This is a genomic window from Klebsiella grimontii, assembly GCF_900200035.1.
GTDB classification, from domain to species: domain Bacteria; phylum Pseudomonadota; class Gammaproteobacteria; order Enterobacterales; family Enterobacteriaceae; genus Klebsiella; species Klebsiella grimontii.
In genome coordinates this window covers 1-55510 of the sequence record NZ_FZTC01000001.1, presented here as the reverse complement: position 1 = coordinate 55510, position 55510 = coordinate 1, and the positions used below count along the sequence as shown (strand labels likewise).

Sequence of the window (55510 nt, the reverse complement as noted above, 5' to 3'; positions counted from 1 at the left end):
TCTGCCACGGATGATGTTCGTAAATTGCTGAACACAATTTTCACCGAAGAAGAACCGGAAGAGCCAGAAAGCGCTCCAGCCTCATCAACGGAGGCGGGGGGACTTGACTCCGCACATAGCCAGCTTTATCGCAGTTTGCTGGAGAAAGAACAGTGGTCCCTAAAAGAGGCGACAGAATTGTGCGGAAATTTGAATTTGATGCTCGGCGGTGCGCTTGAGGTGATCAATGACTGGTCCTATGCGGTGGTTGATGCTCCAGTACTGGACGATGCCGATGATGATATCTGGGTTGACCTGGAAATTGCCAAAGAATTAGAGGGATAGTGAATGTCTGTAACACGTATAAGAGTGAAAGAACGCGACGCTATTATTCAGTCACTTAAGTCAGGTGTAACGCCAAGGATAGGCATTCAGCATATCCAGGTTGGCCGCGTGAATGAGATCACCGCTCTCCATCAGGATATTGAGAGGATTGCTGACGGTGGTGCAAGCTTCAGACTTATCATCGGTGAATATGGTTCTGGTAAAACGTTCTTTCTGAGTGTTGTGCGCTCTATTGCGCTGGAGAAGAAGTTGGTGTCAGTCAGTGCTGACCTTTCTCCTGACAGACGTATTCACTCATCGGGAGGTCAGGCTCGTAATCTTTATTCTGAGCTCATGAAAAACATGTCCACCAGAAACAAGCCGGATGGTAATGCGTTACTTAGCGTTGTTGAAAGGTTCGTTACGGAGGCAAGGAAGGAAGCTGACACGGACGGCTCCGAGGTTTCATCAGTTATTCATAAACGCCTGGCAGCACTATCAGATATGGTCGGTGGATATGACTTTGCGAAGGTCATTGATGCATTCTGGCGGGGGCATGAGCAGGATAACGAAACGCTAAAATCCAATGCCATTCGCTGGTTGCGTGGAGAGTACACTACTAAAACTGATGCCCGTCACGATCTCGACGTTCGGACTATTATCTCAGACGCATCATTCTATGATTCTTTGAAGCTGATGAGCCTTTTTGTCCGCCAGGCAGGCTATGCCGGTCTTTTGGTCAGCCTCGACGAAATGGTGAACCTCTTGAAGCTGAATAATACGCAAGCAAGAACAGCGAACTACGAACAGATTTTGCGGATCCTGAATGACTGCCTGCAAGGCTCAGCCGAGAACATTGGTTTTATCCTCGGGGGTACGCCAGAGTTTCTTTTCGATCCGCGTAAAGGTCTTTACAGCTATGAGGCGCTCCAGTCGCGTCTGGCGGAAAACCGGTTCGCGCAAAAAGCAGGTGTGATTGACTACTCATCCCCCACTTTGCATCTTGCCAGCCTCACCCCTGAGGAACTGTATATTTTGCTGAGAAATCTTCGTCATGTTTATGCCGGTGGAGATCCAGAGAATTATCTGGTACCAGATGAGGCACTGACTGGATTCCTGCATCACTGTAGTAAAACCATTGGAGACGCTTACTTCCGTACCCCCCGTAATACCATAAAAGGTTTCCTGGACATGCTGGCCGTGCTGGAACAAAACAGAACGATGAACTGGCAAACACTAATCGAGGGTGTGGCGATTGAAGAGGACCGGCCCAGCGATATGGATGACACCACTACGGAGGAAAGCGATGACGACGACGGACTGGCGAACTTCAAACTATGAGCAGTGCCTACGATAGCCTCGATCCCCGCGTCCGTAAGTGGGTTTACAAGCAGGGGTGGTCGACATTAAGGCCCTTGCAGGAGAGTTCTATCCCGGCAATTTTAGCCCGTGATCGAGACGTGCTAATCAGTGCAGGTACAGCAGCGGGTAAAACAGAGGCTTTCTTTCTTCCTGCCTGTTCGGCAGTTGCAGATCTCACGAATGGATTTGGCATCGTCTATATCAGTCCGTTGAAGGCATTGATTAACGATCAGTACCGTCGTCTTGGGAGCCTTGGAGATGCATTGGAAATGCCAGTGACTCCCTGGCACGGGGATGTACCACAAAGCAAAAAGAAGAAGGCTCGGACGAACCCTGCTGGCATTTTACTGATTACACCTGAGTCACTTGAGTCTTTGCTCATAAATTCAATGGGCTGGCTCAAACAGGCGTTTTCTTCAGTCGCATACATCGTTATTGATGAGTTTCATGCTTTTATTGGTTCAGAGCGTGGTGTACAGCTGCTTTCTCTGCTCAATAGAATTGACCATGTGCTAGGATGCCAGGTAAATCCAATTCCCCGCGTTGCGTTGAGTGCCACGCTGGGGGAACTGGAGAAAGTGCCCGAAATGTTGCGCCCGGACAAACGACTCCCCTGCGTAACTGTTACAGATAGTAATAGCATGGCCACTCTTCAGGTACAGGTCAAAGGATACCTGGAGCGAGTGATCCAAAATGAGGAAGAACTTCAGAGTTCAGCTGAACATGACGTTTGCGCTGACATTTTTAGACTTTGCCGTGGCGATTCTCATTTGGTCTTTGCAAACAGCCGAAAACGCACTGAAAGCATTGCGGCAACGCTGAGCGACATGTGTGAGGAACAAATTGTTCCGAATGAATTTTTCCCCCACCATGGTTCCCTTGCCAAGGAATTACGTGAGGTGCTTGAATCTCGTCTTCAGAAAGGAAATTTGCCCACAACAGCTGTTTGTACAATGACGCTTGAGTTGGGAATTGATATCGGTAAGGTTAAATCGGTTATCCAAGTTACGCCTCCGCATTCTGTTTCCAGTTTGCGCCAGCGAATGGGGCGTTCTGGGCGACGCGATTCCCCGTCAGTACTCAGAATGCTAATTACAGAAAATGAGCTTACTGTGAGTAGCAGTATCGTTGATCACCTACGACTCCAGTTGGTGCAGTCGATGGCAATGATCAGGTTGATGATCTCTAAACAATGGTTTGAGCCTGCCGATTCCCGGCAGATGCATTACTCCACGCTGCTACACCAGATTCTTGCAATTACCGCACAATGGGGTGGAGTTCGTGCCGACCAGCTCTGGTCACAACTATGCCAGACAGGGCCGTTCAGAAATGTAGATTTAAACGATTTCAAAAGCCTGCTTAAACATATGGGAGCATGTGGCCTACTCGCTCAACTTGCTAGCGGCGAAATGGTTGTTGGGGCAGAGGGGGAGAAACTGACTAACCATTACACTTTTTATGCCGTGTTCAATACACCAGAAGAGTTCCGCATTATCACCGGAAACAGAACCCTTGGAACAGTGCCTGTGGACTCCCCACTGCTACCAGACCAACACATCATCTTCGGTGGGCGGCGCTGGAAAGTGACAGAGATCGAGACAGAGAAAAAAGTTATCTATGTAGAGGCAACCAAAGGCGGTCAGCCACCACAATTTAGTGGGGGAGGTATGTCTGTTCATGATGCCGTTCGTCAGGAAATGCTCGCTATCTATAGGGAAGGTGATTACCGCATAGCAATAGGTAGCAAGAAAGTAGATTATGCCGATACTGCCGCCAGAAACCTATTTGCGGAAGGCTGTAGTAACTTTCAGCGTTTTAAACTTCAAAATGAGTGTTTTATTACGAGTGGACAACACTGTTACGTAATACCCTGGATGGGGGATAAAGTTGTCAATACGATTACAGCCTTGCTCATACGTTGTGGTTTTAAAGCAAATTCATTTGCTGGCGTTATAGAAATCGATAACTCCAGTGTAGCTTCCGTTCAGCACGCGCTGAAAGAAATGCTGTTGTCAGGCTTGCCATCTGCATTTGATCTTGCCACAGATGTTCCAGAAAAGTACTTAGATAAATATGACGAGTATTTACCAGAGTCCCTTCTTGCGAAAGGGTATGGTGCAAAGGCGTATGAAACAGAAGGTACGCGCATCTGGTTGCAGAAACATCTTTAGTAATCTGGATATGTAATCAGGGTATAAATAAGACATATATACCCTGAATTTTTTATTTCCCTGTAGATTTACTAGGCTTTAGTCCCGGGGTATTACCAGGAGTATCTTTATTATCACGTCGACGTTGATCCGGTTTTCCTGTCGATTTAGCAATTGGTTTTGGACCAGGTTTAAGACCCATGATAGTTATCCTTTAGAGGTGTAAGAGGGAAGCCTCAACAATGATATATTGGATAATGTGAAATTTTTCAATGGGAGCGATCAACATATCCAATGATTAACTCGATATTGTGAACAGTGTCCGCTTCTGGCACAAAGCAGACGTTAAGACTTACAGCATCGGGAAACTTCTGGATGCCGCGTCAGCGGCATGGAGGCGCCAGATGAGGTTACATGTGTCTGTGGAGTCAAATGGCGCCGAAAGCCCGGCGTAGCCGGTTACCTGGCTATAAACTCTGCCACCCTACCCCCTGCCCTGATTAGCCTTAACCCGCTTACAGCAATGAAGAAGTAAAAGTAATCCCTTTTAACCCCGGTGAGCGGGCTTTACGGCGTTTACGACGTAAAGGGCGTGATTTCCGGGGCCTTAGCGGCGGCAGCTTGCTGCTGACGCTTAGGGGGATGTTCATCAACTATTTCAGCGACACCAGGGAACTTAACATGGTAGCTGCAAAGCCATACCCGCGAAAAACATCTCAGACGCCGCTGTACGCGGTCGGAGTGGTCCCGGCAAGGCGATAGCCGCAGTCGGGGCGTATCTCCGCGTTAGCGGGCCGCAGGGCCGCTTACGAGCGTGTACCAAACAACTGACCGCAGCTCCACCCACAGCGATGAAGAAGAGTAGTTACAACACCCATTATTAAAAGCGATGTTGTTCCCCGGCCTTCGGCCGGGGGCGGCGGCGCTTTTCAGTGGTGGGATGAGTTATGTAGTTACCGCTGTGCACGGAACTGAATATTGGTCTGAGAGGGGCTCAGTGTTGCAGGACGGCGCCGGAGGTTTGTTTAAATGGTTAATTGAATGCTGTAACTAAAGTGCTTGCTGGTGCTGTGCCCGCCGCTTGCCGGCGGGAGGTACTTCTCGATTCTGAGCGGCGCGGGCGTTTGCGACCGCTGCCAGCGAAGGCCTCATTGAGACTGTCCACAGGACAGACGGCGAACAGGTTTTCCTTTGAGATGAAAGAGATTCAGATCTTTAAAAGAAGTACAGAGCAGGTATTTAAAGGGAACCATGCGGTCTGTAATTCTTTCGACGGGCACCCAGGAAACGTGTCGGGTGTAGCCTTGTGAATAGTTCCCTTGCAGTTAAATGTGTATAAGTAAAATCCGGTCAAAAAACCGGGGCCGGAGACCTGAAATTTCATCCACGAAAAGGAAAAATCAGGAGGTGGCCGTGGTGGCTGTTACAGGAATGGTCAGAAATCAGGCAACTGCAGAAGACGGGCGAGCGAAAGTCTCCGGCGTCGGCCGGATAAAAAAGTGGGAGGTTTATATGGGCTCGGGGTACGGCGCCAGGCGGGTATAGTTATTGCCCCGGGATATCAGCATTCGTTCCGTCACACGTCGCTCCACCTCACGCTTCAGCGCGTCATGATCGCCTCTGAAGCGGCCGGTGGCATATTCACGGGTCAGCTGCTGACGAACGCGCGTCTCTATATCCTTACGCTGGCGTGAAGCATCCCGGCGAGCTGTCGCTCGCTTCTGGCCATGTGATTTACGCTCAGCCTGGTAGCTACGAAAACGCTCGCGTACAAAACGCCAGGATTTAGCGATCAGCTCGTCCATTTCCAGTTGTGGCAGGCTCTGCTTTTTACGCTGTTTGTTTTCCCACTCCACACGGCTACGACGCGCGGCCACGACAGCGACATCTGACACATCCAGAGCCTGAAAAAGAGCCGGCGTGAACGTCATGTCGGTCGGGATGTTACAGCCAATCTGCGGGTCATATTCCGTGGTGTAGGTGATCAGGCCCAACTCGGACATAAAGCGCAGCGCACGGGTCGCCCGCGAGATAGAGAGATTGCCACTTGCGGATTCCGTGGCCAGCCCGCACTCGATGGCCATATTGGTAATCGAGCGCTGCACGCGATTGGCCAGCGGATCATAATGGAAGCACATTGCCTGCAGGAGCGCGTCAATTGCACGTCGACGCAGTATAGGAGGCATGCGGCGGCGCTTACCCAGTGAGCGGGCAAAGGCAACATGGATTGAAAAATCAAAGGTAGCGGTGAAGCCTTCGGCTTTGGCCATCAGCTTACGACAGAACGGCAGTGTCTTTTTGCCTTCACGCGCCATAAAACGCGGCTCGGCATTTTTAACCTGAACGTAATGAAATGAGTTTTCTGAATTCTGGTCAGCCACCGCTTCCTGCGCTTATGTTGCACGGAAGGAGTGAGCACAGAAGGTCTTGAACTTTTCTGAGCATGAATCTATACTCCCTGCATAGAGCAACAGCTTCTATGCAGTTTTGAAAGGCCCCGTTAATCTTTTCGCTCCGCCAAGAATGAAGAAGATTATCGGGGTTTTTGCTTTTCTGGTTCCAGGTAAATTCCCCATCCGAACCAGTTCCCTGCCACCTTGCGGCGTGGCCAGCCAGAAATCTCTAAACGATCAGTAATCTAGCACTCAAAGCCGGATGGATCAAGAATGTGACGTCGTTACATCAATTCCAAGCTTCGCGGACTCCATTTCAATAAGCCTTTCAATCATTTCTGCCTGAGTAATTCCTTCACTCTCACACATGATTTGAAGCTGATTTTTAAGTGAATCGCGCACAAACACCCTCACCTCTTTGTGCGTCGTTTTTTTACGCGCAACAGCCTTCTGCTGCCGTTCTGCAGCAGAAAGTGGTTTCCCTTTTCTGTAGGGGCGTTTAGATGAGGAAGTAACTGCGTTTATGGCCTGTGACATCTCTGCCTCCTCAAGCATTTAACTAAATACCTGAACAAAGATACTACAGCTGGCCTGATGCGGCGAGTGGCTATGTTATTTTTTGTTATATAACCTAATCTCCGTTGGCGCGAAGTTCAGGTTAAAAAACGTAACGATTTTCAGTACGTACTCTGCCAGTCCGTTCCCTGTGCCCAGCGGGATGCCCAGTGGTTCAGGTAACTGTGGGCGACAACCGGGTCATCCCACACGACCAGCACATTCTCTGAATTCGAACGGTCCGCAGCCCGACTGAAATTGAAAGAGCCGACCTCGGTATTGCGTTTGTCTGCGACGATCACTTTGTCATGAAGGATCGTATATACGTCGACGGTGCGGACAGGGATACCCGCGCTGACCAGCACGTTCATGGCGGCCACGCTGGCTTTCCCGGTATTCGCCTTCTGGTCCAGTACTACCCTGATATCCACTCCACGCCGTTTTGCCGCAATAAGCGAGCGAGTCACCTCCGGCGACGTGAAGGAGTATCCCATCAGGCGGATTTCCTGCTGCGCTGAATCGATGGTCTTCAGGACCAGCTGCAGGGCCGTTCCTTCCGGGGAAAAGCCGGTCTCGATGGACGCGGCGTTGACTGCCGGCACTGGCGTGTAAAGCGCCAGACTGAGCAGTCCGGGCAACCACCACCGGCTGGCTGGGGTTTGACGGGTCGTTCTTTTTTCTATACTCATACGATTTCACTCCTGATGACATTCAGTGATGTCGTGTCGGTGCTTCAGAAAATCCCTCACACACCTGACCAGTTTCTCTGAATCCCGCTCCCGCAACAGCGGAATGCCGGCCTGGCGAAGTACCTCTTCCAGCAGAATATCCCGGCGTACCCGATGTTTTTTCAGGTGCGAGGCATCATCCAGTTCGACAGCGGCCACAATGGCAAAGGTCGTGATATCCACCACCACCACATCGCAGTGCCACTGTGATTTCACTCCTGATGACATTCAGTGATGTCGTGTCGGTGCTTCAGAAAATCCCTCACACACCTGACCAGTTTCTCTGAATCCCGCTCCCGCAACAGCGGAATGCCGGCCTGGCGAAGTACCTCTTCCAGCAGAATATCCCGGCGTACCCGATGTTTTTTCAGGTGCGAGGCATCATCCAGTTCGACAGCGGCCACAATGGCAAAGGTCGTGATATCCACCACCACCACATCGCAGTGCCACTGTGAGGCCATCCGGAACAGCTGCCACCAGGTCCGGGAGCGAGGCCGGATATGAGGTGCCAGGCTGGCGATATCCGCCACCCGCACCTGCGGGCACAGAAGCCAGCGTTTCTGGTCGGTGTGCTTCAGCAACGCCCGGTAAAAATGCTGTTCCCGTGGCGTCATCAGCATGTCATTGCTCACCCAGGCCCGCTGACGACACAGTCGCTGTTCCGCCTCGGTGGTGCGAATACCCGCCGCTTTCAGTGCCTGCAGTACCGGAGAGGTCTTCCCCGTTGTTCGTCCCTTCACAAGCAAAACAAGAAAACCCAGCAGACCCAGTACTATGACGATGGCGCCCGTCATCATTAATATTTTTGCCATTCCGGGCCTCGCTTTATAACCATATCAATCCATATGTGTTTCTTTACTCTGTTCAGCATTCCACTCAGCCCTTCTGAAAGAATTTTCCCCGGAGATTTCTTTGCTGCAATAAAAAACCGCATATGAATTTCCTTAAATTTGTTTCAGCGCTATTGCCGCTGTCACAATAGCCTGCAGGGGATGCATCGGTAATTGATTGCTGTAATTTAGCCAGACACGACGTAAAACTTCTCCGTCTTTGATATAGTGCGGCCTTCGGCTTATTGACTCCTTATCAATACAAATGCCACGAAAAAGTGGCCTGGAACCGACTTTATAGAATTCATGCCGTTCTTCATTGCTCATTTTCATCACCAGTCGATTGAGATAGCGTGAAACCAGAGCAAATGAACGAAACGATGAAAAGTCACCGTTGAAATCCACGACACCACCTTTCAGTAATTTAAATTGCCCCGAAGTCATGACAAAAGCCCGGGAGGGTTTTACTGGTATCGTCCATGTCGCATGGTATTTGTATATCCCTCTCTCCTTTTCGATCCATGCCTCCCCTACAAAATCGACGTCTTCATTTAGTTCCCCGGAAAACATCACCTCTTTATATTTCCCTAAAAAATAGATGTCACCGACCCTCATATCTCTGACTTCACGCTGACACCATACGGGCATATGACAATAGCGCATTAAATCGCGAACAGTCTTCACAGCATCAAGCTTCATTAGTTCACCTTTTTAATTGGTCAATTCTTTTAATTGAATAACAAGCGTAACGAGCCAGCTCTTGTCAGTTCTGTTTATAACGGTATTTCCACGGCTGAACGGGATTCAGGCGTCGCCGGCAATCGCTCCCGATGAGTCTGATGCGCAGTCCCGTCAACGCTCAGTCCCTCTTCTGATGCACCAGGCATCTGCCGGCAACCGATCCAGCAACGCACGTCGGTATCTGTTCGGCACCCCCTGACCAGCCACGAGGTCAGCAATCAGGACCGATATGGCGGAAATCAACAGCACGTAGTGAAGGACGATGCCGGCCAGCTGCACAAGCTCTGTTGCGGGCATAGTTCGCAGGGCGGTCACCAGACGGATACCGTCCTGCGGAAATCCCCACACCAGAAGACCCGCACCTGCCAGTATCGCTGCTGGCGCATAAAGGCATCCCCGGGAGACAAGCCGGACCACCAGGTCGATAAGGTCACGCATCTGCTGGTGATAGGGGTTCGAGGTTCAATCGTGTAAAAAACCACGTTAAGGCAATAATTCATTGTTTGAATTGAAATTTAATGGCCTCAACTCTCCCTTCAGAATATTTTCCGGCAGCGTGAACGTATAATGTCCCAGCATGTTGATATGACCGTACATCAGTGGCGACAGGCGTGAGATATGCTCGTCTTCCGGGATCTCACCAGCGCTGCGCAAATGTGATAGCGCTTCCTGCATATAAAGCGTGTTCCACAATACAACTGCGTTAGTGACAAGCCCCAGCGCACCCAGTTGATCCTCCTGCCCCTCACGGTAACGTTTTCTAATCTCACCACGTTGGCCGTAACAGATCGCCCTTGCCACGGCGTGACGGCCTTCTCCCCGGTTAAGCTGAGTCAGTATCCTGCGACGATATTCTTCATCATCAATGTAGTTGAGGAGGTACAGCGTCTTGTTGACCCGTCCCACCTCCATAATCGCCTGCGCCAGCCCTGACGGACGGGAACTTTTTAAAAGCGAGCCCACAAGTTCTGAGGCGTGGACTGTACCCAGCTTCAGAGAACCGGAAACCCTCATCATTTCATCCCATTGGGTTTCTATCTTTGACAGTTCAACGCATCCCCGCGCCAGCTCATCCAGTACCCCGTAGTTCGCATTTTTATCTGCACGCCAAAATACCGCCTCACCGGCATCTGCCAGGCGGGGCGAAAACTGGTAGCCCAGCAGCCAGAACAGGCCAAAGATAATGTCGCTGGACCCTCCAGTGTCCGTCATAATCTCCACCGGATTCAGCCCCGTCTGCTGCTCCAGAAGCCCTTCCAGCACAAAGATAGAGTCACGCAACGTACCGGGGATAACGATGCCGTGAAAGCCGGAATACTGGTCAGAAACAAAATTGTACCAGGTGATCCCACGCCCTGAGCCAAAGTATTTTCTGTTAGGGCCAGAGTTCAGCGTTTTTACAGGAGTGACAAAGCGCATCCCATCTGCAGAAGCCACTTCTCCGCCGCCCCAGCGCTCAGACAGTTCCAGCGTGGACTGAAAATCGACCAACCGGGCATTAGCGCTGACCAGCGTTTCAGCCCGAATGTAGTTTTGTTTTACCCAGCTCAGACGGTGGCGGGTCAGTGCCGGAATACTGTGTTTGATCAGCGGTTCATGTCCGATATTGCAGGCTTCAGCGAGCAGTACGGCACACAGGCTGATGTTAAGATCCTGAGCACGGGCTTCAGACTCACTCACATGAGTGAATTCGCGGGTAAAACCAGTCCGGGCGTCAATTTCAAGCAGCAGCTCTGTCAGATCAACAGGGGGGACCAGCTGCCTGACGCGGCTGTTCAGAAGAATCAGCGGCTGCGGTTCTTCCAGTTTTTCCAGACTGCTGATGGTCAGGGACGGATATTTACCCTGATGACAGATGCTCACGGCAGCATTCAGCTCAAAGCGTGAGGCCACCGTTTTCCAGGTTTCGTCCAGTTCGGTTGCCAGCTGTTTAACGGCATTTCCACCATCGGTGGGGTGTCCAAGCGCCCGGCATACGGCGATCCGCTGAGCCTGCCATTCTTTCCCCTGAAGAAACTTCTGACGCGGATCGCCCCAGCGATCGCTGTTCTCCAGCCAGATATCGCGGCGACGCAGCGAATCCTGAAGGCGTTCCAGCAGGCACAATGAGTATCCTGCACGCTGTATCCGGCCTTCGGAGTCGTACACCAGACGTTTCCAGGGACCTGTAATGATCTGCTCAGGCGCATTCTCCAGGAGGCGTTTTTTCGAACCACTCAGTTCGGCCAGGTAATGTATGGCCGATAGCGTATTTTCGCCGGCAGGGGCAGACTGAAAATGTAAATCACGCAGCATCGCTGGCAGAAAGCGCTTAACCCGTCCATATTGCTCGACCATTTCATCCTGGAAATTTGTGTCCTGCGGGCGGGCAAGCTCATTGACTTTACCTACGGATTCCGCCAGCCGGTTCTTTGGTACGTGGCTGAAAATAGTCTGACGCAGCGCTGCGTCATCCATTTTATCATCCAGTAAAAGCGTACATGCATGTGCCAGAAGTAGCGCCGCGCGATCAAGATCTTTGAGCGTTCTGAGCCGTTTTTTCTGCCCGGTTTGCTTCGCTGAACGCGTGATATTGAGGATCAGCAGATCCAGAACATCGACAGCCTCATCGAGTGCCAAAATTTCCTGTGCTTTAACAAACGCGGTCAGGATGGCCAGCCGCCGTTCCTCCGGCATTCTGGCGATATATTTTACCGAAGCCATGCCAGCATAACGAGCCAGGTTGCGGAGTTGAATTGCAGGCAGCCCGGCAAAATTCAGCCGGGAAAACTCCAGGCTGCGCAGGCGTGTGTAGCGCTGAAGTGCGTCAGTAAAGGCCGGACCACTGACGTTGACGGGCCCTTTTCGTATCTGCTCCATCACGGAAACCCGCTGTCCTTCCGGTATGACAAGCAGACCGGCCAGTTGCTCAGTCTGCCAGCTGTCAGGTAATGCAGCCAGTCTGCGCCACAAACGCCTGCTTGCCCGCTCACGAATTTCGCCAATGAGCCTCGTCAGCGCTGAGGCTGCGGGCAACAATACTTTATTCTGGAGCAACCATGCCGTGGCAAAATCGAACATCAGACCGGGGCGCTCGTTACTGAGCCATGTGCGGATATAAAGCAGACGTTTCAGTCTGAACGACCAGGGGAAATCGCCAAAATCATGGTAGTCAGAGTGTTGCCTGATCAGCCTTTGATGCTCCCAACGGGTATTCTCTCTCTGGGCGTATCGGGCCATGATCTCAGGGCGATGAATGTTCAGCTGTAATGCAACGTAATTTCGGACGCCGGGAGGTATTTGCAAGGGATCGGTCTGGAAGGTTCCCAGAAAACGGGCCGTGGTTAGCTGAAGGGCAATCCCAAATCGGTTATGTTTCCCCCGGCGCTGATTAATAAAAACAAGATCGCGTTCATCAAGATGAAAATACCGGGCCAGCTGAACCTCGTTAGGCTCGGCGGCATACCGTCCGTAGTTTTCGGTCTGTTCACTGGTCAGAAAACCGTCACTCATCCCGCATCCTTTCGTAAGGGTATCGCTCTGCTCAAATTTTGATAGTCTCAGATATTATAAGTTTTGAGACCTTTTAAAGTGCGTGCTTACATGAGTATCAAAAATCGTGTTTTATGCTTTATGATACTACGCAGTATCAGTATCGATTTGTGAGACCAATATGGCATTACTGGGATATGCAAGGGTATCAACGAGCCATCAGAAACTGACGGCGCAGATCATGGAGCTGAAATCTTCAGGCGTCAGAGATGACCGGATTTTTACTGACATGATGTCGGGCGCCACGGACGAACGTGAAGGGTTACAACGGCTGCTTGCCCGTGCCGAAAAAGATGACATTATCATGTGTACCAAAATGGACCGGCTTGGCCGCAACACAGCGGATATGATCCACATTGTTGATGCCTGCTATAAAAAGGGAATAGCCATCCGGTTTCTGGAGAATGGACTGAGTACTGAAGGCACGATGGGTAAAATGGTCATTCAGATCCTTGCTGCCGTTGCTGAAGCTGAGCGGGAGCGGATCCTGGAGCGCACAAACGAAGGCCGGGTCATCGCCATGGCGGCAGGCGTCAGGTTTGGACGGAAACCTCATCACAAATCGGCCGCCGCACTGGAGCTTATCCGGCACGAAACGCCCATTAAACTGGTGATGGAGAAAACCGGCATATCCAGGGCCACCTATTTCAGGTTAAAAAAACTGGGCCCAGGCAGTTAACCCGACGCAGGCAGCGATTTTTTCCTGTGCCGGAAAGGGTTTCGCGGTTGATGCTGATGATCCCCTGCTTAAAAACAGAGTTAACATTGCCCACAATATTGCTGGTTTTGATGAGCCGTTAAAGGAGTTTTATGAATGGATGGATGTATCTGGTGATTGCCGGCATAGCCGAAGTCTTTTATGCCGCGTCAATGCTCCGGACTGAGGGATTTACCCGGATCTACCCCAGTATTTTTTGCCTGACATTTATCGGTGTGAGCATGTACTTTTTGTCCCTGGCAACACGGACTATTCCTGTAGGAACCGCTTATGCGGTCTGGGTCGGGATTGGTGCTTTAGGGACAGCAGCGTACGGAATAATTTACTTAAATGAAGATAAGGGCCTGTTACGCATTGCCTGTTTCGGACTGATTCTGGCGGGTATCATTGGCCTGAAAATTCTGGCAGGACACAAGCAGCTGTAGGTTCTCATCCATAAACAGAACTCCGGGGGCATTCTGATTTTAGACATCAGCATGCCTCTCCCTTTCCCCTTTTTGAAATGGGACATTACCCGCTACATTAATAACAGGCGAGAGAACCGACATAACCGGGGGCGGCCAGGAAAAGTTGCCATGATTGACAAAAAGACTGCTTTTTGTTTGTACCTGCATGATTAACGGTGCGAATTTTTTCGGCAAACTATAAATGCGGGCACCAGTGTGATGATAAGCACCTGAATAAATGCCGACGGTAATGAAGGTGGCCCTGTTGATTAATAAGTTTGCAGGGAAATAAAAATCCCCGTCATCACGGGGATTTTCCGGACCCGAATGCGTTACCGGGAAGGATGCGAAGGAGAAAAGCGCAGTATCAGCATACCCGCCAGTGCTGCCAGTACAGAGCCGGCAAGTACCCCCACCTTGACCTCGTCCACCAACAGGGGGCTTTCTGCAAACGCCAGGTTGCCGATAAACAGGCTCATGGTAAACCCTATTCCGCACAGGACCGATACGCCGTAAACCTGCAGCCAGGTACTTTTTTCAGGCCGTTTTGCCAGGCCCAGGCTGACGGCCAGCAGCGACAGGCCGAAAATGCCCGCCTGCTTGCCAACAAACAGGCCCAGCGCAACGCCGACCGGTACCGGCGACATCAGGTCATCAGCCGTCATACCGGAGAGCGCGACCCCCGCATTTGCGAAGCCAAACAGCGGCAGTATCAGAAACGTCACCCACGGATTGATGCCGTGCTCCAGCCGGGCAAGAGGGGATTGTTTATCCGGATCGGTTACCCGCAGCGGGATAAAGAGCGCCAGCAGGATACCCGCGATGGTGGCGTGCACCCCGGACTGAAGCATGAAAAACCACAGCACGCCCCCCGCCAGCAGATAGGGAAACAGCCGGGTAATCCCGGCACGGTTCATGATAAACAGCAGAGCAACCGTGACCGCCGCACCGGCCAGCATCAGAAACGAAATATTACTGGTATAGAAGAGCGCAATAATAGCCACTGCGCCCATGTCGTCCAGAATAGCCAGCGCCGACAGGAAAATTTTCAGCGAGGCAGGTACGCGACTGCCCAGCAGTGCCAGTACCCCGAGCGCAAAGGCAATGTCCGTGGCGGCAGGAATTGCCCAGCCAGCGAGGGTTTCATCGCTGCCCGCATTAAACCATACGTAAATGGCCGCAGGCACGGCCATCCCGCCCAGCGCGGCAAATCCCGGCAGCGCGCGCTGGCCCCAGGTGGCAAGCTGACCGGTGAGAAGCTCGCGCTTGATTTCCAGGCCGACCATCATGAAGAACACGGCCATCAGGGCGTCGTTTATCCAGTGCTCAACGGAGAGGCCGGCGGCGTTGTATTTCAGGAATACCTCATATCCCTCCCTGAGCGGAGAGTTAGCCACGATGATAGCGGCTGCTGAGGCGATGATGAGCACGATGCCGCCGGCTGCGGGCGAGCTGAAAAATGCAGATGGCACTTCTGACATCCTCTTTTTATTTCTGTCTGGGATTTCTGACACACTCCCTCCCTTTATTCAAAAAAAACAGGCCTTCCCCTGATATACAACCGCTGGTTATCAGAGGATAAGCCGGCTGAGCTACGCTGAAGATATAAAAAATACGATAATTAATTGCTGATAAATTAACGAATTAGCGTGACGTTAATTTTATCATAACGTCCGGCCCGCTTCAGGCGGAAGAGGTAAAGCCCTGTAAAGCTGCCGCAGGCAGGGGCATTTTTATCCGTCATCAGCCACACGCTCACAGCAGCCATGTGACGACAAAAAAACCCAGGGCAGTCATCAGAATGGAGCCGGTTACGTGTACCAGCAGTGAAGTAAACGCCCAGAAATAATTACCGGACTGCAGCTGTGAGAATATTTCCAGGGAAAACGTGGAAAACGTGGTCAGCCCACCGCACAGCCCGGTGATAACAAGTAATCGCCAGGCCGGATCCAGGTCAGGATGGCGCATGAACCAGGCCAGCGACGCACCAATGATAAATCCGCCCGCAAGGTTCACTACCAGCGTGCCCGGTGGCAGGTCAGGAAACAGGCTGTTCAGGCGTGCGCCAAGCAGCCAGCGGATCAGGCAGCCAGCGGATCCACCAATGATAATGGCCAGATAAGATTTCACGGGGTTTACCTCTGTGTCAGAGGGAGTATGCAGGCTGATGATACGGGGCGGCCTGACATACTCCCGGTTAAAGGGGAGTAATATCAGGCGTCATCAGCTTCTCAGGGGAAGCGGTTGGGTAAGGTGGAACGCCATCACCTCGCCGCAATTCTGGCCCGGTCACGGGCGTTAATCAAGCGGCTATCCACTGTTTTTGTGCGACTCCCCCTGCGGCGGGCATGAGGAGCCCGTTTTCAGGCTTGACCTGAAGAGCATTAAAAATTATCGTTTCGGCAGCATTTTATATCTGACTGTGAGTCATGCACATTACGCCACCCTGAGTTTCTCTTCGCCCGTCCTTTATCAGAGAGCCTGCCGCGACAGCCAGTCCGCGCCGGGTACCGTTCTCTCATATCCGTTACGGGACTGCCACCTTTCACGGTGAACCCGCGTGTACCTGCTTCAGGGACGCAGGCGCCGTGTCCGCAGCAGCCGGTACGGACACGTCGTGATTAATCGGCGGGCTGCAGCCCGCCTTCAGGGATATTCATGCGTCAGCTTTTTCGGTTTATGTTTCATCACGCCTCTCACCTTACGTTCGGTGCGATGCTGATGGCCATGTCCAGCTTTGGACAGACCTATTTTGTCTCACTTTACGGGCAGGATTTTCGTGAGGCCTTTGGGCTCACCGACGGCGGACTGGGCGGCCTGTACGCAATCGGAACGGTGATGAGCGCCATCACGCTGACCTGGGCCGGACGGCTGATTGACTACACCACGACCCGCCGCTTCACGCTGGCGGTCACCCTTTTGCTGCTCACGGCCTGCCTGCTGGTTTCCGGCGCACAGGCGGCGTGGATGCTGTGCATCGGGTTTTACTTTCTGCGCCTCGGCGGCCAGGGACTGATGGTGCATACTGCGCTGACCGCAACGGCGCGCCAGTTCCCCCTTGATGCAGGCAAGGCGCTCGGCGCCATCGCGCTGGGGCTCTCGCTGGCGCAGGCCGTTTTTCCTGTGATTGCGGTGCAGATAAGCGCGCTGACGGGATGGCGCGCTGCCTGGGGCATCAATGCCGGAATGCTTGTTGCCGGCGTGGGGGTCGCGCTGATGTTTTTGCCCCGCGGGAAAGAGAAGCCGCTGCGTACGTTCAGAAAGCGGGGTGAGGAGAAAGAAAAAGAGGCGCCGGTATGGCGAAACCGCAACCTGCTGCTGGCGCTGCCTGTCGTGCTGGCCTCCCCCTTTATCACCACCGGCTTCTTCTTCCACCAGGCGAGGCTGGCACAGGAGAAAGGCTGGGAGCTGTCGTGGGTGGCGGTATGGTTTATTGCCTATGCCATTACCCAGGCGGTATCGCTGCTGTCGTTTGGCCCGCTGATTGACCGGCTCTCACCACGCAGGCTGCTGCCGTGGTTTCTGATGCCACAGGCCCTGGCCATGCTGGCGCTATGGCTCAGCAACGGTCAGTGGGTGACGCCTTTTTACCTGATTATGACCGGCGTATCGTCGGCCATTGCCTCAACGCTTGCCACCGCGCTCTGGGTACAGCTGTTTGGTCCGGCGCAGCTGGCCAGGGTGCGCTCGGCGGTTGAGGCAGGGACGGTGATTGCCAGCGGGGCATCCCCGGTAATCATGGGCGTGCTGATAGATAACCATGTCACCCTGCATCTTCAGGCCCTGTTCTGCCTGGTCTACATTCTTGGCGCCAGCCTGCTGGCCACCGGTATCAGGACGGATGCGCCGCAATAACGCGCCTTTACCTTCATACCCGTCATCCTCTTTCCCCTGTGAAGGCGGGCCTGATATCAGGCCCGCCTGTTTCATCGCAGCATCAGCAGGGGCTGACGGCTTTCAGACAGCATTTCCGTGGTGTGGCTGCCAATAAAGAATCGCCGTAACCGGGAGTGCCCGCAGGCCCCCATTACCGTGAGGTCGATATCATGGGCGTCCGCGTAGCGGCACAGCGCCCCGGTTACGGACTCGTCTTCCAGCAGGCGTGTCTCGGTCGTGATACCGGCTTCCTGAAGAACAGCCTGCGCATCCTGCAGGGCTGACATGTCACCGTTGACCATCACGATATGACAGCTCAGGCCGTGCAGCAGCGGGCTGACCGTCAGGCGCGTCAGGTTTTTACGGCTCTCACTGCTGCCGTCGTACGCAAACATCACCCGCGCCGGCGGCGTAAACGTCTCCGGCACAATCAGCACCGGGTTTTTCTGCAGGCGAATGACGCTTTCCAGATGGCTGCCTACCTGATTCTGCGTCCCGCGGCGCCCCAGCACCATCAGCCGGACTTCGCCCAGCTCCGCCAGGATTTCGTCCAGTGCGCCGTGCTTTTGCAGCAGCTGTGCGTCCGGCTGTCCGGTCTGCTTCAGGAGCTCCGCACAGCCGGCCAGCACGGCCTTGCCCTGCGCCATCAGCAGCCGGCTGCGCTCACCCTCGACGCGGACCAGCGCTTCGGTCAGCTGCTCCCGGCTGTCAATACCAATGCTCCCGGTCAGGTCAGACACGGCGGGAGTCTCACTCTTTTCGAGCACGTGCAGCAGCGCCAGCGGCGCGCCAAGTTTACCGGCTGCCCAGGCAGCATACTCACAGACCGGCCGGGTTGACGGCGAGCCGTCAACGCAGGCAATAACGGTGTTATTCATGATGCTTTCTCCAGTAAATTAATGGCCACCCATCAGCTTTTCCACTTCTTCAGGCTTGTCATGCACTCCGAAGCGGTCAACGAGGGTGCGGGTCGCGTCATTCATACCCTTGATCTCCACTTCCGTGCCTTCGCGACGGAACTTGATAACCACCCGGTCCAGCGCGCTCACGGAGGTGATATCCCAGAAGTGGGCGTGCGTTACGTCAATCACCACGCGCTCCACCGCTTCACGGAAGTCGAAGTGGCTCATAAAGCGATCGGATGAGGCAAAGAATACCTGGCCGGCTACGGTATAGGTGCGGGTGTCGTCCTTCAGCTCAGAGGAGACCGCCATAAAGCGGGCGACCTTGGTGGCGAAGTTCAGCGAGGCAATCAGCACGCCGGTGAGCACGCCAAACGCCAGGTTATCGGTCGCCACCACCACCACCACGGTGGCCAGCATCACCACGCTGGTTGACAGCGGATGGCTGCGCAGGTTGCTGATGGAGCGCCAGGAGAAGGTGCCGATGGAGACCATGATCATCACCGCCACCAGAGCCGCCATGGGTATCCGGGACACCCAGTCGCGCAGGAACACCACCATCAGCAGCAGCACCACGCCGGCGGTGAGCGTGGAAAGCCGCCCGCGCCCGCCCGATTTGACGTTGATCACCGACTGGCCAATCATCGCGCAGCCCGCCATGCCGCCGATAAAGGAGGTGCAGATGTTGGCCACGCCCTGCGCCTTGCACTCGCGGTTTTTATCGCTCGGCGTGTCGGTCATGTCGTCCACGATGGTGGCGGTCATCATCGACTCCAGCAGCCCCACCACGGCAAGTCCTGCCGAGTACGGCAGAATAATCATCAGCGTGTCGAGGTTAAGCGGGATATCCGGGATCAGAAACACCGGCAGGCTGTCCGGCAGTTTGCCCATGTCACCCACGGTGCGCACGTCCAGGTGCAGCCACATGGAAATGGCGGTCAGCACGATGATGCAGACCAGCGGCGAGGGAATGGTTTTGTTCAGATACGGGAAGAGATAAATGATGCCCAGGCCCGCAGCGGTCAGGGCATAAACGTGCCAGGTGACGTTGGTCAGCTCCGGCAGCTGCGCCATAAATATCAGGATGGCCAGCGCGTTCACGAAACCGGTGACCACCGAGCGGGAGACGTAGCGCATCAGGCTGCCCAGCTTCAGGTAGCCGGCCGCCAGCTGCAGTACGCCGGTCAGCGCCGAGGCCGCCAGCAGATACTGCAGGCCGTGGTCTTTTACAAGCGTGATCAGCAGCAGCGCCATCGCACCGGTGGCGGACGATATCATTGCCGGACGGCCGCCGAGGAAGGCCATAACCAGGGGAATACAGAACGCAGAGTAGAGCCCGACCTGCGGGTCGACTCCGGCGATGATGGAAAAGGCGATCGCTTCGGGAATAAGCGCGAGCGCGACCACAATACCGGCAAGGACGTCACCACGGACGTTACCCAGCCAGTCCTTACGCGTCGAGGACAGCAGCATAGTCATTTCTCAGTTTTTGATTACGGTCAGCCCGTGAGGGCAAAAATTTTACGTACGAAAAAGCACATCCGCAGACGGGATGTTTTTGAGTGCGCGCCGAAGTTTATTCAGTGCGACAGAGGAGGGGTACGACTCAGGGTGGCGTAAGACGCATGGTGGTGTTTATCACTCCTTCACGGCTGACAGAGCAGCGCGGGTAATCAGAAAGACCGGATGAACAGACGTTCAGTACCGGCCACAAATGCCCGCCGGGCAGATGAACCACGGCAAAAAGCGCTTTTTACTCTACACGAATTGTTAACGGGGTCAACGCGCAGGGCAAAAACGCTGTTCATGGAATGCCGGTCAGGCGCATCCGGACGGAAAGTCCTTCTGCATGCTCATGTTAAGAGGGAAATCATTTGATATTACCGGGAAGAGAAGGAATTTAACGGGAATCCGCGGGATTACTGGCTTCACCCTGTTTGGGTATTTGATACCAGTCAAAGAGAAATTGAGCCGATCGGCAAAACTTTTGATACTGTTGCTTAAAAGCCTTCATTGGTCAAAAGGCGGTGTTCAAAACCAATTCTATCACACTTCAAAATAACAAGCCGGTTTTACCGACAGCAAACTTTAACCGGCCTTTTTGGTTGTTTCAGGAAGGTCTGTTTTGGCTATGCCTTGATCGCTCTCAGATGACCCTTTTTTCAGTTGCTCATTAAGCCTCAGTAAGCGCTCTTTCTCATCTAGACTCAGACCCATCAGTGTTCTGTCTGCTTCTGCTATTGAGGCAATAAGCCCCACCATGCTTCGCGCACCTTCTTTCAAACAATAATCGAGGACTTCTTTCTGTTCTTCAGGTCCCAGAGTATCAAAAATCATGTTCCAAGTGCTTTTGATTGGGTCGATATACACGTTCCGAGCCTCTTCATTAGCCCTTGTTTGACTCAAATTGGAATCAACACCAAAGGCCAGCCAGTCCAGTGTTACCTGCTCTTTTGATGCGATTGCTTGCATAGCTGAAAAAGAGGGTTCAGTCCCTCTAGATAGATAGTTATTAAGTGTAGAGAAAGATAACCCCCAATCCTTAGCTGCAGCCCTGACGCTGCGGTTTCCTACTAGCGATTTCAGTCTCTTGATAAAGCTTTCTTTTCTGCCTTCATCAAAAGCAATTTCATTTGCTTTTCCAGTAGTCATTTTCTTTCCCGTTTAACGCATTGATTATAAAAGAGATGATTCAAATTAGGCTCACTAAATCGCATAAATACAAAAGAAAGATTCATATTTGCTTTACGTGATGCTTATTTGGATCAATACTATTCCTACGGATAACCCCGGCGGATTACTCCGACGGATAACTTTTAAGAGTAAACGAACTATGGAAAGAAATGAAGTGCGTGACTGGCATCGCATTGACATTGTCGCCGAGCTTCACAAGCGCGGCGTGACAATGCGCAGCCTTTCCACCAGTGCCGGGCTAAGCCCCGACACGCTGAAAAATGCGCTGGCTCGTTCATATCCTAAAGGTGAGCGCATTATTGCGAGTGCTCTCAATCTGGAACCCTCTTCAATCTGGCCAAGCCGATACAACAAGGATTTGTGATCATGTTTGTCACTGTGAATGAATTAGTTGGCCTTCCCGGTTTGCCCGGCACTCAGCAGGGGATTCGCGGAATGATGAACAAGCGGACAGCCGACGCGCCAACTCTTGTGCGCAAACGTCAGGGTACAAAGGCTTTCGAATATCACATTGACTGCCTTCCTGACTCTGCTCAGAAAGCGCTACGTGCTCGCCAGATAAAAGAACTGATGAACGGTTCACCGAAAGAGCTGCCTGTCGCCCCTGTTACCGCATCGACTGCGCCACGCGTCAAAGGTGCCGAGGAAAGCAAAATCGCGGTGTACCGCAAATGCCCGGCGCTGATGGAGCAGAAGCTGAACGGTCTGACAGCAGCACAGCGCCAGACTGCTGACGCGCGTATGGCGCTGGTCGTTGAAGTGCTGCGCCTCGGTGAACTGCCGGGATACAGCCGGGCAAAAGCTATTCGCGAGATCGTGCGTCAGGCTCAGAGTGGTGAACTACCTGAGCGGCTGGCCGCTGCCGTCTCAATGGCGAACGCCAAAAAAGGAGCGTCACGGTCGCTGAGTGAAATATCACTCAAGCGCTGGGTGGCGGATTTTAATAAGACCCGCTCCGCAGCTGAACGTCTTCTTTTGCTTGCACCGGGCAAACGTCAGGTTGTTAAGCCGGAAGAAATCAGATGGTTGCCAGAGTTCCTGAGCTTTTATCGTCGGCCTGACGGGCGCGGTATTCAGGAGGCATACGATGATTTTGCTGCTGAATGGGCTGAGCGTTATCAGGATGATGCCCTGATGGCCGCAGCAATCCCTTCTTACGATCAGGTGTGTTATGCCATGAATAAATTACCGGTAGTGGTTAAACAGAAAGGCCGGATCACCGGCAGTGAGTTCCGCCAGTATGAGGGCTTTGTCCGCCGTGACTGGGAGTCACTTCCGGTTAATTACGTCTGGATTGGTGACGGCCACGGTATGAAGATGAAAGTCGCCCATCCTGACCACGGCAACCCGTTCTCGCCGGAGGTGACGTTTATCCTGGATGGTAGCTGCCGTTATATTGTCGGCTGGAGTCTGGCGCTGTCTGAAAGTGTGATAGCCGTTGCCGATGCCCTGCGCCACGGCATTAAAAACCATGGCAAGCCCTTCCTGTACTACTCCGATAACGGTGGTGGTGAGACCAATAATACCTTTGATGCGGAGCTGACCGGTATTCTGCCCCGCCTCGGCATCGATCACCGGCTGGGAATCCCTGAAAACCCGCAGGGGCGAGGTATTATCGAACGTCTCAACCGTTCTCTGGCCATGCGTATTTCGCGCCAGTTCGCCACCTACTACGGCACTGGCGCAGACCGCAGCACCGTTCGCCGCATGACAAAAGCGCTGCAGTCGGCGACGAATGCAGCGAATAAAGGGAAAGAGCTGACGGCAAAACAGCAGCAGACCCTGCGCGATCTGCCCTCATGGGAATCACTCATTGAGCACATTGAGGCCGGTGTGGAGTGGTACAACAACCGCCCGCATGAGTCTCTGCCGCTTCGTGGTGATGGTGAGCACTTCACTCCGGCGCAGTTCCGCCGCTATAAGCTGGAGAAAGAAGGGACAGAAATCGAGTGGCTGTCGGAGCTGGAGCTGCGCGAGATGTTCATGCCGCAGATAGAGCGTACCGTCAACCGCTGTGAGGTCCGTTTATTCAATAACCTGTATTACTCCGCTGAGCTGAATAACGAGCACGGTAATAAAGTGCTGGTTAATTACGATATTCACGACGCAACAAAGGTTGTAATTCGTCGTCTTGATGGTTCCTTTATTTGTGAGGCTGTCTGGGATGGTAATAAACAGCAGGCATTCCCGGTCACTGCTGAATATCACCAACGCCAGCAACGCATCAAAGGGATGCGCCAGCGTGGCGAGGAGAAAGTCCGTCTGGCCGAGGCTGAGAACGTCCACACCCTGCCAGCTCCGGCAGAGCAGGAATGGCTGCATGGCAACGTCTATCGCCCCACTCGCGGTACGACACCGGTGGCGCTGGCGGAAGTGGAGGATGCGGAATACAGCGAGGATGAATATCTGAATAACTCGCTGGATATTCTGGAATCAAATAAGCGTAAAAACGCGATTTAAAACCATTTAATTACCCTTCAAATAATGGAGTGAATTATGTCTGAGGTGAATATTTCCGATATTCGCGAGGTTCTGCGCAACCTTGTCGATGGTAACCGTTTTACTTTTGCTCAGGTTGCCCGTGAAACCGGCTTATCAACCGGTGTGGTCAGTGGCTTCATGAACAACAAATATGCCGGTGATAACGACCGCGTCGAGAAAGCCCTGCAGCGCTGGGTCAATAAACAGCATTCTGCTGCCGAACTGCCGGAGCCGCCGCGCTTTATTGAGACGCCAACCGTTAAACAAATCTGGACAGCCTTCCGCTATGCGCACCTGACGGAGTGCATCGGCGTGGTCTGCGGTAACCCCGGTGTCGGCAAGTCAGAAGCCGCCCGCGAATATCGTCGCAGTAACGATAACGTCTGGATGATAACGATCACCCCTTCATGTGCCAGTGTGCTGGAGTGCCTGACCGAGCTGGCATATGAACTCGGGATGAATGATGCGCCTCGCCGTAAGGGGCCGCTGGCCCGCGCACTGCGCCGCCGTCTTGATGGCACTCAGGGCCTTGTCATCATTGATGAAGCCGACCATCTGGGTGCTGAAACGCTCGAAGAGCTGCGTCTGTTGCAGGAAGCTACCCGCGTCGGACTGGTGCTGATGGGTAACCACCGCGTATACAGCAACATGACCGGCGGTAACCGTACCGTTGAGTTCGCCCGTCTGTTCTCCCGTATCGCCAAACGTGTCGCTATTAACAAAACCAAAAAGGCCGATGTGGCCGCGATTGCGGATGCCTGGCATATCACCGGTGAAAAAGAGCGTGATTTGCTCCAGCAGATCGCACAGAAGCCCGGCGCACTGCGTATCCTTAGCCACTCCCTGCGGCTGGCGGCGATGACGGCTCACGGCGCGGGTGAAGCTGTCAGCGAAAGCTACATTCGCAAGGCACTGCGTGATCTGGATCTGGATGTTGATGTTTCAACGTTACTGAGGGGTTAACACCATGATTACTGAACGTATTGCTGAACATGTTGGTATGGCCACCGCTGCGCAGGCATGGCTGCAGGCGCGCGGTAGTCGTGTTATGGAGATGCGGGTGTGGATGCGCCGCCCGTGTCTGGAAATCACCTGTCCGCCGACTGAACTGGTGAACAGGGCTAATCATCTGATTGAACGCTGCCCCACCGGGACCCGTTCCGTGTGGATGGCCACCCTTGAAGGCTGTCATGTTATCTGGAGGTAAGTATGGAAAAGCGCCGTATGTGGACTAAGCAGGAAATTCAGTTCGTTCGTGAAAATGCCGGAAAGCTGACGTCACAGCAGATTGCCGACAGGCTTAACCGCACCCGTCAGGCTATTCAGTCTCAGGCTAACCGCTGGGGCCTGTCGGTTCTTGTTCAACCAGCAGACGCGCATGATGCTTATCTTTGCCGCGAGCTTTATAAAGAGGGTCTGACCATTCCGGTTATTGCCGAAAAGATGGAATTAAGTCGTCGGGTTGTTTCGAATATTGTTTTTTCAGAATGCTATTAATTCAGTGAGGCTTTGATGAATACTTTAAATACCATTCCGGAAGGTTACCGGATTAACGCTCAGGGGCATTTAGTTCCTGAATCACAGATTAAACCACTGGATAAGCTGCGCGATGAGCTGGTTATCGGCGTCGTTGAAGCGGCCCGTCTGCAGCGCCAGTCGCTGGTCGAGTTCAAGCTGGGCTCTATGGCAAAAGTCGATGATTTTGTTGACCTTTCAGCAGCGGAGTACGGCGTGGAGTATGGCGGTGCCAAAGGCAATGTCACACTGGCCAGCTTTGATGGCCGTTATAAGTTGGTTCGCGCCGTAGGAGAGCATCGCATCTTTGATGAGCGCATTCAGGCAGCGAAAAAGCTGATTGATGACTGCATTCATGAATGGTCTGCCGGAGCTAATGAAAAGATTATGGCAATGGTCGATCATGCCTTCCGTGTCAATAAACAGGGCCGGATTGATATCAATCAGGTTCTGGGTCTCCGCTCACTGAATATTGACGATGCCAAATGGAATGAAGCGATGGACGCCGTCGCGGACGCGATTCAGGTGACGGGAACCAGTCAGTACCTGCGTTTATATGAGCGTCAGGATGATGGCACTTATAAGCAGATATCGCTGGATTTAGCCAAGCTCTGAATATTCGTTAATTGATTTTATTTAATTTCCGGCGTTAGCGCCGTGGGGTTGCTCACGCCAAAAATCAGTAGGGACATATTATGAATCCGAAAAAAAAAGGTATTTTTGAGGCTGCTTTCGCCAAATGGGGATTTGAATCTCAGGTGCTGGTTCTTTCTGAAGAAGCCAGCGAATTATCTGCTGCCTGTTCGCGTTTTCTTAACCACAAAACCGACATCAGCAAAGTGGCTGAAGAAGCGGCGGATGTCGAGATCATGATTGAGCAACTGCGTCATAACGGGGTGGGCCCCATGATAGACAATGAAAAAAATCGCAAGATGGCGCGTCTGGCTCAGGTTGTTGGTGTTGAGTCGCAACCAGTCAGCCCCTTTGGTCCGTCCGTTCTGGGGCTGCTGGAGGAAGCGACAGAGCAGATGGGGCTGGCAGAAACCCTCTATCGCGACACCAAAACCAGCAATCGTTATGCCGCCGCCCGCGCCCGTACGGCCATCAGTCTGCTGATGCAGGCGGCTCAGAAGATGATGCGCGAGCAGCAGTATGCCGAACGTATGCGGACGGAGGATAAATCTCATGGCTAAAGCAACCACCCTCGAAATGCTGAATCAGTGCTGGAGAGAGCAGCGCGTTGCCACGCACAGACGCGCATTCAGCGCGGCAGGTAATTTATCGGAAGACCGTTGGGCGCAGGTGTTTAATGCCCATAAGCGTCGGGTTCTCCGCCGCAAGGGATTGCGTAATCGTGCTGTATGGGTTGCATCCAGACTCAATGATATTCAGGTCTGGTCTGCACTTATTGGCAGTAACCGGAAGCATATTGGATTACCCCCGCAGATTTATCGTGTAACCGGTAATGGTGGAAAGGTGGAGGTGATTTAAGTGATTGCAACAATCGGCACATTTCTGTTCTGGGTGGTTGTCATCGCCGGAGGGGCTACTGCTGTGATTTGCGCGTTTATCGGTTTTATGGTCCTCATCAACTACAGGCGGTAACCAATGACTCGCTCAAACGCAATCCAGATTATCCATATCGCCAAAAATCAGCTGGCGCTTGACGATGACACTTACCGCTCCCTGCTGGGGGCGGTAGTTCCCGGCAAGTCGAGCTGTCGCGAGATGACCATCATCGAGCTGCAGAATGTTATTCAGGCGCTGGAGGCTAAGGGGTTCAAAAGCAAACCTCAGCGCCGCTCTAAGCGCCGCATGTCTGCCCCGTCAGATGTGAGCCTGAAAATCCGCGCAATATGGAAAACGATGTTTAAAGAGGGTTTTATCCGGGACGGTAGCGATGTTGCGCTCGACCGTTTTGTCCAGCGCCAGACACGTATCCGTAATGGCGGCGCTGGTGTCTCCAGCCTGGAATGGTTGCGCGGTGATGCCGAAGCGAATTTCCTTGAGAGCCTGAAGCAATGGCACATTCGGGCGATGAGAGAGGCTATGTTAGCACACCGCCTCCGTCTCCCTGAAAATCCGGTCACCGGCGAAGAAAGCCGGGACTATGACACAATCTGCAGCGCTTACGCTGACGCAGCCAGAAGGTGGAAAAAATGAGTATGAATGACGATCTCTTTGGTGATGTGCAGGACGACAGCATTCTGGATCACATCGACGGTGAGATGGAAAGCTCCCGCTTTCCGTCGTTATTGGCCGAACTGAACGCTTTATTGCGTAAGGAGCTTGAGCGCTTTGGCTATGACCCGCGCCACTCCATTGAACTGGTCGCAGCCATCAGCAGTAAAATCGGTGGGATGCAGATTTATTTTCCTCGCGGTCAGGTGCTGGAACAACTCATCAGGGATATGCGCATCTGGCGAGATTTCAAGGGGAATAACATTCCAGAACTGGTCGAACGCTACCAGGTCACCTACAAAACAGTGTATAAAGCTATCAGGCGTATGCGCAGGCTGGAACTAAGTAAACGTCAGTATTCGCTGGACATGGAGTGATAAAAATGATTGGTGGTATTTTTATAAATTTAGTGATTATTGTATGTTGCTTCTGGGTGTTTTTTGATGCAGCAAACAATCATATTGGAATGCATACTGTTAAAGATGGAGTTAACAAAGGCTACAGAAGCGGTTTGTCTCCTATCGTTTGGGGTGCTAGTTCTTTATTTATTTTTCCATTCTTTATCTATTTATACAGGAGAAAAACACTGCTTTCTATTGCTAAGGAATACCCTGTACAAACGGATAAAAGCACTGGCTTTATAATTGTTTTTTTGATTGTATCTGCGGTGATGATTTACTCATTCAAAGATTTTCTATTTATCTAGTCCAATCAAACTTAAAGGAAGCCGGTTAATCCGGCTTTTTTTATGCCTGCCACAAAATGAGAAGGAACCCACATTTACCTTCTTCCTTGTAAAAGGTGCAGGCATGACAACATCATTTACCCCCGCATTTTCTCACGCGCTCGCTTTCGTTCTCGCCCGCGAAGGTGGTTATGTTAATGACCCGACCGACAAAGGCGGCGAAACCAAATACGGCATTTCCGACAGGCGCGATGGTCTTGCCGATGGCAAAACCGACGTGGATGGTGACGGTAAACCAGATACTCGAATTAAGGACCTGACCGAAGAACAGGCCGGACAGATTTATTTCCGCGATTACTGGTATCCGGCTTATTGCACTGACTGGCCAGACGGTATCTCACTCTTTGTCTTTGATTCCTCCGTGCAACATGGCGCTAAAAAAGCGATCCAGCTCCTGCAGGATGCAGTGGGCGTCACCGCTGATGGCATTGTCGGCCCCAAAACCACCAAAGCAGTAATCGGCGCTGATGCCGAATGGCTGCTGACCCGCTGTTTTCTGCGCCGTTCCCGCTATTACGCCGAGATCATCAAAGCCAATTCTTCGCAGGGTAAATACCTCAATGGCTGGTTTAACCGTCTTGATGAGCTGGCGAACGCCTGTCAGGAGGTCGTCGGTGGTCAGGTCTCGGTTCCCCGGAGCTGAGCATGGGTAAGGGCTGGGATTCATCGTTACGCGCGGGGCGGCGGGACCGCCTCCGTCAGGAGGTACTTCACATGGTAGCCGGTGGCCCTCCGCCCGTTCCACAGGACTACACAGGCTGTGACGGTACTCATGCCAGCTACTACCGCAAAGGCTGGGACTCCGTCGATACAAGAGACATCGTCTGGCAGTGCCAGCGATACAAGGAAAAACATCATGTTTAAATCGTTGAATACCGACTGGCTGAAGCTGGCATTGCTCCGGGTATTTCAGTCCGGCTGGACGGTGGTGATCCTGGTGGGATTGTCGCTGCTGTTCTGCAGCTTCACTGGCCGTCAGGCGTTTATTGTCTGGTGGCTCACTTTCGCCGGTGTGCTGTTAATTGGGGCGAGCGTATGGCTCGGCAATCTGCCTTACCGTCTGCTGCAGCCGGGTAATTCTGCTCGCCGGTGGTCAGGTATGTTGTCCTGGATAATCTGGGGAGCTGGTTTCCTGTTGCTGGCCGTCGCTCCCGCGAATGCAAAAGACCCGTGGATCCTGCTGTTTAATCCGCTGGCTGGACTGACTGCCTTCCTTCTCTGGTTATGGGCTTCACATAAGGAGCCCCTCAAATGGATCCGATAACCCTTTCCACCGTGGCCTCCGTGTTGCTCAAGGCGGGCCCCTCTCTGGTCCGCACTGTCGGTGGCTGGTTCGGCAGCGATACCGCCAGAGCCGCAGACTCGGTGGCCAGTATTGTCGAGACCGTCAACGGTGCCATCAATCCAGCCGACCAGCAGCGTGTTCTGGAGCAGAAGCTGGCACAGTTGCCCCCCGAACAGCTGGTACAGCTGGAAACCCTCAAGGTACAGCTGCAGCAGTTCCAGCTGGAGCGGGACAAGGCGCAGATGGCCGACCAGCAGGCCGCGCAACATGAACAGCAGGAAACCATCCGCAACGGCGACAACGCCACGGACGAATATGTCCGTCAGACCCGCCCGCTGATGGCCCGCTTATCCCTCTACAGCAGCATTGCCTACGTGATGATCATGTCTCTGGGTCAGCAGGCTGGCGCGGTGGCCGGTGCTTTCGGCCATGCGTTTACCATGCCCGAACCAGACTGGGATATCGCGCTGATGCTGGCGACCCCGGCGCTGGGTTATCTGGGTTTCAGGACGCTGGACGGTTTCGCCCGGTACAGCAAATCCAGCAAACACAAGGTCATGGTGGGTAAATGACTAAAGCATTTGATCGCGCCAGCGACCTTGAAATGGAAGAACGGGAACGGCTCTTAAACCAGCATTTAAAGCGTGTTAAAGAGCTACCGGATGAGTACGGGTTCTGTAACGACTGCGGCGCGGCGATTCCGGCGAAGCGACTCCGGGCGCTGCCGTACGCAGCGACCTGCTTCACCTGTCAGGCCATCAGAGAACATAAGGGGAAGCATGGGCTGGGAAATCATTAAGGGTAACTGGGCGATCATCTGGGCGCTATTTATGTCCGCCGTGAATGTCATCCAGCTCCTGCTGGCCAAAACCTACGTCAAACGTGAGGAGCTGGATTTGTTGCGTACCCGTCTGCAGGGCATTGAAAACACCATCGCGGGGCTACCCAGCCAGAAAGACCTTCACCAGCTGCAGCTGGAGATGAGCAACCTGCGGGGCGATTTGCGCGAACTGGGCCCGGCGATTCGCCAGGTGAAACACGTCAGCGATCTGCTTCTGGAAAACGAGCTGAAGGAAAAATAAGAGGTGACTATGCGTGACATTCTCGACCAGGACCAGCGCCTGGTTATTCTGCGATCCCTTATCGAATGCGGTGACAGCGCCAACGAGTCGATTCTGCAGACGTGCCTGCAGACTTATGGCCATCGCGTTTCCCGCGATACCGTGCGCACGCATCTGGCGTGGCTGCGTGAGCAGGGTCTGGTCAGTCTGACGGATGTTTCCGGCTGTTATGTGGCTGAAATCACCGGTCGCGGTGATGACGTCGCCAGCGGTCTGGCTACGGTTCCGGGGGTGAAAAAGCCCCGAGCGAGGGGATAATGATGGCTAAGACTAAACCTTATACCGAAGCACAGCGGCGTATTTTTTATCAACTGGCCGCAGTCATGGTTTGTTCTGAGATTGAGTCTCAGGTTATCGCGCCGCTGAGCGAGAAAGAGACCGGAAAACCTTATGACCGCAGCTCTCCTGATAGCTTTACCAACACGTTTCTGAACAAGAATCCTGAGTTCAGACGTGCATTTGAAACGCTGGGTCGGGCCATCACCAGAGAGCGGAAAAACCAGCTGCAGCTGGCAAAGGCAGCAAGGAGCAAACATGGCAGTTGAGAAACCGACCCGTGGCCGCCCCTCCAAAATCGACCTGCTGCCTGATGGTGTACGTGATCAGCTGCATCAGATGCTGCGTGAGAAACGCCACACCCAGGAAGAGATCCGCGAGGCCATCAACGAACTGATTGACGGCCACAACCTGCCGGAAGACATGAAGCTTAGCCGCACGGGCCTGAACCGATACGCCAGCCGTATGGAAGAGTTCGGGGCCAAAATTCGCGCCTCCCGCGAAATGGCGGAAATCTGGGCCGCGAAGCTGGGTTCTGCGCCGACGTCGGACGTCGGCAAATTGTTGATGGAGTTTGTGAAAACGCTGGCATTCGAAACGTCGATGTCACTCGCTGAAGAAGAAGGCCCGGTTGAGCCGAAGGCCCTCGGCCAGCTGGCGCTGGTTGCTCAGCGTCTGGAAGCCGCCGCGATGGCCAGCCACAAACGCGAGAAAGAGATCCGCCAGGCCTTCGCCGAAGAAGCCGCCGCGCAGGCGGAGAAAATCACGAAAAGTGCCGGGCTGTCTGCGGAAACCGCCGCTGATATCCGTCGCCAGATTCTGGGGATCGTATGATGGCCGGACCATTGTCAGCGCAGGAACAGTTACGTAATCAGTCCGCCAGCGCCATTCTGGCGGGCGAGTTCGACGCGGATCAGGTGCTGCTGCCGTATCAGCGCCGCTGGATTGCGGACACGTCCCAGCTCAAGATTGCCGAGAAATCCCGTCGTACCGGCCTGACGTGGGCGGAAGCCGCCGAGGCGGCGCTCAGCGGGTCAATGTCACCGGAAGCCGGAGGAACCGACACCTTCTATGTCGGCACCACCAAAGACATGGCGCGTGAGTTTATTGACGCCTGCGCCATGTGGGCGAAGGCATATAATCTCGCGGCCTCCGCGATTGGCGAGGAAGCGCTGGAGGATGACGACAAGGACATACTGGTTTACGTCATCAACTTTGCCAGCGGCTTCAAAATCAAGGCGCTATCGTCAAACCCTTCAAACCTGCGCGGTATGCAGGGTAACGTCATCATCGACGAAGCGGCATTCCAGAAAGACCTCGCTGCCGTGCTGAAAGCGGCGCTGGCGCTGACCATGTGGGGCTCTAAGGTCCGTTTGATCTCCACCCATAACGGCATTGAAAACCTGTTCAATACCATCATCACTGACAGCCGTGCGGGCAAGAAACGGTACTCCGTTCACCGTATTGATATCGAACTGGCCATCAGCGAGGGGCTGTATCGCCGTATCTGTCAGGTGACGAAAAAGCCGTGGTCACCGGATGCCGAGACGGAGTGGCTGGCGAACCTGCTGAGCGATACCGCCACCGAAGAAGACGCCCGCGAGGAATACTACTGCGAGCCGAAGAACGGCGGCGGCACCTATCTGGCCCGCTCCATCCGTGAACGTGCAGCGAGGGGAGCCGGTCCCGTTCTGCGCTTTACCGGCACGGCAGAATTCAATGCCATGCCGGAAATCATCCGGGCGCTGGATATGCAGGAATGGCTGGATCAGGAGGTGCTGCCCGTGCTGAACACGCTGCCGCAAAACCTTCGCCACTGCCTCGGAGAAGACTTTGCGCGGTCGGGACACCTGACCGTTTTTGCGCCGATGATTGTCAACGATGACACCACCCGCACCGTGCCGTTCCTGGTCGAGCTGGCCAATGTGCCCTACAAGCAGCAGGAGCAGGCGCTGTTCTTTATCTGCGATCGGTTGCCCCGCCGCGACGGTATCAAGCTCGATGGCCGGGGGAACGGTAACTATCTGGCCGAGCAGGCGGCGGAGAAGTACGGCGCTGAGGTGGAGGTGGTGATGCCATCCGTCGCCCACTACCGCGAGAACATGCCGCGCTTCAAGGCCGCGTTCGAAGACGATGAACTGGTACTGCCGAAGCATGAGGACGTTATCAGCGACCTCGGGCAGATTGTCGTTCAGCGCGGAGTGCCGGGTATTGATGACCGGGAGAACACCGGCAGCGATGGCCACAAGCGTCACGGCGACAGCGCGTATGCGATCTTCCTCGCCTTTCTCGCCAGTAAAGAGGACTGCCAGCGCTACGAACTGCACCGGCTTAACACTCCCCAACAGCAGCGCAACAGCGACAGTCATCGTCAGTTGCGTATCACCCGTGGTCTTAAAAATCAGCGAGGACTGCTCTGATGTTAAAAAAACTTACCGGGGCCATCCGCAGCCTGTTGAGTCCCTCAACGGGTGAGCCGGTCACTGTCAGTGAATCGGATATGAAACAAGCAGAGGCCCGGGCCGGGAGCGTCAGCGTCAGGCGACCCTCTCCGGGCATCAGCGTGGCGAGTACCATATCCCCGGCCAGACTGGCCGGGGTGTTACGTAATGTGACGGAAGGCAATGCTACTGATTACTTTATCCTTGCCGAAGAGATGGAAGAGCGCGACCTGCACTATTCCAGCGTCTTACGTACCCGCAAGCTGACCGTCGCCGGTATTCCTCCGGCAGTGGAAGCGGCGAGCGACGATGAACATGATGTGATGCTGGCTGATGCCGTACGCGATCTGATTGAGCAGCCGCAGATACCTGAGCTGCTGTTTGACCTGCTTGACGGGCTCGGCAAGGGTGTGGGTGTCTGCGAAATCCTCTGGGACACCCGTGACGGCTGGAAACCCCGCGACTACGAATGGGTTGACCCGCGTTTCCTCAAAACTGACCGCGAAACCCTGCGCCAGTTCCGCCTGCTGACCGATGAGCAGCCGGTTGATGGTATCCCGCTGACGCCAGGTAAGTATGTTATCCATTATCCCCGCCTCAAGTCCGGTCTGCCCCTGCGTAACGGTCTGGCCCGTCTGGTGGCGGTGATGTATATGCTGAAGTCCTTCACCGTCCGTGACTGGTGGGCGTTCGCCGAGAAGTTTGGCATTCCCATCGTCGTCGGCAAGTACGGGACCAATGCCTCCGATGAGCAGATTAAGATCCTCATTGACGCCATCAGTTCCATCGCTTCCGATGCCGGGTGTGCTATCCCCCAGAGTATGCAGCTTGAGATGCAGGAGACGGCCAGCCGTAACGGCGGTGGTGCTCTCTTTAAAGAAATGGCGGAGTGGTGCGACGCCCAGACCAGTAAGGCCGTACTGGGGCAAACTATGACCACCGATGACGGCAGTTCGCGGTCTCAGGCCGACGTACATGACCGGGTGCGCATGGATATTGCCCGCTGGGATGCCCGTCAGCTGGAAAACACCCTCAATGAGTTTCTGGTCCGTCCGTTTATTCAGTTCAACTACGGCCCGCAGGAAAAGTATCCGCGTGTGAAGCTGGCTATCAGCGAGCCGGAGGACCTCAAAGCCTTTGTCGATGCGCTTATCCCCCTGGTTGATCGTGGTTTGCGGGTGCAGGAATCAGAGGTCCGGGACAAGTTTGGTCTGGGTGAGCCGGAGACCGGCGCGGTGGTACTCTCGCCGTCCAACAGCTTCTCTGCCTTCAGCCCGGCACCGGCGCTCAACCGTGAGCAACTGGCGCTTAACCGCTCGCAGGACGATGCGATTGATGCGATGGTCAGCGAGGCGCTGAAGGACTGGGAGCAGACCGGCGATACATTTACCAGTCCGGTGCTGCAGCTGGCGAAAGACGCGGGGAGCTTTGAGGAGTTTCTGGCACGTCTGCCGGACCTGCAGAAGACGCTGGAACCTGCCGCGTTCGTCGAGCAGCTGGCGATGCTGAGCTTTAAGGCACGTGCACTGGGAGATGCGAACGATGGCTAAAGCTCCCGATATTATCCCCAAAGAGGCACTCGCCTGGCTGAAGTCGAAAAAGCTGACGCCGGGCTTCGATTATCGCGATGTCTGGAAGCAGGAGCACAGCATCGGTTTTACCGTGGCGAAGATGACGCAGCTCGACCTGCTCTCAGACGTCAAAGCGCTGGTCGAAGACGCGATGGCCAGTGGTCAGTCTTTCGCTGAATTCCGGGAGGTGCTGAAGCCTCTGCTTGTGAAGCGTGGATGGTGGGGTCAGCAGATGATGGATGACCCGCTGACAGGTGAGACAAAGCCAGTGCAGCTCGGCAGCGATCGTCGTCTGCGCACCATCTACGATACCAACATGCGTACTGCCCGTAGTGCTGGTCAGTGGGAACGTATTCAGCGTACTAAACGCGCAATGCCCTATCTGCTGTATACGCTGGGTCCGTCACGCGAGCACCGCGCCGAGCACCTGAAATGGGCTGACCTCTGCCTGCCTGTTGACGACCCGTTCTGGCAGACACACATCGGCCCCAACGGCTGGGGCTGTAAATGCGGGGTTCGCCAGGTCAGCAAATACGAGTACGATCAGTTACAGAAAAATGGTGTCCCGCGCAACGTGCAGCAGCTCGACGACAGCGGACAGCCAACCGGCCATGTTATCCGCCAGACCGTCCCGATCCGCACCGAAGCCCCGCCGGTCAAACGGGTGAAGTGGGTGAACAAGCGCACCGGCGAAGAGGAGATGGTGCCGGAAGGGATTGATCCGGGCTGGGACTACAATCCGGGTATGCGCCGACAGGCCGAACTGGAGCGCCAGCTGGCCGCGAAGCAAAACGCCTTTGACAGTGACAACTAAACGAGGCGGTAATCCGCCTCAAACGCGCTCAGAGACTTTATCGGCATTTGTGGTACGATGATTCTCTGAAAATTTCTTAAACGCGCCACGGCGTTTTTGAACGGGGTTTGAACGGTATTCCCGCTGCGCTTGCCCGGCACTCTTCCTTTATATACAGGGAAAGCGGTTAATCCACTTTCTTCTCCCGCATAGCCGACACTGTCCGTCAGTTACCTTTAACGACGGACAGCACCATGCCAAAGCCTGCAACACAACTCGAATTTCTGGCCCTGTGCTTCGAGCTTCCCGACCTGTCGGATGCCAGCACGCCGCTGCCGGAATGGTTGCCGATGATCCCTGCGGGCACATTCACTGGCCGGGATGGCCGTACGTGGGTAAACGACAATCCGCAGGCCATTATTGCCACGTCCTTTCGTTACCCGACGTTGCCGTTTGATGCCGAACACTCCACCGAGCTGCTTGGGCCTAAAGGTGAAGAAGCCCCGGCTTATGCCTGGATTGATGCCATGCGCGTCAACGCCGACGGCAGCATTGACGGTCATATCGAATGGACGCCTGACGGCGAAGCGCTCGTTCGCGGTAAGAAGTACCGCTATTACAGTCCGGCTTTCCGTCATTTCCCTACCGGTCAGGTCTCGCATCTTTCCAGCGCTGGCCTGACCAACAAACCCAACCTGTATTTACCCGCTCTTAACTCGGAGAACACCATGCCTTTACCTGTGCAGATTGCCACGGCACTGGGGCTGGCTGAGACCGCGTCGGTTGACGATGCCGTATCAGCGATCCAGACCATCAAGAACAGCGAACAGACCGCGCTGAACCGTGCTCAGAACCCGGACCTGTCAAAGTTCATCCCGCAGGAGACCTATCAACTGGCGCTGAACCGCGCTCAGACAGCGGAAGATCGTCTGAAGACACTGGATGAGAAGACGGCCACCGCGCTGGTTGACGATGCCGTAACCGCCGGGAAAGTCGCGCCCGCTAACCGCGATATGTATCTGGCCCTTTGCCGCAGTGAAGAAGGCCGTCAGCAGTTTGCCGAGTTCGTGAAAACTGCGCAGCCGCTGGTCAATCAGGACCCGTCCAAAGGTAAAGAGAACAAGGGGCAGCAGACCACGCTGACCGAAACCGAACTGGCGATGTGTCGCAGCATGGGTCTTACCCAGGAAGAGTTTCTCGCCGCTAAACCGAAACAGGAGCAATAAGAATGCCGCAACCGTCAGCAGAAATCCTGCACGCGCTCACCACCTCCCTGAGCGCAGCTTTCACCCGAGGTCTCGCAGGTGTGACTCCGCAGTACCTGCGCATTGCTACTGAAGTGCCGAGCGGCTCTGCGTCCAATACGTATGGCTGGCTCTCGGACCTGCCGACCATCAAAGAGTGGGTCAGTGAGCGCCAGTTCGCGCAGTTGTCTCAGTACGGCTATACCATCGCCAACAAGACCTGGGAAAACTCCATCCGCGTCAAGCGCGAAAATATCGAAGATGACCAGATTGGCCAGTACAGCGTCATTGCGCAGGCGTTCGGTCAGCAGGTCGCCGAATTCCCTGACACGCTGAGCTTTCCGCTGCTGGTTGCCGGTTTCACCACCCTGTGTTTTGACGGCCAGAACTTCTTTGATACCGACCATCCGATGGCGGGCGGCACCTACAGCAACATTGTGGGTGATATCGCAACCGACAAAGGTGAGCCGTGGTTCCTGATTGATGAAAGTCAGGTGCTTAAACCCATCCTTTACCAGAAGCGCCGCGCCTTTAACTTCCAGGCACTGGATGACCTCAGCAGCGAACACACCTTCAAGAACAATGAGTTCCTGTATGGCGTGGATGGGCGCTGCAACGTCGGTTTTGGGTTCTGGCAGACCGCCTGCGGGTCCCGCGCACCGCTGACTGTCGCCAACTATGAAGCGGCGGTGAAGGTACTGCAGGGCATGAAGCGCGATTCCGGTTCGCCGCTGGGTATCCGTCCGACCACGCTGGTCGTGGGTCCGAACAACCGCGCAGCCGCGAAGAAGATCATCGACGCAATGCTGGTCGATGGCGGTAACTCCAACATCTATTACAAGGATGTGGAAATCGTCGACAGCCCGTTTATCACCACCCCGGCGTAATCGCCAGTCTGCGTTTTAAAACCGTTACAGCGGGCGTTAAACCCGCTGTAACCCACCTTTAATGAGGATGGAACAGTGAGTGGAACGAAAGAAAAAGCAACGGGTAAGCAAAGCGCTAAAGGTCGCGCTGGCAAGATTTCAGCGCCGGAAGTGGCACAGGCTGATGCATCTGACCTGCCGGGAGCTGAACGGTCAGTCACATTACCAGGGCATTACGTTGCGGTGGGTGCGTCCCCCGTCAGCCTGAAGCCTGTCGATGCTGGTGCGTTTCAGTCATCGGGTGACGTCATTACCCTGACCGGGGATAACGTCAGCATTTCCGCGCCTGCGGCCCACATTTCAACTGACCACCTTAATACCGTTCAGGGTGAATTACAGACAAACCTGACCCCCGAAGGTCTGGCCGCCGGTGGCGGAAGTGAGAACCTTATCACCGCATCCCCTGCAACCGATGATTTGGTGGTGCTGGAGGTTCGCGCCAGACATGAGCGCGGGTTCTGGCGCTGTGGCCGCTTCTGGCCGCGTGAGCCGGTGCATGTGTTTGTCAGCGACGATCCCGATGGCGATAACGAGGCGAACGCGCTGGAGGGTGATGTGGTGGTGGAGTGCTTCATCAGTCACGAAACCGCCGAGCGCCTGAAAGCTGAGCCTCATCTGGTGGTGACGGTCCTGCAGACGGTAGCGGAGAAAGGCTGATGGGTATTTACGTTACCCGTGATGACCTGCTGGCCACAGATGGTTCGCTGGTATGGACTATGGCCATCGACAAGGCAACGAACCAGCTCGACGAGGCGAAGATAGTCACGGCCATCGAGGATGCTGACGCTGAGATCAACTCGTTTCTGTCTAAGCGCTATCAGCTGCCGCTGAACATCACCACCGTTCCGCGCCCGCTGCACCGGGTAGCCGTATCCATCGCCATTTACTGGCTGTCCGAGCGCGACAATCAGATCACTGACCTGATTCAGAAACGCTACGACAGCGCCGTCCAGACCCTGAAGGAGATGGCGAACGGGACGCGCGACCTAGGCCTGCCGACCGACACTCCGGCTCCTGAGACTGATAACGGCAGGATGATAGTTGTCTCCGATAACAAACGTCTGTTCACCCGTAACAACCTCAAAGGGGTGCTGTGATGGGGATATCGGTTGAGGTTATCGGTGCTGAGAAGCTGCAGCAGATGCGACTGGCCATAGAGAAGCTCTCCGACAGCTCGCTGCAGCAGGAGCTGCTGGAGAGTATCGGCGCTGTCGTTGAATCGCAGACCCGCCGCCGCATCAGCGACGAGAAAACCTCACCGGCTGGCGAGCGCTGGGAGGAATGGTCCGAGGGATACCGCAAGACCCGCAGCGGGAATCAGAGCCTGCTGCAGGGGAATGGCGATCTGCTCGACAGCATCCAGTACATCGTCGAGCGTGGCCGCGTTCGTGTGGGTTCGCCACTCAGCTACAGCGGCGTTCACCAGGACGGTTTTGCTGGTAGCGTCCCGGTCAGCGCTCATAAGCGTCTCATTCATCAGGCGTTTGGCCGGGCGCTGAAGCATCCGGTCTGGCAGACCGTGGGCTCTCATACCCGCGAGATGAATATTCCGCAGCGCGAGTACCTCGGGCTGTCCACCGCAAACAGTGATGAGCTGATGCATGTCATCGGCGATTTCTGGAGTGAGGTATTACCGTGAGCAATGAACGTCCGTCCCTGCTGACCACCGGCTCCACGGTCTCCGCCGCTGAGAACATAGTGGCGTGGCTGAAGCCGGAGCTGTTGAACGAACCTCAGCAAAACAAGCCTGACCGCGTCAGCGTGATTGAACGCCATATCGGCCAGTTCAGCACCCCGGCTGAGGTCAAAACCTGGCTGTCAGATCGTGATGGCTGTATCCGTCTGGCCGCACTCCGGGTGCGCAACATCCGCGCTCAGGCTGGCGGTACTGTCGGCGAAATCACCTGGGCGGCGTATGTGATGGCCACCGATGCATGGGGCTATACACGTGATACCCGCTGCGAGGTGCTGGTCGGTAAGCTGGTTCGCCGTATTGTCCAGCGCGGGGCCCCTGACGGCATGAAGGCCGAACGTCTGGCCACCTCCGTCAGCGCCGACAATATCTATTCCGGCGGGCTTAACGATCTGGGGCTGACCATGTGGGCCGTGACGTGGGAACAGGAGTTCCGCCTGGATGATGTGATCGACCTTGCCACCCTCCCGGACTTCCTGCGACTGGGGGCCACGCTGCAGGTCGGCGATGGCACCATCCCGATTGAAGGCGTTATTAACGTAAGAGAGCCATAACGATGAAAAAACATATCAAGCCCGCCCACGCGGGGCTGCTGGTGCGAAAAGCTGATGGCCAGCGCCTCAGTCCTGAAGGGGAAACGCTCCTCATGAGTGCATGGTGGCATCGCCGCGAAGCTGAAGGTGATGTTGTTATCACCGATATCCAGGCTGAATCCGTAACCGAACCGGCGGAAGTCCGCCAGACCCGAACCGCAAAGGAGAAGTGATATGTCGTCACTGGGTAATATTCCTGCTGATATCCGCGTTCCGCTGGTGTACATCGATATTGATAATTCTCAGGCGCTCGACAGCGCCCCGGCGCAGTCGCGCAAAATTATCGTCATCGGCCAGCAGAGTGCGACCGGCACCGCTGCCGCTCTGACGCAAAACCGCATCACCAGCGACGGCACCGCAGACCAGCTTTACGGCAAAGGCTCCATGCTGGCCGGGATGCTCAAAACCCTGCGTAAGGCGAACAGCTATACCGAAGTGTGGGCGATGGGCCTGGCTGATATTGCTGCCGGTGCTGCCTCAAAAGCAGAGCTGACCATCACCGGCCCGGCCACTGCTGCGGGTACGCTGGCCCTGCTGGTTAACGGTATATCGGTGCAGGTTGGCGTCAGCGCTGACGATACCGCCGACACTACCGCGACAGCCATTATCGCCGCCGTTAACAAACTGCCCGATACGCAGGTTACTGCTGCGCTGAAAGCGGATTCGACCGACGTCGTCACCCTGACCACCAACTGGAAAGGCGCGACCGGCAATGCGATGGACGTCCGTCTCAACTACTATACCGGCGAGCAGAACCCTGCAGGCGTTGCGGTGGCCATCAACGCCTTTAACGGCGGCACCGGCACCCCGGATATTGCGGCGGTTGTCGCGGCGCTGGGCGATGACTGGTACACCGATATTGTGTTCCCGTTCAACGATACGCAGAGCCTGAATACTATCCGGGATGAACTGCTCGAACGCTGGGGGCCACTCAAGATGATTGAGGCACAGCTCTGGACGGCTTACCGGGGCACCCATGCCGAAAGCGGCACCTTCGGGGAAACCCGCAATGACTGGCTAATTTCCTGCATCGGGACCAACATCGCACCGCAACCGCACTGGCTGTGGGCGGCATCTTACGGCGGTATAGCGTCATACTATCTGGCCAACGACCCGGCCCGTCCGCTGCAGACGCTGGTGCTGCCGGGCATCCTGCCGCCGGTCAAGACAGTGCGCTGGGATATGCCGGAGCGCAACCTGCTGCTGCATGACGGCATCGCCACCCATTACGTTGATGCCAGCGACAACGTCTGCATCGAGCGTGAAATCACCATGTACCGCGTCAACCAGTATGGTGACGCCGATACGTCGTACCTCGACGTGCAGTCACCGGCGACGCTGGGGCGTATCCGCTACGTCATCAAAAACCGGTTCACCAACCGCTATCCGCGTCACAAGCTGGCCGGGGATGATGTGCTCGACCTGCTTGATCCGGGCCAGCCGGTGATGACGCCGAAGATTGCCCGCGCCGAGCTGCTGGATATCGCGCTGACTGAGCTTATCCCGGCGGGTCTGGTTGAGGACTTCGACGACTACAAAGACACGCTGGATGTGTATCTCGACGGCGACGATAAAAACCGCCTGAACTTCATCTGCCACCCGAACCTGGTCAACCAGCTGCGTGTGCTGGCCGGTCTCGTCCAGTACAAACTTTAAGGAGCCTTTATGAGCATTCTGGGCCAGGCGGCCATCCGTATTAATGGCCGCGAAATCAAAACCACAGGTAAGTCCACCCTCAATCCGGGCGGTAAAACACGTACCCAGCATATGGGCGGCGGCAAGGTCTGGGGGCTGGCAGGCAAGATGGCGGGTCCCTCGATCCAGATGACCATCGCAGCTGCAGAGGATGTCGATGTGGTTGAAATCAGTGGCTGGGAGGGGGTTACCGTCATGTTTGAAGGCGATAATGGTCTGACCTACATGATGACCGGCGCGGCGACCGCTGAACCGGCCACGCTGGATGAAGACGCTGGCACCATCAGCGCCAACTTCCTTGGCGAAAAACTGGTGAAGGTGTAAGCCATGGCTGAGATGAAAATCACCTTAAAACACGGTTACGTCGCCGGTAAAGGCACTGACGATGAGATCCGCTACAAAGAAGTGACCTTTCGCGAGCTGACCTCAAAAGACGTTATCGACGCCCAGCTTGAGGCGGAGCGCGTGGTCATCGGGGAGAATGGCAAGGCGGTGGCGTACTGTTCTGAGGTGCTGATGGGGCTGGGTATGCTGCGGCGACAGATTGCTTCTGTGGGTGAGATACCGGGGCCATTGTCCCTCAAGCAAATCTACGCCTTTCACCCAGAGGACCTGGAGTTACTCAGCAGTAAAGCAGCTGCTCTCGATGACCTGCTTTCGGAGACCGCGTCACGGGGGCGACCTGGTGCCGCTGGCGACGGCGCTGAGTAACCTTATCGTCAATCTTTCCCAACGTTTTGATATGTCCTACCTGCAGCAGTTGCCTCTCCGGCAGCTGCTGCGCCTGACAGAGCAGCTGAGGAAGCAACATGGCAAACCGCCTCACCACTGAAATACTCATCAATCTGGCAGGTAACCTGACCGCCAAAGCCCGCCAGTACGGTGCCAACATGTCCGAGTTCGCCCGCACAAATCAGCGGGCAATGTCGGTTGTCAAAGCCACGACGGCGGCGGCTGGTCGTGGTCTGGATGCGCTGGGCAATCGATATACCACCATGATTGCCGGTTTTGCCGGTGGTGCCATGTTGAGAGACTTTGCCGCGACAGATCGCCGCATCACACGTATGGGACTGGCAGCAGAGAAGACCAAAAAAGAAATGTCCGAGATGTTTGGCGGTATGCAGGATGCTGCGATCAAGTTTCGTGTCGATGACAGTGAAGTGGTCAGCGCGATTGAGAAAGTCGGGACGGTGACTGGTGATATTGATTACGGCTATAAGAACCGAAACATCATAGCACCGTCTATCGCTGCGTCAGGTGCTGATGGTGAAAGTATCGGAGGACTCTTCTCTCAGTTCACAAAGTTTAACCTGAGCAACGAGAAAGACACCCTGCAGGCAATGGATACCCTGAATCAGCTCGGTAAAGAAGGTGCGTTTGAACTGAAGGATATCGCCGAACGCGGCGTAAAAGCGTTCTCAATGTATGCCGCCGCAGGGGGAACAGGTGTACGGGGCGTGAAGGACGTCGGCGTGGCGCTGGAGAGCGCGGTCGATGCTACCGGTGATACGACCACTGCCTCTACTGCAGTTGAGAACCTGATTCGGGATCTGCAGCTTCCGAAGGTTGTGAAGGAGTTGCGCCGGAATGGCATAAATGTTTTCGGTAAAGACGGAAAAATGCGATCACTGCCAACACTGATGGGAGAGATTGCAAAAAAATCAGGGAATAAAGGCGCAGAAACTCAGAGCGCACGCTTACTGGGGGCCGGATTTAATCAGGATAGCATCCTGTTGCTTAGCAGCGTGACGTCCGGTAAAGGTGCGGAGAACCTCAAACGCTATAACGGCGTAGTGGCCGATGGTCAGGGCATTATGAAAGATGCCGAGTATGCATCTAAAGATTTCACATCAGCCGTCACTGCACTAAACACCACCTGGAAAAAATTTGCAAACAGCAATCTCGCAAAACCAGTCCAGGAGCTGGCTGATGCAATTAATTCCGTTGACCAGGAAACCGTCCAGCACTGGCTGGAGATTGGTAAAAATATCGCCATCGCAGTCGGGGGGGTTATTGCAGCCCGCAAAGCGTTTCAGTTTGGTAAAGGTGTCTGGGACGTACTTAATCCAAATAAAGGTAAGGGTATACCTAATGGTATCGCTGATGTGTTTGGTTCAGGTGTAATGCCAGTTTATGTGACCAACTGGCCAGCAGGTGGGCTGGGTGGAACAGGAGAAGATAAGGTTAACGATCTTCTTGATACTACCGCCGACCTTCCAGGTTGGCCTGGAATGCTTGCCCGGGGTGGGTTAATTGCCAGTAAGTTGATGGGGTTAACTGATATGGACCCTTTTTCGGACGAAGGACGCGAAGAACTCCTTAAAAGGGTTCAGCAGAACAATGAGCGTTCAACGATGTGGGAGGACATCAAAAACTTTTTCACGTCTTCCTCGCCGTCACCTGCGGGTTACCAAGACCCGTCGCCGTGGGCGTCTATGCAGCCACAAAATCAGTCTGGCTACCCATTCCTGCAGCAACCTGAGCTGAAAGGCAGTATCGAGGTCTCTGTTAAAGATGATCGGGTTCAGGTGACCAGCGTCAAGGTCAACGCCCCCGGCGTCACCATGAGTGCGGGTACCGGATTACGCAGTACGGAGCAAGACTAATGGCCATCAAGTGGGAAGACCTGCGTGATGCTTCGTTCCGGGGCGTACCTTTCTTTTTCCGCGACGTCGAGGGCGCTGGCGGCCGCCGCGCCATCCCCCATGCTTACCCCAAAAAAGAGGTGGGCTGGACGGAAGACCACGGCGCGGTGCTGACTCAGCAGCAGATTAACGCGATCCTGCTCGGCAGTGACTACATCGACCAGATGAACCGCCTGCTGGCCGCGCTCAATACTGCCGGTCCCGGTGAACTGGTGCATCCGTGGTTCGGCGTTCAGAAGGTTCAGGTGGGCCGCGTTACGCATCGTCTCTCCACCGAAGAAGGCGGCATTGTCTACATTTCCTTTGAGGTGTACGAGGCTGGCGAGCAGTTGTTCCCGTCCGGCAACGAAGACACCAGCGCCACCACGCTCAGCGCGGCGGACAAGGTCAAGGAAGCGCTGGCCAGCGGTGATTATTTCGCGGCGCTCGACGGTGTCGGCAGCATGGTGGATACCCTGCTGGAGGATATGGAGGGCTTTGTCACCAGCCTGCCGACCCTGCCGGATGCGCTCAGCGAGTGGATGGACCGCCTCAACCGGTTTAAGGACCTCGCCGGTATTGTAGCCGCCGCACCCGGTGAAATGATCCGCGATATTACTGGCCTCATCAGCGATATGAAAGACCTCGTATCTGAGCCCCCGTTCGCACTGCGGGTCTATGACCAGCTACGCGATAAGTGGGAAGGCGACCGGGCAGCGCAGTCTGCGACCAAATCCCTTGTCGATAACATCAGCGTGAATACTGATACCGGCTTTGCCAGCAGCGTCACACCGGCATCGACGCCGGAGACCACGGCAGCGATGGAGACCAATATCGACGACTTCCGCCGTCTGGTCATTATCTCCACGCTGGTCGCTCAGGCTGAAGCGGTGGCCACCGCGACCTTTGAAACCGGTCAGGATGCGCAGAGCACCGGCGACCAGCTGGCGGAGCGTCTCGGCGAGACCGCTGCGGAAGCCGTCGAAAGCGGGCTCCGTGAGCTGTGGCGCTCCCTTCGCGAATTGCGGTTCGCGGTGGTAAATGATGTACGCATCCGCAGCATCCAGTTGCCGGAACTACGACGCGTAACGCCTGCCCGGACAGTGCCGGTCATGCTGCTGGCCTACCGCGAGACCGGCGACGCGGAGAACCGGGACGAACTGGTGACCCGCAACCGGCTGCGCTATCCCTCCTTTATTACGCCTTCACAGACGATTGAGATCATCAGCAATGACTGAAGAGTTAACCCTTGACGTTGACGGCAAGGTCTGGGGCGGCTGGACGGATATGACCATCAACCGCTCTCTCGACAATATCGCCGGAGAGTTTGATTTGACCGTTACCGCCCGCTGGTCTGCTGCGGCTCCTCGCTCCATCAAGCCGGGGCAGTCCTGCACCGTTGATATCGGCAGCGACCGCGTGCTGACAGGCTACATTGACGACTTTATTCCCAGCTATGACTCGGAGAATGTCTCCCTGCGCGTCATGGGTCGCGACAAGACCGGTGACCTTGTGGACAGTTCAGTGGTCGATAAATCCGGTCAGTGGAAAGGTCAGAAGCTGGAGCAACTGGCAGCCACCATCTGCAAACCCTACGGCATCGAGGTGGTTAACGAGACCGACACCGGCGACGCCTTTGGCAGCATCACCCTCGAACAGGGTGAAACCGGCTTTGAACTGCTCGACCGGCTGGCCAAACAGCGCGGCGTTCTGGTGACGTCAGACGCTTACGGTCGGCTGGTCATCACCCGCGCATCCACCCAACGGGCCGGAGTGGCGCTAACTCTCGGCGACAATATTCTGGCTGCACGTGGACGCTTCAGCTGGCGCGAACGGGCCAGCCAGTACATCGTCAAGGGCTCCGCCAGCGCGGGCGGTTCAACATGGGACGACCAGCCGGTGAAGATGATCGGCGGCCGTCAGACGGTAGTCAGCGACCCGGAAATAACCCGCTATCGTCCGAAGATTCTGGTCAACGAGGACAGCCTGACGGTCGGCGGTGCCAGCGCCCGCGGCGAATGGCACAAGGCTCATATGATGGGTGAAGCCAATACCACCGAAATCACCGTCGCGGGCTGGCGTGAGAACGGTATCAGCGGTCCGCTGTGGCAGACAAATCGGCTGGTGAAGGTAACCGATGCCATTCAGCAGCTCGACGTCACCTGGCTGATTAAGTCCGTTTCCTTTATGGAAGGCGATCAGGGGCGGCTGACCGTGCTGACACTGGTCCCGCCAGAGTCGCTGGATATGCCTGAACAGAAAGCTAAAAGTAAAGGCAAGAAGGCAAAGACTTCCGTGGGGGTGACATGGGACTGAACGCAGTTAACTTTTCCCGCTCTATCGCCGCTATGGGCCGCCGCCTGCGCCTGATGGTGGACCGTGCGCTGGTCCGTATCGTGACGGACAGCCTCGGTCGGCAGAACCTGCAGGTGCAGTCGCTGGCCGATGAGACTAACGACGACGTCGAGCGCTTCCAGAACTATGGCTTTTCCAGCGTTCCGCCTGCGGGCTCAGAGGCGATTGTCGTTGCTGTCGGTGGCCGTCGCGGCGGCATGGTGGCCATCGCCGTCGAGGATAAAGGGAGCCGTCCCCGTGGCGGTGAAGAAGGCGACGTTGTTATTTATCATCAGGAAGGCCATATTATTCGCCTGAAAAAGAATGGCGTGATTGAAATAACAGGGAAGACGGTAAATGTGGTTGCCGAAGAGAGCTGTGACATTATCGGTAAACAGATAAATATCACCGGCCCCACTTCTTTCAGTGAAGATATTCAGGTTAAGGGGAAAAGTTTCCTTGACCATATTCATAAGGATGGTGACGGTGAAAACACGACTAAACCCTTATGACCATCAGAATAAACTGGCACCTGCCCGCTGGCGGCGATATCGAGATTGAACACAATGGCCTTTCGTTTGACGAGGGCCTTGTTTCTTTGGTGTATATCTGCCTGTTTACTGATGCGCGGGCAGATACCAGCGACGAAATACCCGACGGCACCGATGACCGTCGCGGCTGGTGCGGTAATTCTTACAGCGATTTTGAATGGGGCTCAAAGCTCTGGCTGATTGACCGTGAAAAGCTGACCGAAGAGGTCAGGCTCCGCGCGGAGAATTACGCCCGTCTGGCCATGCAGCCGTTATTACGCTACGGCTATGCGCGAAATGCGCAGGTCATTGCCACTATTCCCCGTATTAACTGGCTGGCATTAACCATTATTCTCACCCGCCCGGATAAAACCGAGTTAACCGTCGAAATAAAGAAACGCTGGGAGGCGGTAGAAAATGGCTACATTTAATGTCCCGACGCTCCGCCAGCTTATTCGTGCCGGTATTCAGGATTTAGAGATTGCCCTCGACCAGGAATTACCGATTATCGGCGTTGAACGCGCGTTAAATACCGCTTTCAGTGGCGCTTTACGCGATGTCTACGATTATCAGACGTGGATTAAAAACCAGATTATCCCGTCAGAGCAGTCCGCTGACGAAACCATCATTGATACCGCCCGCTATGAGGGCGTTATTCGTAAGGCTGCATCCTATGCCAGCGGACCGGTCGCCTTCACCGGCACCCGACCGCTGCCGCTCGATACGGAGATGCAGACGCAGGACGGCGTACGCTACCACGTCACCGCCACCAGTGACCCGTCAGCGGGCAAAATCACCGTCACCGTGCAGGCTGACGAGACGGGCCTCAGCGGCAACCTGACGGCGGGCGACGTCCTGACTCTGATTTCCCCGGTGGCCGGGGTTAACAGCGATGGCGTGGTGGCGGATGCCGGTATCTCCGGAGGCGCGGACGTCGAGTCTGTGGCCGAGCTGCTGACCCGTCTGCTGTACCGCAAGCGTAACCCGCCAACCGGCGGCGCGCTGCATGATTACGTTATCTGGGCCACCGAACTGCCGGGTATCAGCCGGGCATGGGCCTTTGACTGCTGGCACGGGCTGGGTACGGTGGGCCTTGCATGGGTCTACGACCAGCGCACGGACATTATCCCGACCGGCACCGACCGCGAGGCGATGCAGGCGTACCTTTTCCGCCATCAGGACCCGGCAACCGGGACTTACGTCGGCAAGCCCGGCGGTATCGAGGTCTGGCCCATCCCGCTGACGCTCAAGCCGGTACCGCTGACCATTCGCGTCATCCCCGACACTGCCGCCATCCGCTCTGCGGTCACCCTGAGCCTGCAGGCGCTGTTTCGTTCGGTCTCGCCGGGCGACACGCTGCTGCTCTCTGCCATCCGAACGGCCATCGGCTCATCGACGGGTGTCACCGACTACGAGCTGGACCTCACCACCAATCAGGCTAGCGAGAACTATGAGCTGCTGACGCTGGGAGCAATCACATGGCGCATCGTGTAGAGGACTGGCAGGACGTCCTGCAGCAGCTGATGCCACGCGGTAAGGCATGGCCGCGCGACCAGACGGCGGCGCTGACGTCACTGCTCCGGGGCTTCAGTTCCCGCCTGCAGCTGGCGGAGGCGAACGCGGATTTGCTGGTCACCGAGATGCGCCCGGAGACCACTGACCTGCTGCTGGCCGACTGGGAGGACTATCTCGGTCTGCCGGACTGTAACGCCATCCCGGACGGCTTCGACCGTCGCCGCGATGCCGTGGTGGAGAAGTATCACCGCAAGGGCGGGCTGGCCACCTGGCAGATTGAGCAGGCCGTGAAGGATGCACTGGGCTTCACCATTCAGGTGACTGAAATCCTGCCGCATCACGTGATGCGCGACATCATGTATCCGATTTATTCGCATAAATACCGCTACCTGCTGCAGGTGACGGTCACGGATATGCCGATGATCCGCTTTCGCAGTATCAGCAACGTCCTGACGCCGTTAATCAGTTTACAGGCGCAGATACTGGAATGTTTTTTACGTCGTTACCGGCTCGCTGGCCACGATTATGATTTTCTTTACGAGGTTTAATTATGTATCACCTGGATAATGCCTCTTCCGTTCCTGATATGCCCGCTATTAAGCCGGTATTATTTACCGAGCGCCGCTGGTTTACCGAAGGCGGCGACGGTATTGCGCCGAGTTATCCGGGCGCAGACTGGTTTAATGCTATTCAGGCAGAAATGCTGAACGTGCTGGCGCTGGCAAATATCACGCCGGATAAAACGCAGCTGGATCAGTTTGCGCAGGCCATCCGTATTTTCTCCTCGGACTATATGCTGCCGCCGGGTATTCCGTTTGCGTGGCCGGGGGCGACAGCGCCGACCGGCTTTACGCTGATGCTCGGTCAGGGCTTCGATAAAATCGCTTATCCGCGCCTTGCCGTGGCGTATCCCTCCGGCGTTCTGCCGGACATGCGCGGCCAGACTATCAAGTTTTTGCCCGCCTCCGGGCGTGCGCTGCTGTCTTTTGAAGCCGACGGCATAAAGGCTCACGCCCATAATGCGACGATTAGCAGTACCGACCTCGGCACCAAAACAACCAGCGACGACAACGAGCACTTCCATCAGGGTGGAATGGTTGCTCCGGGTGATGTCTGGGACAGCGATTATGTGGTCGGGTCAGATAACGATTCTCATCGCACCCGCAACAACACCAGCACCGCCCCGGCGCACCATCACACCGTCTATATAGGCGCTCATGCTCACACGGCCACGGTGGCCAGCACCGGCAATACTGAAAACACCGTCAAAAATATCGCCTTTAACGCCATCGTGAGGTTAGCATAATGTCATTTGAATTCTCTCAAAACCCGCAGGCCATCTGGCTTTATCAGTACGATGCCGATGGTGTTTATAATGGTTCGGTCTTTATGACTATTCCGGCAGGCACCGGTCTGCCTGTTAATACCACGCATATTCCCTGTGAGCCGGGTAAAGGCCAGACCGGTATATTTAAAAATAGTGAATGGGAATATGTGGACGATATTCGCGGGACCCGTTACTGGAATATTCACGGCACCGGTTTTGTTATTTCCGCGCTGAGTGAGTCTCTTCCTGAATGGGCTGTGACTATTGAGCCGCCGGTCGCTGATGCCGGTTACGTTCTGTTGTTCACGGATGGCCAGTGGACGCAAGTTGAAGATAAAACCGGTCAGCTTTATTACGAGAGCAACGGGACTAAGCACGTCGTTTCTGACGCGTGGTTTATTCTGCCGGAGGGTTGCACGTTCGTTGCACCGCCAGAAGACAAGCCGACGTTCGTCACCCGCTGGAACGGCACAGAATGGATTTACCTCAAAGACCTGCGCGGCCAGCTTGCCTGGAATACCGAAACCCGCGAGACGATCACCATTCTTGAAGTGGGTCCCGTTCCTGACGGTTATACCCTCAAAATGCCGGGACAGTTTGATGAGTGGGATGGCTCAGCCTGGGTGAAAAATACAGAGGCCGAGCGGGTTTATCTTGCCGCTCAGGCTGACCGTCAGAAGGTTAAATTGCTGTCTGCGGCATCCGAGCAGATCTCACTGCTGAACTATGCCGTCAGCAGCGGACAGGCCACTGACGATGAAGCCACGCAACTGGTACATTGGGAAGAATACCGCCTTGCGTTAAGCCGCGTGGATACGTCTGCCCACGATATTGTCTGGCCTGAGAAGCCGTAAGGAGTCGTCATGTATCATCTCGACAATACCAGCGGCGTCCCGGAGATGCCGGAGCCAAAGGAAACCCAGTCGATTTCCACGCGCTGGTTTGGGGAAAGTCAGGAGCAAGGCGGCATCAGTTGGCCCGGTGCTGACTGGTTTAATATCGTTCAGGCCGAGTTACTTGCAATACTTGAACTTGTAGAAGACACGCCGGATAAAACGAAATACAACCAGATTGCAACGGCAATTAAAAATTTTTCAGGCGGAAATATCGACTTGGTCTGGAGTACGCTGAAAATTGAAGGTGCGCGTCGTTCAGGCCTGACATGGGGAGGCACGACCGAAGATGGTATTAAGTCCATAACGCCCTTTATGTTTGGCGGACAAGGCAATAGCCCGGATATTGATAATACTGATGCAGTTCTTAATGCTGTCGCGGTAGCCAAAGAGCTGAGTTACGGAATAGATTTACGTGGCGGTCCCTGGCGAATCTCTAAAACCATCGATCTCACAGGTATTCGACATATTATTACTGACTTTTCGGGACGCTTTCTCCTTGATCCTGAAAATTTCAGTTATCTGCATGATGCCCGTTTTGCTGTAACTTTTGGTAACCCGGATACCCGCTGGAGTGATGACAGGGCGGTGAATGTCTGCGTCAACGGACTATTACAGATACAGTGCGACAGCAGAAACAGCCTGTCTAACGGGATTTTCATTAAGGGCGCTCTGATAACGATTGAAGCAATGAGAGCGACCGGATTCAATGGTCACGGTATATTCCTCGGGAGCGTATGGGATTCAGCATTTAAGTCTGTTTCAGTAGAGCTATGCGGTAACATTGCATCTTATGCATTTCAGATTTCCGCCTTTGGTGATACGTCAAACTGTCTGTGGATAGGTCGTTTACAGGTTGAACGGGCCTATCATAAACAGATGGGTATCAACGTTATCCGCTCTGAAATACATACGATTCATGCTGAGCGGCTGATGATACTGACCACAGATGATGGCACAACGCTTTCACCTTCTGGACTTACCTATCAAAATTCAAATTTATTATTGAGTAATAGCGTACTTGGCCAGGTTGTACTGGATGCAATGTCTTCTGATGATGCTGGCACGGTATCGATAACACCTGCTGTTACACTAAATCTGTATGCTTCGTTTGCCAGTGCACTGTCAATGAATACCAGCATAGTTTCGAGTACCTATGGTGACTATGCAGCGATTACGGCCTCATCATTCCGGGGTTACTATAACCATGGACAACCAATAACTATCTGCAATAGCCGCATGTCATATTCGGACGGAAGCGGGGTTTGCCGTATGGTGAATGGCGTGCTGTTCAATTGCACCATTGACAAGCTAATTCCACATTATGGAACAAACGGGCTTACTGTCATATCGTCCACTATTATCAGTGATTTTGATATTGCCGCTGATACTGTGAATAACATCACATTTTACTCGTGTATGTTCAATGGAGCCGTGAAGCGGACGCAGTCTCCGGCAGGAAAGCCTGTCACATTCATTGATTGTAATCTGGCACAGCTGAATTCGTACTACCAACACAAAGCGGATTTCCGTGGAGGCTATATTGCGCAGGTCAATCTGGCGAGCCGGGCTTTCGTCAATCTTTCTGGCGTCAGAGGAGCCATATTTTCCTATGTCGAGGGCGGTGACCGTGGCTTTACGACAAATGATTGTATTTTTGATTCTGTGACGCGCTGGGGGCCTCCGACGCATGGTTCTTTTCCTGCCTGCGTTCGCACGCAGCGACTGGGTAATATGAATATGGTTGATAACAAAGTGGTGACCACAGTGGTTGAGTATATCAACACTGCGAATAATGGAGTCTCTTTTGCTCCATTGCTTACTTATACACCAACCAGCTAACGTGAGTTAATTATGAGAATTACAGAAATAAACGGTGAGTTTTACATTAAGGATGGGTTTGTCCCGGTAGGTGGTCGCTTTCGCTCTTCAGAGGCAGCCAGTCTTGCGCTCAGTAGTCTTGATCAGGAACAAATGGATGTTATGTGGATGGAATTTACTCAAAAATTCCCTAATACCTCAGTAGATTCAGATTTTTTGAGGGCATATATCGAAACACTTCAAGAAAATACAGAGCAATAGCTTACCGATACGCCTATACCAGCTCGGGTGGTATCAAAAGTTCTTCTATTGAGCCACCCGGAGCAGTATCGAAAGATTTTCAAAATAGTATCAAATCTTTTCGCGCGCTATACTCAGGCTCGTCCGGCGTTCGCACATACATATGATTAAGTGAATATAAATTTGACGGAGAAAGTTTCACAGGTACACTCAGGTCAGTCACAATAAGGAGTCACCATGCCACCCGTGTCCCCCCTGCAGCTTTTTAAAAGCCTTTCCGACGAAACCCGACTCAGCCTCGTGCTGCTGCTACGCGAAAAAGGGGAGCTCTGCGTCTGTGAACTTACGTCCGTGCTGAAAGAAACTCAGCCCAAAATCTCACGGCATCTGGCTCTGCTGAGAGAAAACGGGCTGCTTACCGACCGGCGGGACGGAAAATGGATCCACTATCGTCTGTCGCCTCATATGCCGGCGTGGGCAGCGGCGGTTATCGAACAGGCTTATCTCTGCCAGCGGGATGATATCCGCCAGCTCAGCCGGCAGGCTGAACGCGATAACGCCACCACCAACGGCAAGCCTGTCTGCATTTAAAAATTTACCGGTATATATCTGGATTATCGAATATATTACGCATCGAAAATTTATCAGTCCGGTTTAACAGGCATTTGTATTCAATAGGAGCGGGTATGTTTCTGGCAGGTGCGATTTTCATCCTGACGCTGGTACTGGTCATCTGGCAGCCGAAGGGGCTGAGCATTGGCTGGAGTGCCGTCATCGGTGCGGCGCTGGCGCTGCTGACCGGCGTGGTGCACATCGGTGATATTCCGGTGGTCTGGCAGATTGTCTGGAACGCCACGGGCACGTTCATTGCGGTCATCATTATCAGCCTGCTGCTCGATGAGTCCGGCTTTTTTGAGTGGGCCGCGCTGCACGTTTCCCGCTGGGGAGGCGGCAGGGGCCGGCTGCTGTTCACGTATATCGTTCTGCTGGGTGCCGCAGTGGCGGCGCTGTTTGCCAATGACGGAGCCGCGCTAATTCTGACGCCGATCGTTATTGCCATGCTGCTGGCGCTGGGATTCACTCCCGGCTCCACGCTGGCGTTTGTGATGGCAGCGGGCTTTATCGCTGACACCTCCAGCCTGCCGCTCATCGTATCGAACCTGGTGAACATCGTAACGGCTGACTTCTTTACGCTGGGCTTCAGCGAGTACGCATCCGTCATGGTGCCGGTGAACATTGCCTCCATTGCGGCCACGCTGGTGATGCTTCATCTCTTTTTCCGCAGGGACATCCCGGTCACCTATGACCTGGCGAAGCTGAAGGCACCGCGGGAAGCCATCCGGGATGCACGAACCTTTAAGGCTGGCTGGGTGGTTTTGGTTCTTCTGCTGGTTGGCTTTTTTGCTCTGGAGCCGCTCGGCGTGCCGGTCAGCCTGGTGGCGGCGGTGGCGGCGTTTATTCTCTGGCTGGTTGCCCGCAAAGGACACGTGATTGACGCCGGCAGGGTGCTGAAAGGCGCGCCCTGGCAGATCGTTATCTTTTCGCTGGGCATGTATCTGGTGGTATACGGACTGCGTAACGCCGGACTGACTGATTACCTTTCCGCCGCCCTGAACCGGTTTGCAGAGCACGGCGTATGGGGCGCAACGCTCGGCACCGGCTTCCTGACGGCGGCACTCTCGTCCGTCATGAACAACATGCCCACCGTGCTGGTTGGCGCGTTGTCGATTGACGGTAGTAGCGCACAGGGCGTGGTGAAGCAGGCGATGATTTACGCCAACGTCATCGGCTGTGACCTCGGCCCGAAAATAACCCCTATCGGCAGCCTCGCAACCCTGCTGTGGCTGCACGTGCTGGCACAGAAAAACATCACCATCAGCTGGGGCTATTACTTCCGCGTGGGCATCGTGATGACCCTGCCGGTGCTTTTTGTCACGCTGGCCGCGCTGGCCCTGCGCCTGTCTGTTTAACTTTAACCCCGGGGCTGCGCCCGTGCAGCCCCTTTACGGAGTACCGCTTATGACTGACATTACCATTTACCACAACCCGGCCTGCGGGACATCCCGCAATACCCTGGCGCTTATCCGTAACAGCGGCGCCGAACCCACGGTTATTCTGTATCTGGAAACGCCGCCGTCACGCGATGAGCTGAAGAAGCTGATTGCGGATATGGGCATCGGCGTGCGCGACCTGCTGCGCAAAAATACCGAACCGTACGAACAGCTCGGCCTGGCAGAAGACCGCTTCAGCAATGACGAACTGCTCGATGCCATGCTGGCTCATCCGATCCTCATTAATCGCCCGGTGGTAGTGACACCGCTCGGCACGAAGCTGTGCCGTCCCTCCGAAGTGGTTCTGGACATACTGCCGGACCCGCAGCAGGGCGCGTTTACCAAAGAGGACGGCGAAGCCGTCATTGATGGGGTCGTCTCAGAAA

General features: G+C 54.7%; 65 protein-coding genes, 3 pseudogenes and 1 riboswitch (1 of these 69 cut by a window edge). Of the genes and pseudogenes, 54 read left to right on the top strand and 14 right to left on the bottom strand.

Annotation, left to right across the window (positions count from 1 at the left end):
- The 3 genes in view from KOSB73_RS00345 to KOSB73_RS00335 are tightly spaced (at most 3 nt apart) and all read left to right on the top strand, a layout consistent with a single transcriptional unit that may run on beyond the window.
- Positions 1–324, top strand: partial view of a tellurite resistance TerB family protein gene (locus KOSB73_RS00345; protein ID WP_098140145.1) — the end only. The gene continues 1986 nt to the left of window position 1, outside the view; only the last 324 of its 2310 coding nucleotides appear in the window; the start codon falls outside the window, past its left edge; the stop codon is at positions 322–324.
- A gap of 3 nt (positions 325–327) precedes the next feature.
- On the top strand, positions 328–1644 hold the full coding sequence (locus KOSB73_RS00340; RefSeq protein WP_004152291.1) for an ATP-binding protein: 1317 nt from the start codon (positions 328–330) through the stop codon (positions 1642–1644).
- A complete protein-coding gene (locus KOSB73_RS00335; protein WP_098140144.1) occupies positions 1641–3836 on the top strand; it encodes a DEAD/DEAH box helicase in 2196 nt (731 codons plus the stop codon). Before KOSB73_RS00340 ends, KOSB73_RS00335 begins: the two co-directional genes overlap by 4 nt.
- Positions 3837–5323: 1487 nt before the next feature.
- Here KOSB73_RS00335 and repA read toward each other — a convergent pair.
- Together repA and tap are read right to left on the bottom strand one after the other, a co-directional pair.
- Positions 5324–6196, bottom strand: coding sequence for an incFII family plasmid replication initiator RepA (repA, locus tag KOSB73_RS00325; RefSeq protein WP_072046527.1), 873 nt, complete (start codon positions 6194–6196; stop codon positions 5324–5326).
- Positions 6189–6260, bottom strand: a complete 72-nt coding sequence (gene tap / locus KOSB73_RS00320; RefSeq protein WP_071887233.1) for a RepA leader peptide Tap — start codon at positions 6258–6260, stop codon at positions 6189–6191. Before tap ends, repA begins: the two co-directional genes overlap by 8 nt.
- Before the next feature lie 78 nt (positions 6261–6338).
- Here tap and KOSB73_RS31440 point away from each other — a divergent pair.
- Positions 6339–6452, top strand: a pseudogene (locus tag KOSB73_RS31440) (replication protein RepA).
- A gap of 23 nt (positions 6453–6475) precedes the next feature.
- Here the strand turns inward: KOSB73_RS31440 and KOSB73_RS00310 are convergent.
- From KOSB73_RS00310 to KOSB73_RS00280, 7 genes and pseudogenes are all read right to left on the bottom strand, one after another.
- On the bottom strand, positions 6476–6745 hold the full coding sequence (locus KOSB73_RS00310) for a replication regulatory protein RepA (protein ID WP_040118434.1): 270 nt from the start codon (positions 6743–6745) through the stop codon (positions 6476–6478).
- 140 nt (positions 6746–6885) lie between these two features.
- Complete coding sequence (locus KOSB73_RS00305; protein WP_051800686.1) at positions 6886–7452, bottom strand: phospholipase D family nuclease; 567 nt, start codon at positions 7450–7452, stop codon at positions 6886–6888.
- A 6-nt stretch (positions 7453–7458) separates the two neighbouring features.
- Positions 7459–7701 (bottom strand): annotated as a pseudogene (locus KOSB73_RS00300) (DUF2726 domain-containing protein); the annotation flags it as partial.
- A 2-nt stretch (positions 7702–7703) separates the two neighbouring features.
- Positions 7704–8303: a DUF2726 domain-containing protein gene (locus KOSB73_RS00295; RefSeq protein WP_063923534.1), complete on the bottom strand. Its 600-nt coding sequence runs from the start codon at positions 8301–8303 to the stop codon at positions 7704–7706.
- 132 nt (positions 8304–8435) lie between these two features.
- Entirely contained in the window at positions 8436–9020 is a 585-nt protein-coding gene (locus tag KOSB73_RS00290; protein ID WP_064406706.1) for a hypothetical protein, read from the bottom strand.
- Between the two features lie 153 nt (positions 9021–9173).
- Positions 9174–9512, bottom strand: a pseudogene (locus tag KOSB73_RS31375) (hypothetical protein); the annotation flags it as partial.
- A gap of 33 nt (positions 9513–9545) precedes the next feature.
- Complete coding sequence (locus KOSB73_RS00280; RefSeq protein ID WP_004118541.1) at positions 9546–12554, bottom strand: Tn3 family transposase; 3009 nt, start codon at positions 12552–12554, stop codon at positions 9546–9548.
- A gap of 160 nt (positions 12555–12714) precedes the next feature.
- Between KOSB73_RS00280 and KOSB73_RS00275 the strand changes: the two genes are divergently transcribed.
- Entirely contained in the window at positions 12715–13272 is a 558-nt protein-coding gene (locus tag KOSB73_RS00275; RefSeq protein ID WP_004118540.1) for a recombinase family protein, read from the top strand.
- Between the two features lie 131 nt (positions 13273–13403).
- Positions 13404–13736 (top strand): DMT family transporter, encoded by a 333-nt coding sequence (locus KOSB73_RS00270; RefSeq protein ID WP_004118538.1) that lies wholly within the window; start codon positions 13404–13406, stop codon positions 13734–13736.
- A 353-nt stretch (positions 13737–14089) separates the two neighbouring features.
- Here the strand turns inward: KOSB73_RS00270 and nhaA are convergent, their stop codons facing one another.
- Together nhaA and crcB are read right to left on the bottom strand one after the other, a co-directional pair.
- Positions 14090–15238, bottom strand: a complete 1149-nt coding sequence (gene nhaA, locus KOSB73_RS00265; RefSeq protein ID WP_011977829.1) for a Na+/H+ antiporter NhaA — start codon at positions 15236–15238, stop codon at positions 14090–14092.
- Between the two features lie 274 nt (positions 15239–15512).
- Positions 15513–15887: a fluoride efflux transporter CrcB gene (gene crcB, locus KOSB73_RS00260; protein WP_004118534.1), complete on the bottom strand. Its 375-nt coding sequence runs from the start codon at positions 15885–15887 to the stop codon at positions 15513–15515.
- A 77-nt stretch (positions 15888–15964) separates the two neighbouring features.
- Positions 15965–16035: riboswitch (Fluoride riboswitch) on the bottom strand.
- Positions 16036–16415: 380 nt separating this feature from the next.
- Between crcB and KOSB73_RS00255 the strand changes: the two genes are divergently transcribed.
- Positions 16416–17612 (top strand): MFS transporter, encoded by a 1197-nt coding sequence (locus tag KOSB73_RS00255; RefSeq protein WP_001549953.1) that lies wholly within the window; start codon positions 16416–16418, stop codon positions 17610–17612.
- 71 nt (positions 17613–17683) lie between these two features.
- Here KOSB73_RS00255 and KOSB73_RS00250 read toward each other — a convergent pair whose 3' ends face one another.
- The 3 genes from KOSB73_RS00250 to KOSB73_RS00240 all read right to left on the bottom strand — a co-directional run bounded on the left by KOSB73_RS00250 (position 17684) and on the right by KOSB73_RS00240 (position 21187).
- Entirely contained in the window at positions 17684–18511 is an 828-nt protein-coding gene (locus KOSB73_RS00250) for a universal stress protein (protein WP_004118529.1), read from the bottom strand.
- A gap of 18 nt (positions 18512–18529) precedes the next feature.
- The gene (locus KOSB73_RS00245; protein ID WP_001549885.1) at positions 18530–20008 is read right to left on the bottom strand and encodes a SulP family inorganic anion transporter; all 1479 of its coding nucleotides are present in this window, start codon (positions 20006–20008) and stop codon (positions 18530–18532) included.
- Positions 20009–20623: 615 nt separating this feature from the next.
- Positions 20624–21187 (bottom strand): transcriptional regulator, encoded by a 564-nt coding sequence (locus KOSB73_RS00240; protein ID WP_064365549.1) that lies wholly within the window; start codon positions 21185–21187, stop codon positions 20624–20626.
- 181 nt (positions 21188–21368) lie between these two features.
- On the opposite strand from KOSB73_RS00240, the gene KOSB73_RS00235 reads away from it, so the two are divergent.
- The 47 genes from KOSB73_RS00235 to arsC form a co-directional block, all read left to right on the top strand.
- Positions 21369–21593, top strand: coding sequence for a helix-turn-helix domain-containing protein (locus KOSB73_RS00235; protein ID WP_049090873.1), 225 nt, complete (start codon positions 21369–21371; stop codon positions 21591–21593).
- Between the two features lie 2 nt (positions 21594–21595).
- On the top strand, positions 21596–23689 hold the full coding sequence (locus tag KOSB73_RS00230) for a Mu transposase C-terminal domain-containing protein (RefSeq protein WP_064365548.1): 2094 nt from the start codon (positions 21596–21598) through the stop codon (positions 23687–23689).
- A gap of 36 nt (positions 23690–23725) precedes the next feature.
- Positions 23726–24673 carry an AAA family ATPase gene (locus KOSB73_RS00225; RefSeq protein ID WP_049123489.1) on the top strand — a complete coding sequence of 316 codons (948 nt, stop codon included), beginning with the start codon at positions 23726–23728 and terminating at the stop codon, positions 24671–24673.
- Positions 24674–24677: 4 nt separating this feature from the next.
- Complete coding sequence (locus tag KOSB73_RS00220; protein WP_049123491.1) at positions 24678–24917, top strand: hypothetical protein; 240 nt, start codon at positions 24678–24680, stop codon at positions 24915–24917.
- Between the two features lie 2 nt (positions 24918–24919).
- The gene (locus KOSB73_RS00215; protein ID WP_004114541.1) at positions 24920–25207 is read left to right on the top strand and encodes a helix-turn-helix domain-containing protein; all 288 of its coding nucleotides are present in this window, start codon (positions 24920–24922) and stop codon (positions 25205–25207) included.
- 15 nt (positions 25208–25222) lie between these two features.
- The gene (locus KOSB73_RS00210) at positions 25223–25840 is read left to right on the top strand and encodes a DUF3164 family protein (protein ID WP_049128787.1); all 618 of its coding nucleotides are present in this window, start codon (positions 25223–25225) and stop codon (positions 25838–25840) included.
- Between the two features lie 80 nt (positions 25841–25920).
- On the top strand, positions 25921–26418 hold the full coding sequence (locus KOSB73_RS00205; RefSeq protein WP_064365547.1) for a nucleoside triphosphate pyrophosphohydrolase family protein: 498 nt from the start codon (positions 25921–25923) through the stop codon (positions 26416–26418).
- On the top strand, positions 26411–26716 hold the full coding sequence (locus KOSB73_RS00200) for a hypothetical protein (protein ID WP_049128789.1): 306 nt from the start codon (positions 26411–26413) through the stop codon (positions 26714–26716). Before KOSB73_RS00205 ends, KOSB73_RS00200 begins: the two co-directional genes overlap by 8 nt.
- A gap of 117 nt (positions 26717–26833) precedes the next feature.
- Complete coding sequence (locus KOSB73_RS00195) at positions 26834–27388, top strand: gp16 family protein (RefSeq protein WP_064365546.1); 555 nt, start codon at positions 26834–26836, stop codon at positions 27386–27388.
- Positions 27385–27783 (top strand): Mor transcription activator family protein, encoded by a 399-nt coding sequence (locus KOSB73_RS00190; RefSeq protein WP_004114552.1) that lies wholly within the window; start codon positions 27385–27387, stop codon positions 27781–27783. The genes KOSB73_RS00195 and KOSB73_RS00190 overlap by 4 nt, the downstream gene beginning before the upstream one ends.
- Positions 27784–27788: 5 nt before the next feature.
- Positions 27789–28112, top strand: coding sequence for a hypothetical protein (locus KOSB73_RS00185; protein ID WP_004114554.1), 324 nt, complete (start codon positions 27789–27791; stop codon positions 28110–28112).
- 103 nt (positions 28113–28215) lie between these two features.
- Positions 28216–28794 (top strand): glycoside hydrolase family 108 protein, encoded by a 579-nt coding sequence (locus tag KOSB73_RS00180; RefSeq protein ID WP_064355297.1) that lies wholly within the window; start codon positions 28216–28218, stop codon positions 28792–28794.
- A 2-nt stretch (positions 28795–28796) separates the two neighbouring features.
- Positions 28797–29015 carry a hypothetical protein gene (locus KOSB73_RS31055; RefSeq protein ID WP_004114558.1) on the top strand — a complete coding sequence of 73 codons (219 nt, stop codon included), beginning with the start codon at positions 28797–28799 and terminating at the stop codon, positions 29013–29015.
- Positions 29008–29415, top strand: coding sequence for a hypothetical protein (locus KOSB73_RS00170; RefSeq protein ID WP_004114560.1), 408 nt, complete (start codon positions 29008–29010; stop codon positions 29413–29415). Before KOSB73_RS31055 ends, KOSB73_RS00170 begins: the two co-directional genes overlap by 8 nt.
- A complete protein-coding gene (locus KOSB73_RS00165) occupies positions 29403–30008 on the top strand; it encodes a hypothetical protein (RefSeq protein ID WP_064365545.1) in 606 nt (201 codons plus the stop codon). The genes KOSB73_RS00170 and KOSB73_RS00165 overlap by 13 nt, the downstream gene beginning before the upstream one ends.
- A complete protein-coding gene (locus KOSB73_RS00160; RefSeq protein WP_023301739.1) occupies positions 30005–30235 on the top strand; it encodes a TraR/DksA family transcriptional regulator in 231 nt (76 codons plus the stop codon). The genes KOSB73_RS00165 and KOSB73_RS00160 overlap by 4 nt, the downstream gene beginning before the upstream one ends.
- Positions 30216–30518: a DUF2730 domain-containing protein gene (locus KOSB73_RS00155; protein ID WP_023301738.1), complete on the top strand. Its 303-nt coding sequence runs from the start codon at positions 30216–30218 to the stop codon at positions 30516–30518. Before KOSB73_RS00160 ends, KOSB73_RS00155 begins: the two co-directional genes overlap by 20 nt.
- A gap of 9 nt (positions 30519–30527) precedes the next feature.
- Positions 30528–30815, top strand: a complete 288-nt coding sequence (locus KOSB73_RS00150) for a VpaChn25_0724 family phage protein (RefSeq protein WP_064365544.1) — start codon at positions 30528–30530, stop codon at positions 30813–30815.
- A gap of 2 nt (positions 30816–30817) precedes the next feature.
- Complete coding sequence (locus KOSB73_RS00145; protein ID WP_064365543.1) at positions 30818–31102, top strand: hypothetical protein; 285 nt, start codon at positions 30818–30820, stop codon at positions 31100–31102.
- On the top strand, positions 31092–31667 hold the full coding sequence (locus KOSB73_RS00140) for a DUF3486 family protein (protein WP_064365542.1): 576 nt from the start codon (positions 31092–31094) through the stop codon (positions 31665–31667). Before KOSB73_RS00145 ends, KOSB73_RS00140 begins: the two co-directional genes overlap by 11 nt.
- Entirely contained in the window at positions 31664–33253 is a 1590-nt protein-coding gene (locus KOSB73_RS00135; protein WP_064365541.1) for a terminase large subunit domain-containing protein, read from the top strand. Before KOSB73_RS00140 ends, KOSB73_RS00135 begins: the two co-directional genes overlap by 4 nt.
- The gene (locus KOSB73_RS00130; RefSeq protein ID WP_098140143.1) at positions 33253–34824 is read left to right on the top strand and encodes a DUF935 domain-containing protein; all 1572 of its coding nucleotides are present in this window, start codon (positions 33253–33255) and stop codon (positions 34822–34824) included. The genes KOSB73_RS00135 and KOSB73_RS00130 overlap by 1 nt, the downstream gene beginning before the upstream one ends.
- The gene (locus tag KOSB73_RS00125; RefSeq protein WP_064365539.1) at positions 34817–35659 is read left to right on the top strand and encodes a phage head morphogenesis protein; all 843 of its coding nucleotides are present in this window, start codon (positions 34817–34819) and stop codon (positions 35657–35659) included. Before KOSB73_RS00130 ends, KOSB73_RS00125 begins: the two co-directional genes overlap by 8 nt.
- 233 nt (positions 35660–35892) lie before the next feature.
- Complete coding sequence (locus tag KOSB73_RS00120; RefSeq protein ID WP_049082011.1) at positions 35893–36864, top strand: phage protease; 972 nt, start codon at positions 35893–35895, stop codon at positions 36862–36864.
- Positions 36865–36866: 2 nt separating this feature from the next.
- A complete protein-coding gene (locus KOSB73_RS00115) occupies positions 36867–37769 on the top strand; it encodes a Mu-like prophage major head subunit gpT family protein (RefSeq protein WP_019704461.1) in 903 nt (300 codons plus the stop codon).
- 75 nt (positions 37770–37844) lie between these two features.
- Complete coding sequence (locus KOSB73_RS00110; protein ID WP_225990779.1) at positions 37845–38465, top strand: hypothetical protein; 621 nt, start codon at positions 37845–37847, stop codon at positions 38463–38465.
- On the top strand, positions 38465–38905 hold the full coding sequence (locus KOSB73_RS00105; RefSeq protein WP_064365538.1) for a gp436 family protein: 441 nt from the start codon (positions 38465–38467) through the stop codon (positions 38903–38905). The genes KOSB73_RS00110 and KOSB73_RS00105 overlap by 1 nt, the downstream gene beginning before the upstream one ends.
- Positions 38905–39447: a phage virion morphogenesis protein gene (locus tag KOSB73_RS00100; protein ID WP_064365537.1), complete on the top strand. Its 543-nt coding sequence runs from the start codon at positions 38905–38907 to the stop codon at positions 39445–39447. The genes KOSB73_RS00105 and KOSB73_RS00100 overlap by 1 nt, the downstream gene beginning before the upstream one ends.
- Positions 39444–40055, top strand: coding sequence for a hypothetical protein (locus KOSB73_RS00095; RefSeq protein WP_064365536.1), 612 nt, complete (start codon positions 39444–39446; stop codon positions 40053–40055). Before KOSB73_RS00100 ends, KOSB73_RS00095 begins: the two co-directional genes overlap by 4 nt.
- 2 nt (positions 40056–40057) lie before the next feature.
- Positions 40058–40267, top strand: coding sequence for a DUF2635 domain-containing protein (locus tag KOSB73_RS00090; RefSeq protein ID WP_064365535.1), 210 nt, complete (start codon positions 40058–40060; stop codon positions 40265–40267).
- A 1-nt stretch (position 40268) separates the two neighbouring features.
- Positions 40269–41750, top strand: coding sequence for a phage tail sheath subtilisin-like domain-containing protein (locus KOSB73_RS00085; protein ID WP_064365534.1), 1482 nt, complete (start codon positions 40269–40271; stop codon positions 41748–41750).
- Between the two features lie 9 nt (positions 41751–41759).
- Positions 41760–42113 (top strand): phage tail tube protein, encoded by a 354-nt coding sequence (locus tag KOSB73_RS00080; protein WP_049138388.1) that lies wholly within the window; start codon positions 41760–41762, stop codon positions 42111–42113.
- A gap of 3 nt (positions 42114–42116) precedes the next feature.
- Positions 42117–42500 (top strand): phage tail assembly protein, encoded by a 384-nt coding sequence (locus tag KOSB73_RS00075; protein ID WP_064365533.1) that lies wholly within the window; start codon positions 42117–42119, stop codon positions 42498–42500.
- Positions 42501–42598: 98 nt separating this feature from the next.
- Positions 42599–44395, top strand: a complete 1797-nt coding sequence (locus KOSB73_RS00070; RefSeq protein ID WP_064365532.1) for a phage tail tape measure protein — start codon at positions 42599–42601, stop codon at positions 44393–44395.
- Positions 44395–45651: a DNA circularization protein gene (locus KOSB73_RS00065; protein ID WP_064365531.1), complete on the top strand. Its 1257-nt coding sequence runs from the start codon at positions 44395–44397 to the stop codon at positions 45649–45651. Before KOSB73_RS00070 ends, KOSB73_RS00065 begins: the two co-directional genes overlap by 1 nt.
- Positions 45644–46729 carry a phage baseplate assembly protein gene (locus KOSB73_RS00060; RefSeq protein WP_064365530.1) on the top strand — a complete coding sequence of 362 codons (1086 nt, stop codon included), beginning with the start codon at positions 45644–45646 and terminating at the stop codon, positions 46727–46729. The genes KOSB73_RS00065 and KOSB73_RS00060 overlap by 8 nt, the downstream gene beginning before the upstream one ends.
- A complete protein-coding gene (locus KOSB73_RS00055) occupies positions 46720–47259 on the top strand; it encodes a phage baseplate assembly protein V (RefSeq protein ID WP_064365529.1) in 540 nt (179 codons plus the stop codon). The genes KOSB73_RS00060 and KOSB73_RS00055 overlap by 10 nt, the downstream gene beginning before the upstream one ends.
- Positions 47256–47708: a phage GP46 family protein gene (locus tag KOSB73_RS00050; RefSeq protein WP_049128811.1), complete on the top strand. Its 453-nt coding sequence runs from the start codon at positions 47256–47258 to the stop codon at positions 47706–47708. The genes KOSB73_RS00055 and KOSB73_RS00050 overlap by 4 nt, the downstream gene beginning before the upstream one ends.
- On the top strand, positions 47695–48771 hold the full coding sequence (locus tag KOSB73_RS00045) for a baseplate J/gp47 family protein (protein ID WP_064365528.1): 1077 nt from the start codon (positions 47695–47697) through the stop codon (positions 48769–48771). The genes KOSB73_RS00050 and KOSB73_RS00045 overlap by 14 nt, the downstream gene beginning before the upstream one ends.
- Positions 48756–49340: a YmfQ family protein gene (locus KOSB73_RS00040; RefSeq protein ID WP_016807443.1), complete on the top strand. Its 585-nt coding sequence runs from the start codon at positions 48756–48758 to the stop codon at positions 49338–49340. Before KOSB73_RS00045 ends, KOSB73_RS00040 begins: the two co-directional genes overlap by 16 nt.
- A gap of 2 nt (positions 49341–49342) precedes the next feature.
- Positions 49343–50098, top strand: coding sequence for a phage tail protein (locus tag KOSB73_RS00035; RefSeq protein ID WP_064365527.1), 756 nt, complete (start codon positions 49343–49345; stop codon positions 50096–50098).
- Complete coding sequence (locus tag KOSB73_RS00030) at positions 50098–50973, top strand: tail fiber assembly protein (RefSeq protein ID WP_064360382.1); 876 nt, start codon at positions 50098–50100, stop codon at positions 50971–50973. The genes KOSB73_RS00035 and KOSB73_RS00030 overlap by 1 nt, the downstream gene beginning before the upstream one ends.
- 9 nt (positions 50974–50982) lie before the next feature.
- Positions 50983–52854, top strand: a complete 1872-nt coding sequence (locus KOSB73_RS00025; protein WP_064365526.1) for a hypothetical protein — start codon at positions 50983–50985, stop codon at positions 52852–52854.
- A 12-nt stretch (positions 52855–52866) separates the two neighbouring features.
- Entirely contained in the window at positions 52867–53094 is a 228-nt protein-coding gene (locus tag KOSB73_RS00020) for a hypothetical protein (protein WP_049103390.1), read from the top strand.
- Positions 53095–53310: 216 nt separating this feature from the next.
- On the top strand, positions 53311–53664 hold the full coding sequence (locus KOSB73_RS00015) for a metalloregulator ArsR/SmtB family transcription factor (protein ID WP_001549886.1): 354 nt from the start codon (positions 53311–53313) through the stop codon (positions 53662–53664).
- A gap of 95 nt (positions 53665–53759) precedes the next feature.
- Positions 53760–55043 (top strand): arsenic transporter, encoded by a 1284-nt coding sequence (locus tag KOSB73_RS00010; protein WP_001549887.1) that lies wholly within the window; start codon positions 53760–53762, stop codon positions 55041–55043.
- Between the two features lie 49 nt (positions 55044–55092).
- The coding region (gene arsC / locus KOSB73_RS00005) for a glutaredoxin-dependent arsenate reductase (RefSeq protein WP_098140141.1) at positions 55093–55510 on the top strand (418 nt) is incomplete at its 3' end.

Excerpts from the sequence above, each read along its gene's own strand:
- KOSB73_RS00340 (WP_004152291.1), top strand. The coding sequence starts at position 328 with ATGTCTGTAACACGTATAAGAGTGAAAGAACGCGACGCTATTATTCAG.
- KOSB73_RS00335 (WP_098140144.1), top strand. The coding sequence starts at position 1,641 with ATGAGCAGTGCCTACGATAGCCTCGATCCCCGCGTCCGTAAGTGGGTT.
- KOSB73_RS00310 (WP_040118434.1), bottom strand. The coding sequence starts at position 6,745 with ATGTCACAGGCCATAAACGCAGTTACTTCCTCATCTAAACGCCCCTAC.
- KOSB73_RS00305 (WP_051800686.1), bottom strand. The coding sequence starts at position 7,452 with ATGAGTATAGAAAAAAGAACGACCCGTCAAACCCCAGCCAGCCGGTGG.
- KOSB73_RS00295 (WP_063923534.1), bottom strand. The coding sequence starts at position 8,303 with ATGGCAAAAATATTAATGATGACGGGCGCCATCGTCATAGTACTGGGT.
- KOSB73_RS00290 (WP_064406706.1), bottom strand. The coding sequence starts at position 9,020 with ATGAAGCTTGATGCTGTGAAGACTGTTCGCGATTTAATGCGCTATTGT.
- KOSB73_RS00280 (WP_004118541.1), bottom strand. The coding sequence starts at position 12,554 with ATGAGTGACGGTTTTCTGACCAGTGAACAGACCGAAAACTACGGACGG.
- KOSB73_RS00275 (WP_004118540.1), top strand. The coding sequence starts at position 12,715 with ATGGCATTACTGGGATATGCAAGGGTATCAACGAGCCATCAGAAACTG.
- KOSB73_RS00270 (WP_004118538.1), top strand. The coding sequence starts at position 13,404 with ATGAATGGATGGATGTATCTGGTGATTGCCGGCATAGCCGAAGTCTTT.
- nhaA (WP_011977829.1), bottom strand. The coding sequence starts at position 15,238 with ATGTCAGAAGTGCCATCTGCATTTTTCAGCTCGCCCGCAGCCGGCGGC.
- KOSB73_RS00255 (WP_001549953.1), top strand. The coding sequence starts at position 16,416 with ATGCGTCAGCTTTTTCGGTTTATGTTTCATCACGCCTCTCACCTTACG.
- KOSB73_RS00250 (WP_004118529.1), bottom strand. The coding sequence starts at position 18,511 with ATGAATAACACCGTTATTGCCTGCGTTGACGGCTCGCCGTCAACCCGG.
- KOSB73_RS00245 (WP_001549885.1), bottom strand. The coding sequence starts at position 20,008 with ATGCTGCTGTCCTCGACGCGTAAGGACTGGCTGGGTAACGTCCGTGGT.
- KOSB73_RS00240 (WP_064365549.1), bottom strand. The coding sequence starts at position 21,187 with ATGACTACTGGAAAAGCAAATGAAATTGCTTTTGATGAAGGCAGAAAA.
- KOSB73_RS00235 (WP_049090873.1), top strand. The coding sequence starts at position 21,369 with ATGGAAAGAAATGAAGTGCGTGACTGGCATCGCATTGACATTGTCGCC.
- KOSB73_RS00230 (WP_064365548.1), top strand. The coding sequence starts at position 21,596 with ATGTTTGTCACTGTGAATGAATTAGTTGGCCTTCCCGGTTTGCCCGGC.
- KOSB73_RS00225 (WP_049123489.1), top strand. The coding sequence starts at position 23,726 with ATGTCTGAGGTGAATATTTCCGATATTCGCGAGGTTCTGCGCAACCTT.
- KOSB73_RS00220 (WP_049123491.1), top strand. The coding sequence starts at position 24,678 with ATGATTACTGAACGTATTGCTGAACATGTTGGTATGGCCACCGCTGCG.
- KOSB73_RS00215 (WP_004114541.1), top strand. The coding sequence starts at position 24,920 with ATGGAAAAGCGCCGTATGTGGACTAAGCAGGAAATTCAGTTCGTTCGT.
- KOSB73_RS00210 (WP_049128787.1), top strand. The coding sequence starts at position 25,223 with ATGAATACTTTAAATACCATTCCGGAAGGTTACCGGATTAACGCTCAG.
- KOSB73_RS00205 (WP_064365547.1), top strand. The coding sequence starts at position 25,921 with ATGAATCCGAAAAAAAAAGGTATTTTTGAGGCTGCTTTCGCCAAATGG.
- KOSB73_RS00200 (WP_049128789.1), top strand. The coding sequence starts at position 26,411 with ATGGCTAAAGCAACCACCCTCGAAATGCTGAATCAGTGCTGGAGAGAG.
- KOSB73_RS00195 (WP_064365546.1), top strand. The coding sequence starts at position 26,834 with ATGACTCGCTCAAACGCAATCCAGATTATCCATATCGCCAAAAATCAG.
- KOSB73_RS00190 (WP_004114552.1), top strand. The coding sequence starts at position 27,385 with ATGAGTATGAATGACGATCTCTTTGGTGATGTGCAGGACGACAGCATT.
- KOSB73_RS00185 (WP_004114554.1), top strand. The coding sequence starts at position 27,789 with ATGATTGGTGGTATTTTTATAAATTTAGTGATTATTGTATGTTGCTTC.
- KOSB73_RS00180 (WP_064355297.1), top strand. The coding sequence starts at position 28,216 with ATGACAACATCATTTACCCCCGCATTTTCTCACGCGCTCGCTTTCGTT.
- KOSB73_RS31055 (WP_004114558.1), top strand. The coding sequence starts at position 28,797 with ATGGGTAAGGGCTGGGATTCATCGTTACGCGCGGGGCGGCGGGACCGC.
- KOSB73_RS00170 (WP_004114560.1), top strand. The coding sequence starts at position 29,008 with ATGTTTAAATCGTTGAATACCGACTGGCTGAAGCTGGCATTGCTCCGG.
- KOSB73_RS00165 (WP_064365545.1), top strand. The coding sequence starts at position 29,403 with ATGGATCCGATAACCCTTTCCACCGTGGCCTCCGTGTTGCTCAAGGCG.
- KOSB73_RS00160 (WP_023301739.1), top strand. The coding sequence starts at position 30,005 with ATGACTAAAGCATTTGATCGCGCCAGCGACCTTGAAATGGAAGAACGG.
- KOSB73_RS00155 (WP_023301738.1), top strand. The coding sequence starts at position 30,216 with ATGGGCTGGGAAATCATTAAGGGTAACTGGGCGATCATCTGGGCGCTA.
- KOSB73_RS00150 (WP_064365544.1), top strand. The coding sequence starts at position 30,528 with ATGCGTGACATTCTCGACCAGGACCAGCGCCTGGTTATTCTGCGATCC.
- KOSB73_RS00145 (WP_064365543.1), top strand. The coding sequence starts at position 30,818 with ATGGCTAAGACTAAACCTTATACCGAAGCACAGCGGCGTATTTTTTAT.
- KOSB73_RS00140 (WP_064365542.1), top strand. The coding sequence starts at position 31,092 with ATGGCAGTTGAGAAACCGACCCGTGGCCGCCCCTCCAAAATCGACCTG.
- KOSB73_RS00135 (WP_064365541.1), top strand. The coding sequence starts at position 31,664 with ATGATGGCCGGACCATTGTCAGCGCAGGAACAGTTACGTAATCAGTCC.
- KOSB73_RS00130 (WP_098140143.1), top strand. The coding sequence starts at position 33,253 with ATGTTAAAAAAACTTACCGGGGCCATCCGCAGCCTGTTGAGTCCCTCA.
- KOSB73_RS00125 (WP_064365539.1), top strand. The coding sequence starts at position 34,817 with ATGGCTAAAGCTCCCGATATTATCCCCAAAGAGGCACTCGCCTGGCTG.
- KOSB73_RS00120 (WP_049082011.1), top strand. The coding sequence starts at position 35,893 with ATGCCAAAGCCTGCAACACAACTCGAATTTCTGGCCCTGTGCTTCGAG.
- KOSB73_RS00115 (WP_019704461.1), top strand. The coding sequence starts at position 36,867 with ATGCCGCAACCGTCAGCAGAAATCCTGCACGCGCTCACCACCTCCCTG.
- KOSB73_RS00105 (WP_064365538.1), top strand. The coding sequence starts at position 38,465 with ATGGGTATTTACGTTACCCGTGATGACCTGCTGGCCACAGATGGTTCG.
- KOSB73_RS00100 (WP_064365537.1), top strand. The coding sequence starts at position 38,905 with ATGGGGATATCGGTTGAGGTTATCGGTGCTGAGAAGCTGCAGCAGATG.
- KOSB73_RS00090 (WP_064365535.1), top strand. The coding sequence starts at position 40,058 with ATGAAAAAACATATCAAGCCCGCCCACGCGGGGCTGCTGGTGCGAAAA.
- KOSB73_RS00085 (WP_064365534.1), top strand. The coding sequence starts at position 40,269 with ATGTCGTCACTGGGTAATATTCCTGCTGATATCCGCGTTCCGCTGGTG.
- KOSB73_RS00080 (WP_049138388.1), top strand. The coding sequence starts at position 41,760 with ATGAGCATTCTGGGCCAGGCGGCCATCCGTATTAATGGCCGCGAAATC.
- KOSB73_RS00075 (WP_064365533.1), top strand. The coding sequence starts at position 42,117 with ATGGCTGAGATGAAAATCACCTTAAAACACGGTTACGTCGCCGGTAAA.
- KOSB73_RS00070 (WP_064365532.1), top strand. The coding sequence starts at position 42,599 with ATGGCAAACCGCCTCACCACTGAAATACTCATCAATCTGGCAGGTAAC.
- KOSB73_RS00065 (WP_064365531.1), top strand. The coding sequence starts at position 44,395 with ATGGCCATCAAGTGGGAAGACCTGCGTGATGCTTCGTTCCGGGGCGTA.
- KOSB73_RS00060 (WP_064365530.1), top strand. The coding sequence starts at position 45,644 with ATGACTGAAGAGTTAACCCTTGACGTTGACGGCAAGGTCTGGGGCGGC.
- KOSB73_RS00055 (WP_064365529.1), top strand. The coding sequence starts at position 46,720 with ATGGGACTGAACGCAGTTAACTTTTCCCGCTCTATCGCCGCTATGGGC.
- KOSB73_RS00050 (WP_049128811.1), top strand. The coding sequence starts at position 47,256 with ATGACCATCAGAATAAACTGGCACCTGCCCGCTGGCGGCGATATCGAG.
- KOSB73_RS00045 (WP_064365528.1), top strand. The coding sequence starts at position 47,695 with ATGGCTACATTTAATGTCCCGACGCTCCGCCAGCTTATTCGTGCCGGT.
- KOSB73_RS00040 (WP_016807443.1), top strand. The coding sequence starts at position 48,756 with ATGGCGCATCGTGTAGAGGACTGGCAGGACGTCCTGCAGCAGCTGATG.
- KOSB73_RS00035 (WP_064365527.1), top strand. The coding sequence starts at position 49,343 with ATGTATCACCTGGATAATGCCTCTTCCGTTCCTGATATGCCCGCTATT.
- KOSB73_RS00030 (WP_064360382.1), top strand. The coding sequence starts at position 50,098 with ATGTCATTTGAATTCTCTCAAAACCCGCAGGCCATCTGGCTTTATCAG.
- KOSB73_RS00025 (WP_064365526.1), top strand. The coding sequence starts at position 50,983 with ATGTATCATCTCGACAATACCAGCGGCGTCCCGGAGATGCCGGAGCCA.
- KOSB73_RS00020 (WP_049103390.1), top strand. The coding sequence starts at position 52,867 with ATGAGAATTACAGAAATAAACGGTGAGTTTTACATTAAGGATGGGTTT.
- KOSB73_RS00015 (WP_001549886.1), top strand. The coding sequence starts at position 53,311 with ATGCCACCCGTGTCCCCCCTGCAGCTTTTTAAAAGCCTTTCCGACGAA.
- KOSB73_RS00010 (WP_001549887.1), top strand. The coding sequence starts at position 53,760 with ATGTTTCTGGCAGGTGCGATTTTCATCCTGACGCTGGTACTGGTCATC.